The organism is Microbispora sp. CSR-4, assembly GCF_008033685.1.
GTDB lineage: Bacteria > Actinomycetota > Actinomycetes > Streptosporangiales > Streptosporangiaceae > Microbispora.
The window spans coordinates 1-45546 of sequence record NZ_VJVX01000063.1 but is presented as its reverse complement, the minus strand read 5'-3'; the positions used below and the strand labels follow the sequence as shown (position 1 = coordinate 45546).

Below are 45546 nucleotides of genomic sequence, written 5' to 3'. Positions count from 1 at the left end.
CTCCAGCGTCATCTCCGACGGCTCCGGAGCTCCCACGGTGGGTCTGGAGGGCCAGGAGCTGCTGGTCTCCACCGCCAACTCCGCCGACGAGATCGGCACCTCCCAGGTCAACGCCGACCTCGCCCTGCGCACCCCGGTCGACGTCGCCGCCGGCGAATACCACTCCACCATCACGCTGTCGCTGTTCAACCAGTCCTGAACCGGCGGTGGGAGCGGAAAAGGAAAGGGCCACCCCTCCGCCGGAGGGGTGGCCCGGATATTCCGAGGCGTACGTCCGATTTATAGGTCAGACGGTAAGGCGGTATTTGACAGAAGTCACGTAGTAAATGACCGATCGACCGTTTCGGGATCCAGGATGCGCTCGATAACCATGACGGCGGCGCCGGTGACGCCCGCCCGGTCACCGAGCTCGCTCGCGCGAATGCCGAGACTCTGGGTCGCCAGTGGCAGCGAGCGGCCGTAAACCATTTCGCGCACGCCCGCCAAAAGGTGATCGCCCGCTTCGACCAGGTCGCCCCCGATCACGATCAGCGTGGGGTTGAAGAAGTTGACGATCGAGGCGAGCGCGCTGCCGACCTCTCTGCCACCCTGTCTGACAAGGCGGATGGCAAGAGAGTTGCCCTCCTTTGTCAGGCGGACGACATCCCGGCCATCGGCGACGTCGAGCCCCGCGTCGCGGAGGCGGGCGGCCAGAGCCGCGCCGCCTGCCACGGCCTCCAGGCAGCCGACGTAGCCGCAGCGGCACTGCACCTGGTCGATGGTGGGTATGCGGATGTGGCCGATGTCCCCTGCGGCGCCTCGGGCCCCGCGATGCAGCCGGCGTCCGGCGATGATGCCACAGCCGATGCCGGTGCCCACCTTGACGAAGATCAGATGCTCGACCTCGGGGTGGACGGCCCAGTGCTCGCCCAGCGTCATGATGTTCACGTCGTTGTCGACGAGCACCGGGACGCCGAGCCGCTCGCCGAGCCAGCCGGGCACGGGGAAGCCGTCCCAGCCCGGCATGATCGGCGGGCTGACCGCCGTGCCGCTCGCGTGGTCCACGGGGCCGGGGAGGCCGACGCCGACGCCGCACACGTCCGACAGCGGGCGGCCGCACTCGGCGAGCAGTTCCCGGAAGGTGTCGAGAACCCAGCTCAAGGTCGGCACGGGTCCGCGGTCGATGCGCAGGTCGGCGGCACGTTCCGCCAGGACGGCCCCGCCGAGGTCGCTGGCGGCGATTCTGGCGTGGGTGACACCGAGGTCGGCGGCCAGCACGATGCGGGCCTCACGGTGGAAGGAGAAGGCGGTGGCGGGCCTGCCGCCCGATGGAGTCGTGTCCTCGGAGGGCAGGATCAGGCGCTGGTGCAGCAGAGCGTCGATCCGCTGGGACACCGCGCTTCTTGACAGACCAGTGAGCTGGACCAGCTCAGCGCGGGTACGCGCTCGCCCGTCACGGAGGATCGAGAGTAGTGCTCCCGCTCCGGTCCCACCGGGCATGCCCTGAGCCACTGGCACTCCTTACTGCTCGACGTTTCCTTATGTTTTACCCTACTCCCCTTTTGCTTGACCAAAGTCATAAGTCGTGTATACGCTCGCGGCACTATGTAGGCGGCGCACCTAAAGTTCTGACACTCTCAGACAAGGTGCCGGGCCGGGAGCGAGTTTTATGACCTGTGTTAACGGCGTGCCCGAGCCGGGAATCCAGACCCAGCGGTACGGCAATAGCCGGGCCCTTGCTCACTTCGCCTCCGCGGGTGGCCACGCCACGCGAATCCGTGAGGCTTTTCTCCCTTCCGTTCCCGCGGCGGAGTAGACCCGATGCTGACCATGACGGGCATCGGCAAGAGCTTCTTCGGCGTCCGGGTGTTGTCCGGAGTCGACCTCGCGGTCGTGCCGGGCGAGGTCCACGCGATCGTGGGGGAGAACGGGGCGGGCAAGTCCACGCTCATGAAGATCCTCGCCGGAGTGCACGCACACGACGAGGGGACGATCGAGATCGACGGCAGGCGCGTGTCGTTCGGCCATCCGCTGGACGCCCAGCGCGCCGGCGTCGCGATCATCTATCAGGAGTTCAACCTGCTGCCCGAGCGGACCGTGTCCGAGAACGTCTTCCTCGGCAGGGAACCGATGCGGCGCGGCCTGGTCGACCGGACCGCGATGGACACCGCGACCGCCCGGCTGCTCGCCGAACTGGGTGAGGACTCCTTCGGTCCCCGGCAACCGGTCAAGCGCCTGTCGGTCGCTCAGCAGCAGGTCGTGGAGATCGTCAAGGCGCTGTCGCTCGACGCCCGGATCGTCGTGATGGACGAGCCCACCGCCGCGCTGGCCGAGCACGAGGTCGAACTGCTCTACCGGCTGGTGCGGCGCCTGCAGGAGCGAGGCATCGCCGTGCTCTACATCTCTCACCGGCTTCGCGAGGTGTTCGACCTCAGCGATCACGTGACGGTCATCAAGGACGGCAAGCTGGTCACGACGGTCGCCACCGGGGACGTCACGTCCGAGGATCTGGTCCGCCTCATGGTCGGGCGCGATCTGAACGGTTACTTCCCGCCACGCTCCACCTCGGCCGGGGAGACACGGCTCCGGGTCACCGGCGGCGGCAACGACCGGCTGCACGACATCGACCTGGAGCTGCACGCGGGAGAGATCGTCGGCATCGCAGGGCTTCAGGGATCCGGCCGATCGGAGCTGGCGAAGGCCCTGTTCGGCGCCGAGCCGTTCACCCGGGGCGAGATGACGCCGGTGCGCCCGCGCTCGGTCCGCGAGGGGATCCGGGCCGGAATCGGCCTGGTGACCGAGGACCGCAAGAGCGAGGGCCTGGCCCTGCGTCAGTCGGTGCGCGACAACGCCCTGCTCGTGACCCGCGCGATGGGCCGTGGCGCTCGCCGCAGCGGGGTGCGGGACCTGCTGGAACGTGTACGGCTCAAGCCGCCCCGCGAGGAGCAGGAGGTTCGCTACCTGTCCGGCGGCAACCAGCAGAAGGTCGTGCTCGCCAAGTGGATGACCGTCGCCCCGAAGGTGCTCCTGTTCGACGAGCCCACCCGCGGGGTCGACGTGGGCGCCAAGGCGGCCATCCACGACCTGATGCGCGAGCTGGCCGAGGACGGCATGGCGATCATGATGATCTCCTCCGAGCTGCCCGAGCTGATCGGCATGAGCGACCGCATCGTCGTGCTCCGGGAGGGCCGCATCGCGGGCACCCTCCCCGCGGGCTCCTCAGAGGAGGCCATCATGAGCCTGGCCGCGGGCGAGGTGTCCGCATGACCCCGAACGTGCTCGCCGGCCGCAGGGCCAGGTTCGCCGCGCTGGCGAACCCCACGAGTGTCGTCTTCCTGGCACTGGCCGGCGTGATCCTCGTGGGCTGGGCGCTGGTGGCCGTGGACGGCGGCCAGTTCCTCACATTGGAGACCATCGTCGGGATCCAGCAGCGCTCGGCGGCGCTCGGGATCGTCGCGGTGGGCCAGACGCTGGCCATCATGGCGGGATCGCTCGACCTGTCGGTCGCCTATCTGATCAGCCTCACCTCGCTGGTCGCGGCGGTGACCATGGCGGGCCAGGACTCCAACATCGTGCTCGCGGTCGTCGCCGTCATGGGAGTGAGCGCACTGGTCGGGCTGGTCAACGGCCTGATGATCAGCAAGTTGCGCGTGCACGCGTTCATCGCCACCCTCGGCGTCTCGCTGATCATCAAGGGAATCCTGAGCGACCTCTACGACGGCCCGGCCGGCCGGGTGCCGGAGTCCTTCCAGCACCTCGGCTACGACCGGCTCGGCCCCGTGCCCGTCTCGGCGTTGCTCTGGGCCGCGGTCGCCTTCGTCGCCTGGTTCCTGCTCAGACGGACCAAGTACGGCTACCGGGTGTACGCCGTCGGCGGTGACGTCGAGGTCGCCAGGTTGTCCGGCATCCGCACCGACCGGGTGATCGTCGTCACGCACGTGCTGTGCTCGCTCTGTGCCGGCATCGCGGGACTGCTGCTGGCCAGCAGGCTCGGCGCCGGAGCCCCGACCGTGGGAACCGACGGTGGATACGACCTCGAGTCGATCGCCGCCGTCGTCCTCGGCGGCACCGCGCTGGCCGGGGGCAGAGGCGGGGTCGCGGGCACCGTGGGCGGCGTGCTGCTGCTCGCCGTCCTGGACAGCGTGTTCAACCAGCTGGAAGTGAACTCCTTCTTCAAGGACGTCGTACGAGGCGTGGTGATCGTCGTCGCCGTCGCCGTTTACGCCCGGCGTACGGGCCTGGTCGGAAGGAGGCGGACGTGAAGCGTGCGCTGCCGATTCTCGCGGTGCTGGCGGTGCTGCTGGCCGCCATCGCGATCGTCAACCCGTTCTTCATCGAGCCTGCCGGGTTCCTGTCCTTCGTCAGGCGCGCCGCGCCCCTGGTCATCCTCGCCGCCGGGCAGTACCTGGTGATCGTCGCCGGCGAGTTCGACCTGTCGGTCGGATCGCTGGTCACCGTCGAGGTTGTCGTCGCCGCCCGCCTGATCGACGGGGACGAGGCGGCGACCTGGCCGGTGCTGGCCCTGCTGATCGTTCTCGGCCTGGTCGTCGGTCTGGTCAACGGCGCGGTGACGACACTCCTGCGCGTGCCCTCGTTCATCACCACGCTCGGCATGATGCTCGTGCTGTCCGGCGCGGTCTTCCTGTGGACGGGCGGCGCGCCGCGCGGCGCGCTCTCGGAAGCCTTCCGCATGTTCGGCAGGCAGACCGGATGGGCCGTGCTCATCCTCGTGGTCGTCGCCGTCGCGGCCGTGCTGCTGATGCGGGCCAACTTCGGCAGGACGCTCATCGCCATCGGCGACAACGAGCGCGCGGCCGCCCTGTCCGGCGTACGGGTCACCAGGGTGAGGATCATCGCCTTCATCCTCTCCGGCCTGTCCGCCGCGGTGGCCGGAATCCTGCTCGGCGGGTTCGCCGGAGTGTCCGCTCAGGTCGGCCAGGGGCTGGAGTTCCAGGCGATCACCGCGGTCGTCCTGGGCGGCGTCGTCCTCGGCGGTGGCCGCGGCACGGTCATCGCCGCGATAGCCGGGGCGTTCACCCTGGAGGCACTGTTCACCCTGCTGAACCTGTACGGCGTCTCCGGGGCGCTGAAGTTCACCGTGCAGGGCGTCATCCTCATCGCCGCCGTCGCGGCAGGAGCCATCCGTCTTCCCTTCCTCGATGCCCCGAAAGTTAAAGGAGACGCCCATGCGGTTTCGTAGACCGCTCATCCTCGCCGCTTCGGCTCTGACGGTGTTGGCCGTCGGCGGCTGCACCAGCGACAAGCCGAGCACCACCACGGCCGCCGACACGGGCGCGGACACGGCGCAGACCGCGGCCGCTTCGGCGGCGCCGGCCTCGGGAACCGGTGAGCAGTCCAAGTTCTTCGTCCAGGCCGACTACGACGCTCAGCTCGCGATGCGCTCGCAGACGCCGGAGGGGCCGGCGGACAAGCCCTGGGAGCAGGCCATCGCGCCGGAGATGGTCTCCACCGCCGACTACAAGAAGGACGGGCCTTACAACCTGTGCTTCTCCAACGCGGCGGTCGACAATCCCTGGCGGCAGGTCGGCTGGAAGACCATGCAGGCCGAGGTGGCGTTGCACAAGGAGATCTCCAAGCTCACCGCTCTCGACGCCGAGGGCAAGGACGACAAGCAGATCTCCGACATCTCCGAGCTGCAGGCCAAGGGCTGCGACGCGCTGATCGTCTCGCCCAACACCACGGCGACGCTCACTCCGGCCGTCAAGGCCGCCTGCGAGAAGGTCCCGGTCATCGTCTTCGACCGGGGCGTCGAGACCGACTGCCCGGTGACGTTCATCAAGCCGATCGGCGGCTACGCGTTCGGCGCCGACGCGGCCGAGTTCCTCGTGGAGAAGGTCCCGGCGGGCGGGAAGATCCTGGCGCTGCGCATCAGCCCCGGGGTGGACGTGCTGGAGACCCGCTGGTCGGCGGCGAAGGTCGCCTTCGACGCGAGCGGCCTCCAGGTCGTCGGCGTGGAGTTCACCGACGGCGACGCGGCCAAGGCCAAGGGCATCGTCAACGACTACATCCAGCGGCACGGCAAGCTCGACGGCGTCTGGATGGACTCGGGAGCCACATCCGTGGCCGTCGCCGAGGCGTTCGAGGACGCCGGCATGCCCGTCCCGCCGATGACCGGGGAAGACCAGCAGGACTTCCTGCGCAAGTGGAAGGACGACGGTCTCACCGCCGTCGCTCCCACGTACCCCACCTACCAGTGGCGCACACCGATCATCGCCGCCCTGAAGATCCTCAAGGGTGAGGAGGTGCCGAAGGTGTGGAACCTGCCGCAGCCCAAGATCACGCAGGAGACCCTCGACCGCTACCTGCAGCCGAACATGCCGCCGCTGCACTACGCGCTGTGCGGCTGTGAGGGGATGCCGGGATTCCCCGAGCAGTGGGGCGGTAAGAAGGGGTGAGCGCTTTCCCTCTCGGAGTGAACACGTGGGTGTGGGTGTCGCCGCTGACGGACGACGATCTCGCGTCCCTCGTTCCCCGGATCGCGGCCTGGGGGTTCGACGTCATCGAGCTGCCGGTGGAGCGGCCCGGCGACTGGGATCCCCACAAGGCCGCGGCGCTGCTGGCCGAGCACGGGCTGAAGGCGTCGGTGGTGCTGGTCATGCCGCCGGGGCGGGAGCTCGTGGCGGCCACGGCCGGGGTCGTCGAGGAGACCCAGGACTACCTGCGGCACTGCGTGGACGTGGCGGCCGTCGTGGGCTCCCCGGTGATCGGCGGGCCCGCCTACGCCTCCGTCGGCAGGACCTGGCGGATGTCGGACGACGAGCGCCGGACGGTCTACGCCGAGCTCCGGAACAACCTGGAGCCCGTGGCCGGCTACGCGGGCGAGCGAGGTGTGACGATCGCGGTGGAGCCGCTCAACCGTTACGAGACCAGTCTGCTCAACACCGTCGAGCAGGCACTCGAAGCACTGCCCGGCGGATGCGGCCTGGCGCTCGACGTCTATCACATGAACATCGAGGAGAAGGATCCGGCGCAGGCCGTACTCGCCGCGGCCGGCCGGATCGCGCACGTGCAGGTCTGCGGAACGGATCGGGGCACACCAGGCGCCGACCGCTTCGACTGGCCCGCCTTCACCCAGGCCCTGCGTGACGTGGGCTATACGGGCCCCCTCGTCTTCGAGTCCTTCACCGCCCACAACCAGACGATCGCCACCGCGGCCTCCATCTGGCGGCCGCTCGCGCCGACCCAGGACTCCCTCGCCACGGACGGCCTGGCCTTCCTCAGGTCGCTGTAGCCGGAGGTCCCTGTAACCGGAGGTCGCTGTAGCCGGAGGTCGCTGTAGCCGGCCCCGTGGTTCCCCGCCGACGGCGGGGAACCACGGGAGCCGAGCACGTACGTCACCGGGACCGCGCTGGTCGCCGGCAGCGGCCGGGGAGCGTCAGCCGCGGGTCCAGCGCTGGTTCGCGCCGCCGTTGCAGGTCCACGTCTGCACCTTGGTGCCGTTGGCCGTCTGGTTGCCGTTCACGTCCAGGCACAGGCCGGACTGGACTCCGACGATGGTGCCGGTGGAGTTGACCGTCCACTTCTGGTTGGCGCCGCCGTTGCAGTCCCAGATGCCCACCGTCCCGCCGGCCGTGGTCCGCTGGTCGAACACGTCCAGGCACTTCGTCCCGCCGAACGTGCGCAACTCCCCGGAGGAGGTGAGGGACCACTTCTGGTTGGCGCCGCCGTGGCAGTCGTAGATCTGCACGGTCGAGCCGTTGGTCGCGGCGCCGCCGGCGACGTCGAGGCAGCGCCCCGACTGGGCGCCGACGAGCGTGAAGCTCTGCGGGGCCTGCGGGGCCGCCCAGGTGCCGGTCTCCGCGTCGATGGTCCAGGAGTCGTAGAACGCGTTCATCGAGGCGGTGGAGCCGCTGATCGTGAGCGGCAGCCACACGGGCGTCGAGCTGTTGAGGTCGTTCGGGTTCCACCGGTCGCCGACGTAGAGGTACGTGGTGCCCGACGAACCCGTCACCGGCACGACGGAGGAGGTCTGGGAGTCGAACGTGCGGCTGCCGGGAGGGGCGAACGTGGTGAATCCGCTCCACGGCCCGGACAGGGAGGTCGCGGTGGCGTACGCGTTGTCGTTGGTGGACCAGCCGGTCAGGTGCGAGGCGAACAGGAAGTATCGTCCGTTCACCTTGACCATCGCCGGAGACTCCAGGTCGGCGAGCACCGCCGTCGTGCTCACCGCCTGGGTGTAGTCCGCGGAGAGCCGGTCGATGCGCAGGCCGTGGCTGCGGTCCTCGGTCAGCAGATAGGCCGTGCCGTCGTCGTCCTTGAACAGGCCCAGATCCCGGCTCTCGAATCCCAGCGGACGCGAGGAGCCGCGGTAGGTGTACGGCCCGCACGGCGTCGGGCTGGTGGCCACGCCCGCCCGCGCGTCGCTGTAGGAGGAGTTGTCGATGTGCACCCACATGACGTACTGGCCGGTCGCCGAATTGTAGATCACCTTCGGCCGTTCCACGATCCGCCCGGCGGCGAGGTCGCCGCTGCCCTGCCGGCTCAGCGCGTTGCCCACCCGGGTCCAGGTGGCCAGGTCCGTGGAGGAGTAGCAGGCGACCGCCGTGAACGTGGCGCCGGCGCTCTTGTCCTCGCCCACCATGTAGTAGGTCGAGCCGACCTTGAAGAACCCGGCGCCGTGCGCCTGCAGCCGGTTGCCCGCCGTGTCGTACCACATGACGCCGGGATGGAGCGTCACGGCGGCGGCGAACCCCGTGGCGGGCGCGAACAGCCCGGCGATCAGCAGGATGGTCGTGCCGAGGGCCGTGAACCACGCGCGGATGCGTCTCATGGGTGCCTCACCTGGGGGATGGACGGTCGGGCGTGGCCATGGGCAGAGCCGGGCGAAGCGTCGGGCGTCACGTGGTCACGGGGACGGAGTGCCGATCTTCGGCTTCGGGGCTCCCTGGACCTTAGACACGATCCGGCAACGCGATCAAGACCCGGCCCGCCCGCCTGCCGGCCCGTGCGCGATGACCTCGGCCCCGGCCGCCCGCCGGGGCAGGACGAGCCGAAACTTTCACGAGGCGGTGTCGCTACGGCCCGTCACCCGGCCGGGTCCAGTTCGAGGCCGGCGCGTGCGGCGTAGTGCATGAACTTGAACGGGTCGAGCAGCTGGTTGCGCGCGACCATCGACTCCAGCAGGCTCTGCCGCAGGCCGGCGAGCTCGGGAGTGCCGGGATGGCTGAGCAGTCCCAGGTCGACGAGGTGCAGGGCCAGCGGATGCTCGCCGCGCCGCGCGAGCTCCCGCCCCGCCGTGGCGAAGGCCGCGGCGCTCCGGCCGCCCAGCAGGTCGAGCGCGGCCGACAGCTCGGCGGAGGTGAACTGCTCGACGCCCTCGCCGCTGTGATGCCAGTAGCCGGTACGCAGGCGATGCACCCGCTGGACGAAGGTGTCACGGCTGACCAGGTACGGCATGACCGCCGCGGGATGGTCCCGGAGGACGTCGGGCAGGTGGCCGAGCCGCAGGATCTCGGCGAGCGTCAGACCGTCCGAGATCGCAGCGATGGTGATCCGCTCCAGGTCGCGCAGTGCGGCCAGCAGGCCGGGGAACGCCTCGACGGGGAAGTTCTCGGTCAGCGCCGGATGCCCGTGGACGAGCGTGCGCGGCCGCAGGTCCATGACCGTCCGCATGGCGTCGAACAGCCCCTGCGGCGAGCCCTCCGCGAGGGTCGGCGAGCCGAGATAGGGCATGCACATGTCGCCGACGAAGGCCACGTCCAGGCCGGGGAGGTGGACGACCAGCCCGTCGTCGGTCTCCCCTCCCGCGATCGGGACGAGCGTGAAGTCCACGCCGCCGATGGTCAGCTTCTCCACGGCGTCCACCAGCAGGCCGGGGGCGACGTGGGCCTGGCGGCCGTGGCCTTGGGGCAGGTAGTAGCCCAGCGGCGGCGGGCCGGAGTTCTGCAGCGCGAGCTCGCGGGGGAAGTTCGCCTGGGCGATCACCATCGCGCCGTCGGCAGTGAGGGCGTCGAGGCCGCCGACATGGTCCAGATGGGCATGCGTGAGGATCACGTGGGTGACGGGCAGCTCGGTGACCTCGCGGAGCGCGCGGAGCGCCGCGGCCGCGTGCCCCGGCGTGCTCGCCGCGTCGACGGCGACCACACCCGTGCCGGTGACGACGAAGCCGACGTCGGCGAAGTCGTAGCCCTGCGCCACGTGGACGCCCGGAGCGTGCTCGACCAGGCGCGGGGGGACGAAACGGAACCCGTCCCCGGGATTCGCCCAGTAGCCGGTGATCAGATGACCACCCCGGGCCCGGGCTCGCGCGGCGTCCTCGGCGCGTCCGAGCAGCTCGTACGCGTGTGACAGCGCCGCGTGGACGGGCCGCATGAAGCCCGGCGGGAACTGGTCCCTGACCATGAGGACGAACTCCAGGTCCGCGACGACGGTCTCCGCGCGTCCCGCGCACCCGGGCAGGCCGGCCAGGGAGATCCCGCGGTAGTAGTGGGGGAGCCCGAGGTCCAGCTCGGTGGCGGCGTCGAGCTTGGCGATCGCCGCCTCGGCCTGGCCGTCCAGCCGGGACTGGAAGGCGCCGGCGAGCGCCAGCAGCAGCCCGTCGCCCGGCGTCCGCGACGACAGCTCCGCGAAGAACCGGAACCCCTCCGCGTCGAGGCCGGCCGCCGTGAACTGGGCGGCCAGCACGATCCTGACGCGCCGGTCGGCGTTCGGCCACGTGGCGGCCCGGGACAGCGCCGCGATCTCTTCGTTCATCGGGAACCTCCGAGGAAACCCGCCCCGCCGGGGCGCCGGATGAATGCGAGGGCGGAGGGTCGCGGCGCCCGCGCCGCCGACAAGCCCGGGTCCGACGCGCTGCGCGAGCCTGCCGGCGAACGGCGCGCTTGCGGGGGAGCGAAGGGGACCGGAGCCACGGGCGGCGGGCCGAGAGACGTGCTCGCGGCCGACCGCCGTTCACGATTGGTCATGACGCACTTCTAAAGTTCTTAGACAAGAAAGTCAAGCGACAGCGTGATTGTTTCAAGTCGCTTGGTAGGCTGTGGTCATGCGTTCCTATGGTCAGTACTGCTCCGTGGCGAGAGCGCTCGACGTCGTCGGCGACCGGTGGACGTTGCTGATCGTGCGCGAGCTCCTGTCGCGTGGCCCGTGCCGCTACACCGACCTGCGTTCGGGGCTGCCGGGGATCGCCACCAACCTGCTGGCCGACCGCCTGCGCGAGCTGGAGGCCGCCGGTCTCGTGGAACGCGAGGACGCTCCGCCGCCGATCGCCGCCACCCTGTTCCGGCTCACCGATCGCGGCGCCGGCCTGGAGCCGGTGATCGACGCGCTCGGCCGCTGGGGCGTGCCTCTGATGCGCGACCACCGGCCCGAGGACGCCTTCCGCGGCCACTGGCTGCGGCTGCCCGTCCGGATGTTCCTCGCCGACCACGAGCCCGACCGGCCGGCGTCGTCGATCCAGATCCGCGCCGGGGACCAGTCCGTGGTGATCGACGCCGACGCCGGCCGGGTCTCGATGCGCCTGGGCGCCGACCCGGACGCCGACGCCACCGTCACCGGCCCGCCGCCCCGCGTCCTGGCCCTGCTCAGCGGCGGCCTCGGCCTCGCCGAAGCCGAGGAGCGGGGCCTGCGGGTCACGGGGTCACGTGAGGCCGTCCTGCGGGTCCTGCCCCGCGCCGGAACCGCCGCCGATGACTCCGCGCCTGCCGAGAGGGCCGCCTCGTAGCCGGGCGGGGACTGGAGAGCGGCCGCCGGCGCGCGCGATCGCGCGGACCTGACATAGAGGGCGGATCTGGCATAGAGGCAGGTGAACGCTCCCTGAGCGCGGCGGCGTTCAGGGAGTGTTTACGTTTCACCCAGGTTGACCCTCTACCCTGACCGGATGTTCGTCGATGCCGTGGAAAGGAACCGGACCCGTCTCAGGGAGGAGGCGTCACCCGCGCGGTCGCAGCCGTCGTCGTCGGCGCCGCGACAGGGATGGCTGGACGCGTTACGCGGCGTGGCCGCGCTCGTCGTGGTGTTCGAGCACTGCCTCGACGGCCTGTTTCCCGAGGTGCGCGCGGGCGCGAGCCAGTGGTTCAACTTCGGCCAATATGGCGTGCTCGTGTTCTTCCTCGTCAGCGGCTACGTGGTGCCGGTCTCGCTGGAACGGCGCGGCAGCGTCGGCGGGTTCTGGATCACCCGGGTCTTCCGCCTCTATCCCCTGTGGCTCGTCGCCGCCGCGGCCGGGACGGTGTTCGGGGCGGTGGGCGTGTACGCGACGCTGCCGGACCAGCTGGCCGACAACCCGGGCATCTCGGCCCTGGCGCACCTGACCATGCTGCAGGACCTCCTCCAGGTGGTCAGCGTCGTCAACGTGTTCTGGACGCTGTCGTACGAGATGGTCTTCTACCTGCTCGTGACCGCGCTGTTCGTGCTGGGCGCGCACCACGCGGGGGCGCCCCGTGCCGGCGGGCGCCGCACCGGCATGCACCGGGTCGGCGCCATCGGCATGCTCGCCTTCGCGGCGGCGGCCGTCACCGTGGGCGGGCTGCTTCCGGCGGGCGCGCTGTCGAGAGGCGCGGGCACCGCCCAGGTCGTGGTGATCACGGCGGTCGTGCTGCTCGTGGCGGCCGCGTCGCTGGCCTTCCGCGGACGGCTGCGCGTGTGCGGCACCGCGGCCGCCGCCGTGCTGGCTCTCGTGCTGCTCGGCGCCAACAGCCGGGTCGGGGCCTGGGAGAGCCTCGCCATCCTCGCGACCATGTTCGCCGGCACCGTGCTCTACCGGCTCGACCAGGGACAACTGCGCTGGAAGAGGAGCGGATGGGCGCTGGCGTGCGTGCCGGTGGCGTCCATCGCCGCCGCGTGGGCCTTCGGCCCCGGCTGGGGCATGCCCGACGACGAGGCGCTGGCGTTCACCTGGGGCTGGTCCACGGCGGTCGCGGCGGCCTGGGCCACCTTCTTCGCCGCCCGTTTTCTGCGGCGCCGGCGGATGCCGCGCGCGCTCGTGGGGCTCGGCCTGATCAGCTACTCGGTCTATCTGCTGCATCCCCTCGCCGTGCAGGTGCTCCGGCGGCTGACGACGGACCCGGCCCGCTTCTCCCTCACCGAACGCCTGGTCATGGGCGTCCTGCTGCTCGGGGTGGTGCTCGCCTGCTCCGCGCTGACCTACCGCGCCGTCGAGCGCCCCGCCCAGTCCCTGGGCCGTCACCTGGCCCGCAGCGTACGCTCCCGGACACTTCCGGCAGACGCCCGTACGGCGGAAACGCGTACGGCGGGCCCGGCCGGTGTCAGGCCGCCTGGACGGCCTCCCGGGCCGGGGGCGCGAGCCTGCCCGCGCCCAGCAGGACCGCCAGGAGCAGCACGGTGACCAGCGCGAACGAGGCGGGAAGCTCGGTCAGCGTGGCGATCCCGCCGATGGCGCTCGGCGCGACGAACCCCGACGCGTAGCTCACCGTGGCCGCGCCCGCGACGCCCTCGCTCGGCGACGACCCGACGTTGCCCGCCGCCGCGAACACCAGCGGGACGACCACGGCGATCCCCACGCCGATCAGCATGAACCCGGCGACCGCCGGCACCGGGGTCCGGGAGACCACGACGAGCAGCCCGCCGAGCGCCGCCAGCGCCGCGCTGCCGCGCACGGTCGCCACCGGCCCCAGCCGCCGCACCACGGCGTCGCCGCACAGCCGGCCCGCGGCCATCATGCACGCGAAGGCCGTGTACGCCGCGGCGCCCACCGCCTGCGACGCGCCCGCGACCTGGCGGAGGTAGACGGCGCACCAGTCCTGGGCGGCGCCCTCGGCGAACACCGCGCAGAAGCCCACCAGCCCGATGACGAGCACTCCGCGCTGCGGGAGCACGAAATGGGGCGGGGCCGGCACGTCCTCACCCGCCCGCAGGTCGAGCAGCGGCGGTCCGGCGGCCAGGGACACGAGGAACAGCACGACCGCCATGCCGCCCAGATGGAGCCGGGCGTCGAGGCCGGCGCTCGCCGCCAGCGTGCCCACGCCGCCGCCCACGAGCGTCCCCACACTCCACATGCCGTGCAGCCCGGACATGATCGAACGGCCGAGCCGCTGCTCGACCTCCACCCCCTGGGCGTTCATCGCGACGTCGGCGATGCCGGCCACCGCGCCGAACAGCAGGAGCGCCACGCACAGCAGGGGCAGGTCCGGCGCCATCGGGGGCAGGGCGAGGAACAGGCACCACAGGCCGATCCCGGCACGGGTGACGGCCCGCACGCCGAACCGGTGCGTGAGGCGGCCCGCGGTCGACATCGCGAGGATGGACCCGGCCGCGGGCGCGAGCAGGGCGAGCCCGAGCCCGCCCGGCCCCACACCGACATGGTCCTGGACCCAGGGGATGCGGGAGGCGAAGCCGCCGGTCACCGCCCCGTGCAGGGCGAACATGACCGACACCGCGAACCTGGCCCGTCTCAGCTCCCGAAGATCCACTATGACACGGTATGCGTTCCCGGGCCGGTGCGGAAAGCGACTTCTGGGACAGCCGTGACGCGCCGGGCGTCGATGATCACGAGGCGGGCACGGTTCGCCCTCACTTGGATGTCCGAGGCGGCGTGCGGATGTCCGGGGTCCGTCCTAGGGAGTGGACCGACCTTGGAGGCGCATGTGAAGAAATCCGGCCCGATCCTCGCGGCCCTGACCATGATCGCCCTGCTGTTCGTCGCCGCCTGCTCCGGCGTGCCGTCCGCCTCGGACGCCGGGGCCCGGGCACCGGTCGCCCCGCCGGGCGTCCCCGACTCCGCCCGGCACGACGACACCGGTGACGAGCCGTCCGCTCTCGACCGGGACGAGGGAGCGCACAGCGCGGAGGAGCCGTCGACCTTCGCCCTCGACGTCGACACGGCCTCCTACGGCTACGCCCGCCGTGCCCTGGAGGAGGGACGCCTGCCGGACCCCGGGCAGGTGCGTACGGAGGAGTTCGTCAACGCCTTCCGCCAGGACTACGCGGAGCCGGAGGACGACGGCTTCGCCGTCCACATCGACGGGGCCAGGATGCCCGACAGGAGGACGGCGCTGCTGCGCGTCGGCCTGCAGACCCGCGAGCCGGACCCGTCGGAGCGGCGGCCCGTCAGCCTCACCTTCGTGGTGGACGTCTCCGGGTCGATGGCCGAGCCCGGCAGGCTCGACCTCGTGCGCCGGGCGCTGCACACGCTCGTCGACCAGCTCGTGCCCGGCGACCAGGTGTCCATCGTGTCCTTCCGCGAAGAGGCCCAGGTGATCGCGGAGACGACGGCGGTCACCCGCCGGTCCGAGCTGCATGAGGCCATCGACAGGCTGAACGCCGGGGGATCGACCAACCTGGCGGACGGCCTCGAGACCGGATACCGCCTCGCGGCCGGCTCCTTCAGGCAGGACGCCACCAACCGCGTCGTCCTGCTCTCCGACGGCCTGGCCAACACCGGCGACATCGCCTGGCAGACCATCCTCGGCCGGGTGAGCGAGCACGCCGGCAAGAAGATCACCCTGCTGTGCGTGGGCGTCGGCCGCGAGTACGGCGACGAGCTCATGGAGCAGCTCGCCGACCGGGGCGACGGCGCGGCCGTCTACGTCTCCACCGAAGACGACGTGCGCAAGGCGTTCACCGAACGGCTCACCACCACCCTGGAGGTGCGTGCCCGGGACGCCAAGGCGCAGGTGACCTTCAATCCCTCGGCGGTCGAGTCGTACGCGCTCCTCGGATATGAGAACCGCGCGCTGACCTCGGAGGACTTCCGCGACGACAGCAAGGACGGCGGGGAGATCGGCCCCGGCCACTCGGTCACCGCGCTCTATCGGGTGCACCTGCGCCCGGGTGCCGACGGCCGGCTCGCCACCGCCACCGTGCGCTGGCTCGACCCCGACACCCGGCGGCCGTCCGAGGCCGACCGGAGCGTCGACGTGTTCGCGCTGGCCCCGGCCCTGTGGGGGAGCGCCTCCGTCCGTCTCCAGGTGGACGCCGTGGCCGCCGACTTCGCCGAGCACCTGCGCGGCCGGTGGTCCGGGAAGAGCGGGACGTGGAGCTTCGGCGAGCTGATCGACCAGGCCGACCGCCTGGCGGCGCGGACCGACGACCCCGCCGTGACCGAACTGGCCACGTTGCTGCGCAGCGCCCGCGACCTGGGCTGACGGCCTTCAGACGGGCGGCGGCACGCGGCCCGGCCCACCGTGGCACACACCGGTGCGCCGGGCCGCGTGCCGGGGGCGGCGTTCGGGGTAAGGGCGGAAAGACCATAGGGTCGTCCCGTGCACATTCGCCCCGCCACAGGCCGGGACCAGGAGCAGGACCAAGAGCAGGACCAGGAGCAGGACATGGTCGAGAACGAGACCGACGAAGGACCCGGATTCGCCGATCTGGCGCTGGGCCCCGAGCTCCTGAAGGCCTTGACCGGTCTCGGTTACGAGGAGCCCACGCCCATCCAGCGGGAGGCCATCCCGCCGCTTCTGGAGGGCCGCGACCTCCTCGGGCAGGCCGCGACCGGCACGGGCAAGACCGCCGCGTTCGCCCTGCCCATGCTCCAGCGGCTGCACGCCGGCCTCCACCCGGCGGCCATGGAGAACGGCGGCGGCGAGCCCGCGGGGCTGGTGCTGGTGCCCACCCGCGAGCTGGCCGTACAGGTGTCGGAGGCCATGCACCGCTACGGCCGCGACCTCGGCACGCGGGTGCTGCCCATCTACGGCGGCCAGCCGATCGGGCGGCAGCTGCGGGCGCTGGAGCGCGGCGTGGACGTCGTCGTCGCCACCCCGGGCCGGGCGCTCGACCACATCGGCAGGGGCACCCTGCCGCTCAAGGGCCTGCGCATGGTCGTCCTCGACGAGGCCGACGAGATGCTCGACATGGGCTTCGCCGACGACATCGAGGCGATCCTCCAGGACACCCCGGAGGACCGGCAGACCGTGCTGTTCTCCGCGACCATGCCGCCGCGCATCGACGGCATCGCCCGCCGTCACCTGCGCGAGCCGGTGCGGATCAGGATCGAGCGGGAGCAGCCCGCCGCCGGTGAGGCCCCGCTGATCCGGCAGAGCGCCTACATCGTGACGCGGGCGTACAAGCCGGCCGCGCTCGGCCGCGTGCTCGACGTGGAGGCCCCCACCGCGGCGATCGTCTTCTGCCGCACCCGTGAGGAGGTCGACAGCCTCACCGAGACCATGAACGGCCGCGGCTACCGCGCCGAGGCCCTGCACGGCGGCATGGGCCAGGAGCAGCGCGACCGCGTCATGGGCCGGCTGCGCAGCGGGACGGCCGACCTGCTCGTCGCGACCGACGTGGCCGCGCGCGGCCTCGACATCGAGCAGCTCACCCACGTCATCAACTACGACGTGCCGTCCGCGCCCGAGTCGTACGTGCACCGCATCGGCCGGGTGGGCCGGGCCGGGCGCGAGGGCGTCGCGATCACGCTCGCCGAGCCGCGTGAGCACCGCATGCTCAAGACCATCGAGCGCGTCACCCGCAGCAAGATCACGGTCGAGAAGGTGCCGACGGTGGCCGACCTGCGCGCCCGGCGGCTGGAGCTGACCAGGGCCGCCCTGCAGGAGAGCCTCATGGAGGACGGCGACCTCGACCGCTTCCGCGTGGTGGTCGAGACGCTCGCCGACGAGTTCGACCTGGTCGACATCGCGCTCGCGGCGGTCAAGCTCGCCCACGAGTCGACCGGCGCCGCCGCGGACGAGGAGGAGATCCCCGAGGTCACGCCGCGCCCGCAGCGGGCCGAACGCGGCGGACCGCGCGACGACAGGTCCGGCCGCGACGAGCGGCGCGGACGGCGCGGGGGCGGCGCGATGAGCCGCGTCTTCGTCGGCGCGGGCCGCAGCGCGGGCGTGCGTCCCCAGGACATCGTCGGCGCGATCACCGGGGAGACCCGGGTCAGCGGGCGCGAGATCGGGGCGATCGAGATCGCCGACCGGTTCACCCTGGTCGAGATCCCGGACGGCGCGGTGGACGAGGTGGTCACGGCGCTGCGCCGCACGACGATCAAGGGCAGGAAGCCGATCGTGCGCAGGGACCGCGACGGCGCCCCCCGCGGCCGCCGCTGACCTTCCCGAGAGGCCGCCCCGGCCTTTCCCAGGAGGGCCTTCCCGGGATGCCCGTCAGCGGGCGCCCACGGACCTGCCTGAGCGGGTGGCGGCGGCGGTCCTGTGCCGCGCCGCCCGCCAGCGGACCAGCAGCAGCACGAGCAGGCCCGCGAGGACGGCGGCGGTCACACCGGTGCCGAGCTGCGCCCCCAGCCGCTGGTCGGCCGCCCGCTCCGGCGCCCACGGCAGCCCGAGCGCCGCGTACCACTCCGGCGCCTGCGCCGGCCCGGCCAGCACCACCAGGCCCGTCCACGCGCGTACGGCGATAGCCCCGGCGAGCATCCAGGCCCGCACCTGCGGCCGGATCGCGTGGGGGAGCGGGTCCACGCCGACGGCCACCGCGAGGAACAGCACCGCGGTGATGGTCACCACCGTCTGCGCGGCCAGCCGCAGGGCGAGGCTCGGCTGGGCGTCCCCGAACAGGCCGGTCAGATACAGCGCCGGATAGGGCAGCGCGTACAGGGCCAGCGCCGTCACCGGGTGGGACAGCGCACGGCCGACGGGACCGTGGCCGGGGTCCGCGTCCGGACGCACCCGCCGCCACAGCGTCACCGGGGCGCCGAACACGAGCAGCACGGGGCCCACGGCGCCGAGCAGCGCATACTGCGCCGCGTGCGCGGAGAACAGCGCGGGCGCGTACGCCGCCACGCCTCCCGAGGTGGCATAAGCGATCACGGCCAGACCGGCCACCCAGGAGACGGTCCGCCCGGCCGGCCACCGCCCGTCCTCTCCGGCGGCGCGCGACAGCCGCCGTACGCCGGACAGGTACGCCGCGAGGGCGGCGGCCAGCAGGAGCAGCGCGATCGGGTCGGGCCGCGCCTCGGTGACGAGCGAGCCCGGGGTGAGGGGAGGCAGGGCGTAGCCCAGGGCGTCGTGCTGGTGCACGGCCGTCTCGGTGGGCGGCGGGGGCGTGCGTCCCAGCGCGACGGCAAGGCCCAGCGTGCCGGCCATCACCGCGATCTCGCCGCAGGCGAGGCGGAGGAACGGCGCACGGGCGCCGCCGGAGTCCATCGCTTCGATGGTCCTGCGCCGGTGCCGCCACCCGAACCAGCCGAGCACCACCAGTGCGGCGATCTTCGCAAGCACGAGCAGGCCATAGCGCGACTGCCACAGCAGGGGCAGCGAGCCGAGCCGCACCCAGGCGTTGAGGGCGCCGGACGCCCCGACGGCGGCGAAGCAGCCCAGCGCGAGCGTGCTGAAACGGCGCACGGCGACCGTGAGCCCGGGCGCGGCGCGCAGGTGTGCCACGAGGGCGTACAGGCCGCCGATCCACAGCGCGACGGCCGCGACGTGCGCCATCAGGCTCAGGACGGCGAGGTTGTGGTCGGCCGCCGAGGCGGAGTGGCCCACGTACGCCGGGGGCAGCACCGCGAAGAGCGCCACCGCGAGCAGCGTGAGCCGCAGCACGGGACCATCCGGCAGGAGCGTCCCTCCGGCGACCGCCAGGGCCGCGAGCGTCACCGTGAGGAACGCCTGGCCCTGCGGGATGTGGAGGAGGAAGGCGGGCAGCGCGCCGGAGCGCAGCGCGTCGCCCGGAGGCAGCCCGAGGAAGTCCGACAGCGTCAGGACCTCGGTGACCGCCGCGCTCGCCGCCCAGCCGAGCGCCCAGTCCCCGGCCGCCCGCATGACGGTCCGGCCGCTGGAGGGGGCCAGCACGACGGCCGCCAGCAGGGTCCCGACCGTGGCGACGGCGCAGGCGTCGTGGACGAGGCGTATGACAGGCAGGCCCCAGGTGGTCAGGGCGCCGGGGGAGGGCAGCCCCTGGATCGCCGGTTGCGGTCTGCCGCCGCCGAACCACAGGGCGAGCCCCAGCAGGGCGAACGCCGTCGCGGCGACGGCGGGGACGACTACGCCGCGGTGGCGCGGGGGAGGTGTCATCGTCGGCGTCCTCGGCTCGTTGATCACTTGCGAGTATGGCCGAAAGGTCGTCTTCTGGGGAGCCCCCAAACGGCAGGAACGTCCGAAACCGCTCGATGTCAGGATTTAGCCGTTATGTCGGGCTGAAATGTTCAACACCCTTCGGGGCCGGTGTCGGAGCTCTCTCAGGGGCGCCGGTCTCGCAGGATGCCGGGGGTCTCTCAGGGGCGCCGGGGGCGAGCCGATCCGTTCGCGCATGTCTCACAGGGCCGGACACGAGACGCAGGCCGCTGCCGGCGGGGTCCGTCCCTTGTGGCGAGCGGCACGATCGGCGGGTCGCCGCGCGATGGAGCGCGGCGACGCACGCCAACGCCGCGCCGCGTCCCATCCCGCACCACCGCGGGCCGTTCGAGATCTTGTGGCACGCCTCGCCGTGCTGGGTCGCAAGATCGGCGGTGGACCGGCCGAGATCGCCGGGGGGTGAGACAATCCCCGCGTCATGCGCGCCACGCTCTCCTTCCGGCTCCTGCGGTCGGCCTCCTTCTCCGCCGTCTGCGTGCTCCTCGCGGTCGGCGCGCACCGGTTCGCCGGGGGAGGCGGGCCGACGCCCGCCGCGCTCCTCACGGGGATGCTCACGGTGACGGCCGGTGCGGCCGTCGCGGCGGGCCGGGAACGGTCACCCCAGGCGATCATCGGCCTGCTCGTCGGCGCCCAGGCGTTCCTGCACGTCCTCCTCGACCTGACGGGATCCGGCGCGGCGTCGTACCCCACCTGGCACGGCGGCCTGACCGCGCAGACCGGGATGTTCACCGCCCACCTCACCGCGGCGCTGCTCACCGGATTGTGGCTGTCGCGCGGCGAGGAGACCCTGTGGTCCGTGCTGCGCGCGGCCGGCGCCAGGGCGGTCCGCTGCCTGCGGGCGGTGGCCGTGCTGGCACGCGCGCTGCTGGCGCTGCGGGGGGCCGATCTCGCCGGCACCGGACGTCCCCGTCCGCCCGCGGCGCCGGGCTCCATGCGCGCACCCCGCGCCGCGGTCGTGCTGCGGCACGCGGTCAATCGCCGCGGGCCGCCGCTTCTCCTCGTCTCCTGAGCTTCACGCGCGAGCGACGCGTATCTCCCCACGGGACCCGCGAGTTCCCAGAGGGCCATGCTCGTGCGCCTCCGTAATCTCGCAGACGACTGGAGAACCCCATGACCTCGTACGTCCGTCGTGCGGCCACCGTCACGGCCGGTGCCCTCGCGCTCACCATCGGTCTCGCCGTGCCCGCCCTCGCCCATGTCACCGTCAACCCCGGCACCGCCGTAAAGGGCTCCTGGACGAAGCTCGCCTTCCGGGTGCCCAACGAGCGTGACAACGCCTCGACCACCAAGGTGGAGGTCGACTTCCCCACCGACAACCCGCTGCCGTTCGTCTCGGTTCGCCCGGTGCCCGGATGGGACGTCAAGCTCACCCGCGGCAAGCTGCCCAAGCCCGTCGTCTCGGACGCGGGCGACACGATCACCGAGTCGGTGCTGAAGATCACCTGGTCCGGCGGGAAGGTCGGGTCGGGCCAGTTCCAGGAGTTCGAGGTGTCGGTCGGCCCGCTGCCGAAGAGTGTCGACACGCTGGCGTTCCCCACGGTCCAGACCTACTCGAACGGTGAGGTCGTCAAGTGGGCGGACGCGCCGAAGGCCGATGGGTCCGAGCCCGACCACCCCGCGCCGACGCTCAAGCTGGTCGCTGCCGAGGAGGGGGAGGGCGACGAGGACGGCGAGGCCCCCGCCTCGCCGGCCGCGGCCCCCGTCGTCGCGGCTGTGGCGAGTGAGGACCAGGGCGGGAACAACACCCCGGCCCTGGTGCTCGGCGGCCTGGGCCTCGTCGCCGGACTGGTCGGAGCCGGGGCGGGCGTCACAGCGCTGCGCCGCTCACGCGGCTGATCCGCCCTGCCGCCGCCCGGAACGCTTTCGGGTCGGCGGCCACTACACAGGAGCCCCTTGTCGGCAGCGCGGCCGACAAGGGGCTCCCTTCTCCTGAGCAGATCCGGGGCGGACCCGGCGGCCGGGAGGGGCCCTTCCTTCCGAGCGAGCCCCGCGGCCGGGCCCAGCCCGGACCCTGCCCGTGATCCCGCCCCGTGATCCCGCCCCGTGATCCCGCCCCGTGATCCCGGCCGTGCCCGCCGCAGGCGCGGCGGTCAGGGCTGGGCGGTCAGGACTGGGCGGTCAGGACTGGGCGGTGAGGGCTGGCGATCAGGACGCGGGGCGGTCAGGACAGAAGAGTCTCGCCGATCCAGCCGTCAGGGGCACACCCAGGCGGTACGGCGAAGACGGCCGACCCGATGGGGGTGATCCACTGGTTCAACAGATCGACCTCCGCGAGCCGCCGCTGGATCGGGACGAACTGCCGCTCCACGTCGGCCTGGTAGGACGCGAACAGCAGACCGGCGTCCGGCCGCCCCTCCGGGCTGAGGCCGTCCTCGTAGTTGTAGGCCCGGCGCAGGATTCGCATGCCCGGGTCGGTTACCCGGGCCCGGCGGATGTGCGCGTACTCGGAGATCACCGGCAGGCCCGACGGGCCGACTGCGGCGAAGTCGGGCTCGTCGGCCTCGGCCCGGCCGGTCAGTGGCGCGCCGGTGTCCAGCCGCCGTCCGACACTGAACTCCTTGGCCGCCCGGTCCGCGGCATCCCATTTCTCCAGGTCCATCCGGATGCGACGGAGCACCAGCGTGGTGCCGCCCCGCAGCCACCCGTCGCGCACCCACACGGCCCGGTCGAAGTCCGGCGATCCCGGCCGGGGGTTGACCGTGCCGTCGAGCTGGCCCATCAGGTTGCGCTGGGTCGTCCCCGGCGCGCGCACCTGCGGGCTCTGCCGGAAGCCTTGCTGCGTCCACCGTACGGTCGCGAACGAGCGGGCGTCCCTGACGAGCACGCGCAGCGCGTGCGCCAGCGTGACGCGGTCGTCAGCGCAGACCTGGACCAGCAGGTCGCCGCCGCTCCAGCGGGGCTGAAGGGCGTCGACCTTGAACGCCGGAAGCGGCCGTGGCGCGAGATGCCCGGCCCCGGCCGCCTCGAACAGCCCGGGGCCGAACCCGAACGTGACGGTGAGCCGCGCGGGCAGCAGCGCCAGCTCGGCATCGGTGTCCGCGAGGGCGGGCTCGCCCCGCGTCAGCCGCCGCGCGTCGTCGGTGAGCAGCCGCATCAGGCGCGCGAGCGCCGCGCGGTCGGTCCCAGGCCGCAGGTCGAACCCGGCGAACACCGCGAAGGTCTGCGGAGACGTCGCGATGCCCGCCTGGTGGACGCCGTGGAAGGGCTCGACGGCCGCACCGCCGGGGAGGGGCGTCTGCCGCCCGGCAGACGCCCGCCCTGCCGCCTCCTGTACGGCCGAGACCGGGGCGCAGGCCGCCGCCGCGGCGGCGACGGCCCCGCCCGCGAGCAGGCCGCGCCGGGTCAGCCGCCGTCCCGCCGGAAGTCCGCTCTCACTCATGAGGGGCGTAGGACTCGTTGGCGCCGGCGAAGTCCTTGGCCACCGCGGTGAAGGACACGGTCTTGCCGCCCTTCAGGGTGAGCGTGAAGGGCACCTCCGTGCCGGGCTCGATGGCCGTGCGGACGTTCATCAGCATGATGTGGTCGCCGCCGGGCTGGAGCACGTGCCGGCCACCGGCCGGGATCACGATCCCGCCCTCCTTGCGGCGCATGGTCGTCGTGCCGCCGTCTCCGACGACCTCGTGCAGCTCCACGGACGGGGAGACGGGAGTGCTCGCCGCGACGACGGTCACCGCTGCGCCGGTGGTGTTGACGAGCGTGGCGAAGGCGGCGCTCATCCCGGAGCGGGCCGTCTTCACCCACGGGTCGATGATCGACAGTGGGGCAGCCGCCGCGGCCGGGTCTTGCGCCGCGGCCGGCGCGGCGGTGGCGGCCCCAGTGTCGGGCAGGGCGCCGGACAGGGCGCCGGACAGGGCGCCGGACAGGGTGTCGGGTCGGGTGCCGGAGGGAGCGCCGTTTGGCGTGCCGGACGGCGCGGCACAGGCCGCTGCGGCGAGGAGGGCGGCCAGCGCCGCCGGAAGCATGCGGTTGATGGTCGTGATGGTCATGCGGAAGCCTTCTCTCGGTCGTCCGGCGGGCATGCGGGCGGCGTCGTCCCCATGCGTGCGAAGGCAGGAGCCCGCAAGCAGGTCGTGCACGGCACGCCAGGCGTGGCAGGCCGTGCTAGGCAGACCAGGCGTCGGAAGCCATGCGAGGCAGGCCGTGCGCGGCGGACCGTGCGGGCCGTCCCCGGCGATGCCGGGCGGCCCGGCATGACCGGTCGCCGACGCCGAAGGGGCATGCGCGGGCATGCTCCGCCGGTAAAGATCGCTGACGACGCTCCCGGGCCGTACGCGGCCGGGAGCGGGGTGAGGAGGGCCGTCTCAGGCGGACGGCTGGAGAAGGCCCGGCGGGCCGCGCCGGGTGACGCAGTGACGCGGCGCGAGGGAGCGCGGCAGGCTCGGCTCGTCCGGACGCGGCGACGCGGGCGGTGCGAACACCGGCGGTGCCGGATCGGCCGCGATCCGCGTGAGCCGTACGGCGAGCCGTCGCAGCAGCGCCCACAGGGCGGCCTCGCCCCTGGCCAGCCACACCGCCGTCAGCACCACCGCCCAGCCGTGACCGAGCAGCATTCCGATGCCCGGCGCGAGGTGCGCGTGACCGGCCATGGCCTGCCCCGTGAGTACGTGCCCGGACAGGACGTGTGCGCTGGACGCCATGGGCGACGAGAGGGCGAACAGCACGTGCAGCACGGCCTGGAGGGCCGCGAGCAGCGGCAGGATCGAGCGCAGCGTCCGTTCCCCGCCCGAGAGGGGCAGCGCGGCGGCGAAGACCGCCGGCAGGCCCAGCGCCAGCGCGCCGGGGGCGACCATGCCGCCGTTGAACAGGTGCGCCAGCACGCCAAGGCCGAGGCACACCGCGGTGAAGGCGGCGGCTCGGGCAAGGCGGAGAGGCGATGTCACCGGCATGACACAGCCAATATCGCACGCCGGGTGCCCGGTCCCCGTTCCGGCAGGCGCGTCTCCCGCGGTGGCGGGCCGGGCGCCCGCACTGGGCAGGGCAGGCCGTGCCGCTCGCGGACGTCCTGCTCCTCGGCCTGTCGAGGCCGCCGCATGCGGGGGGTCAGCCGGCGGCCTGGGATGCGGGGCCCGGGGCGGCCTCGACGGCCGCGGCGCCCGCGCAGCGACGGCGATACTCGCGCGGAGAGGTGCCGGTGATCCGCTTGAACGCGGTGCTGAGGGCGCTTTCCGAGCCGTAGCCGACGGCGAGGGCGATCGTCGCGAGCGTGTCGTCGCTGACGCGCAGGCGCTGGGCGGCGAGCTCGATCCGCCAGCGGGTGAGGTAGTCCAGGGGACCGAGGCCGGCCGTCTCCTTGAACCGCGCGGCGAGGGTGGACCGGGACACCGCACCGGCCCGTGCCAGCTCCGCGACGGTCCACGGGTAGGCGGGCCGGGCGTGCATGGACCGCAGGGCCGCCGCGACCACGGGGTCGGCGAGACCGGCGAGCAACCCCGACCCCGCGCGGGGCTCGCGGGCCAGATGCAGGCGCAGGATGTGGATGAGCATGACCACGGCGAGATGTTCGGCCACGAGCGTCGAGCCGATCGGACGCCCCTGCAACTCGGCGTCGATCTGCTCGAGGGCCCACCGCACCGCGCTCGCCTCGCCGGTGCCCGCGGGCGCGTGGATGACCGGCGGCAGCCCGTCGAGCAGGAGCACCCGCGCGCGGTCGCCGAACGAGAAGCGGCCGCCGAGGAGGAACGTGTCCACGCCGTCGCCGACATGGGGGAGGCCGTCTCCCGCGGCCGTCCAGAGGGGTCCGGCGTCGACCGGGACGGCGTGAGGATCGCTGAAGAGCGTGAAGGCGAGGGGGTGCGTCAGCAGGAAGCAGTCGCCCTCCTCCAGAGCGATCGGGGCGGTGAGGCCCTCGACGCTCAGGAAGCACCGGCCGCGCCGGACGGTGTTGAACTTCACGCCGTCCGGCGGCTCGAAGCGCACCGCCCAGCTGCCGCCCGCCGTCATTCCCGTGGACAGGTGCGCTCTGGTGCCCAGCAGCGCGAGCACGTCTTCGAGCGGATCCATCTGCTTCCCCCGGGGCGACTCGAGACGAATGGACGACCGATAAAGTTCTACGGACTTTCCAGCATAGATAGTCCGAAGCAGGACTTCTAGCGTGGCCTCATGCACAGCGAAACGACTCGCATCACCACTCCGTTCCACTCGCACGCCACGGCCGAAGAGGTCATCAAGGGGGTGGATCTGTCCGGGCGGCGCGTCGTCGTCACCGGCGGCTCCTCCGGCATCGGCACCGAAACCGTCCGGGTCCTGGCCGAGGCCGGCGCGGAGGTCACCATCGCCACCCGCGATCCCGCCGCGGGGGCGCGGATCGCGGCGACCTTCGCCGACACGCCCGGAACCGTACGGTCGGCCGCGCTCGACCTGGCCGACCTGTCGTCGGTCGCGGCGTTCGTACGCGACTGGAGCGGCCCGCTCGACGTGCTGGTCGCCAACGCCGGAATCATGGCGCTCCCGGTGCGCCAGGTCAGCGCGCAGGGCTGGGAGCTGCAGCTCGCGACGAACTATCTCGGACACTTCGCCCTCACCCTGGGCCTGTACGACAGCCTGCGGGCGGCGGGCCGGGCGCGGATCGTCGTCGTCAGCTCCGGGGCCCATCTCGCCGCGCCGTTCGACTTCGACGACCCGCAGTTCGAGCGCCGGCCCTACGATGCGTGGACGGCCTATGCGCAGTCCAAGACGGCGGACGTCCTGCTCGCGGTGGGGGCGCGCCGGTGGGCGGCCGACGGAATCACGGCGAACGCCCTCAACCCCGGCTGGATCCTCACCAACCTCACGCGCCACATGGACGAAGCGATGATGCGCGAGATGGGCGCGATCGACGAGAACGGCGAGATCATCCCTCAGCCCTACCTCAAGTCGGTCGCCGCGGGCGCGGCGGCGTCGGTGCTGCTGGCGGCCTCGCCCCTGGTGGAGGGCGTGACCGGCCGCTACTTCGAGGACAACCAGGAGGCCCCGCCCGCCGCCCCCGGGATCCCCGGCGGAGTGGCGGCCCACGCGCTCGACCCCGACGCGGCGGATCGCCTGTGGGACTACGGGAGCTCCGTGATCGCGGCGGCTTAGGAAATGTGCCGTTTGGGCACTTCAAGAGATATCGGGGGGCGTGTTCGATAGGGGGAACCATGGCTGTATCGGCAGACCTGGCGAAGCTGCTCGACCGCGAATACGAGGACAAGACCCTTGACGAGATCGTCAAGGCGCCCGTGGAGGCGCTGGCCGGAGTGAGCGCGGAGGACGCGGAGCTGCTGAAGAAGGCCTTCCACGTCAAGACCGTGGGAGACCTGGGCCGCAACAAGTTCTTCCGGGCGGCCACCGCACTCGTCGATCTCACCGACAGCAAGAAATAAGCTGGCATCCCGGCCGTTGTAGAAGATTTCCATCGCCTTGTAGGTTGATGGAAGGTATCTACAAAGGAGCGGCCGTGGGGGCTCTGTTCGTCGGGGTGGACGGGGGAGGCACCAGCACGCGCTGCGTCGTTGTCACCGAGTCGGGCGAGATCGCCGGGCGGGGACGGGCCGGCGGCGCCAACGCGATCTCGGTCCCCGACCCCGCCGCCAACCTGCGCGCCGCGCTGCTCGGCGCGCTGGAGGGCCTCGACCCCGCGCGGGTCGCGGGCGGCGTGTTCGGCCTGGCCGGAGCCGCCCGCGCGGCGGAGGTCGCGGAGCGGGCCTGGCGGGAGGCGGGGCTCGCCGGGCGTCCGGGGGTGGTCGCCGACGTGCTCGTCGCCTTCACCGGCGCCACCGACCAGCCGGACGGCGTGGTCCTGGTGGCCGGCACCGGCGCGATCGGCGCCCGCGTCCGCGACCGCCGGATCGTGCGGCGGGCCGACGGTCTCGGCTGGCTCCTGGGCGACGAGGGGTCGGGCGTGTGGCTGGGCCGCCGGGCCGCCGCCGCGGCGCTGAACGCGGTCGACGGCCGGGGCGCGCCCACCGTGCTGGTCGCCCGGGTGGCCGAGGCCGTCCTCGGGCCAGGGGTGGCCGGCGACGACGGCGGGCCCGCGCTCACCCAGGCCCTGGTGGCGGCCGTGTACGCGCGGGTGGCCGAGTCGGGGCCCGCCTGGCTGGGCACGCTCGCGCCCGTGCTGGACGCCGCCGCCCGCGAGGGCGACGAGGTGGCGCGCGGCATCGTCGCGGAGGCGGCCCGCAGGCTGTGCCGTACGGCACGGGTCGTGGCGGGGGAGTGCGACCGCGGGAGGGGAGCGCGGGCGGAGGGCGGCCCGGACCAGGCGGGCGGCGGGCCGCTGGTGCTCGCCGGGTCGCTGCTGACCGAGCCGACCGAGCTCGCCCACCTGGTCCGGGCCGAGCTGGGCAGGTGGGCCGTGCTGGTGCGCGCCCGGGACAACGCGGCGGGCGCCGCCGCGCTCGCGGTGCGGGCCGCCCTCCCCGGCGACCCCCGTGCCGCCGAGGCGCACCGCGTGCTGATCGGGCAGGAGGTCGCATGATCGGCGGCGAGCTGGACCGGATGGCGATGGCCGTGCTCCAGCCCGGTTTCGAGGGCACCGAGCCGCCCGGGTGGCTGCGGCGGGCGCTCCCGGACGGGCTGGGCGGCGTGGTCCTGTTCGCCCGCAACGTCGACCGTGACGGCGTCCGTGACGGCGTCCGTCACGGCGCCGCTGACAGCACCGGAGAAGGCGCCTCTGCCGGCCCCGCGAACGGAGACGCGGTCGCCGGGACGGCCGCCCTGGTCGCCGAGCTGCGCCGGGAGCGGCCGGACGTGGTCGTCGCCGTTGACGAGGAGGGAGGCGCCGTCACCCGGCTGGAGGCCGCCACCGGCAGCTCCTGGCCGGGCAACATGGCACTGGGCGTCGCCGGAGACGTGTCGCTGACCCGGCGGGTGGCGCGGCAGATCGGCCGGATGGTCGCCGCCGCGGGCGTCACCCTCGACTACGCCCCCGTGGTGGACGTCAACGCCGACCCCCGCAACCCCGTCATCGGCGTGCGGTCCTTCGGCTGCGACCCGGAGGAGGTCGGCCGCCACGGCGCCGCGTGGATCGAGGGACTGCAGAGCGCGGGGGTCGCCGCCTGCGCCAAGCACTTCCCCGGCCACGGCGACACCGTGACCGACTCCCACCTCGCGCTGCCCGCCGTACGGGCCTCCCGCGAGGTGATCGAACGGCGCGACCTGCCGCCGTTCCGGGCCGCCATCGCGGCGGGGGTGCGCGCCGTGATGTGCGGTCACCTGCTGGTCCCCGCCGTCGACACGCTCCCCGCGACGCTGAGCCGGGAGGTGCTCACCGGCCTGCTGCGCGAGGAGCTGGGGTTCGACGGGCTCGCGGTGACCGACGCGATCGAGATGCGCGCGGTCGCCGCCCTGCACGAGCCGGGCGAGATCGCGGTCCGCGCGCTGGCCGCCGGGGCCGACGCGATCTGCGTCGGGGTGTCCTCGGCCGGGGGAGAGAGCGTGTACGCGCTGCGCGACGCGATCACCCGAGCGGTCCGCGAGGGACGGCTGGCGGAGGAACGCCTGGCCGAGGCGGCGGGCCGGGTGCGCGACCTGGCCGCGTGGTACGACGCGCAGGCCGAGGCCAGAGCCGCCGTGGCCCGCGACGCCGACGAGGGCCTCGGCCTGGCGGCGGCGACGGCCGCCCTGCGCGCCACCCCGGCCGACCAGGCGGTGACGCCGCTGACGAAGGCGCCGCTGGTGGTGCACCTGGCGGCGCGGCCCAGCCAGGCCGTCGGCCGCGCGACCCCGCTGAAACTGGGCCAGGCGATCGAGGAGATCCTCCCCGGGACGGTGACGGCCGAGGTGCACGAGGACGGGCGCCTGCCCGACCTGAGCGAGACCGGGCGCCCCCTCGTGATCGCCGTCCACGACGCCGTACGGCACGCCTGGATGCGGCGGCTCCTCGACGACGCGCTGCGGGCCCGCCCGGACGCGGTCGTGGTCGAGACCGGGGTCCCGGGACCGCCCGCCGGCCGGCTCTACCTCGCCACGCACGGCAACTCGACGGCCTGTGCGCGGGCGGCGGCGCGGTGGCTCACCGGGGGCGTCTGACCCTCCTCATGACGATGTCTTCGCAGGTGGTGGCCTCGGGTAAAAATTATCTCCATAGCCTTGTCTGCTCGTGGAAAAAATTGACTCCATCCCGAGAGCGCCCGTATTGTCCAGGCAATCGGGAACCAGGAGCAGCCCATGAAGCGACTCGCAGCGATCATGGCGGTGGCGTCCATCGTCACCGTGACCGCCTGCGGCACTACCGGGACGACGGACACCGCCCAGCAGGGCGGCGGCGTGTACACCACGATCGACGGCAGCAAGCAGATCAACGCGAGCGCGCCGATCAACCCGTTCAACCCCGTCGGGTCGGTCTTCTCGGGATACAACGGCATGGCGCTGGCGTGGCCCAAGAACGACCCCACCGATCCCAACCAGTTCTACCCGGCAATCGCCAAGAGCTGGAGCGTGTCCCCGGACCGGTCGGAGGTCGTCATCCGCCTGCAGCCGGACGCCAGGTGGTCCGACGGCAAGCCGGTGACCAGCGATGACGTGCGGGTCTCGATCGGTCTCGCCTACACCCAGGGCGGCACGGCGTACGCGCTGGACCCGAAGGCGGCCGGCGCCGCCGCCGACATCCAGGTCGTCGATCCCAAGACGATCCGGGTGACCCAGGGCGCCAACCGCAGCTCGACGTTCCTCGCCAACCTGCTGTCGACCGTGGTCGTGCCCGCGCACGTCTTCGGGAAGCTGCTGCCCGCCGACTTCTGGCAGACGCTCAAGGTCGCCCAGCACGGCAAGGGCGCGGCGGCCGAGAAGGCGAAGAACAAGATCACCGGGCTCGCGGAGACGGTCATCGCGTTCGACCCCGGTCACGACGTGTCCGCCGGGCCGTTCGTGCTCGAACGGGTGAACCCCGGCGCGGCGCTGCTGACGCGCAACCCCTACTTCTACGCGCGGCAGAACATCGTGCCGGACAAGGTGAAGATCCTCAACTACACCGGCAACGAGCAGATCTGGAACTACCTGATCGCCGGCCGGCTCGACAACGCCCCCTTCACCTCCGTGCCCACCGCCGTCATGGAGCGCATCCGCCAGGCGAAGGGCAGCAAGATCGTCAAGGGTTACTCGCCGGTGGCCGTCTCCCTCGCGTTCAACGAGGCGCGCAAGCCGTACGACAACGTGCACGTGCGGCGGGCGATGGCCTACCTGATCGACCGCGCCCAGGTCACGAAGATCGCCTCTCCGGAGGGCGGCACCCCCGCCGTCACCACCTCGGGCATCCACGCCGAGGCGGCCCGGGCCTGGCTGGGCGACGCGTTCGACTCGCTCGAGCAGTACCGCGTGAACCCCGCCAAGGCCGACGCCGAGCTGAAGGCGGCCGGCATGACCAAGCGGGGCGGCCACTGGACCCTGCCGGACGGCAGGCCGTGGCAGGTCCGCATCCACGTGCCCGCGTCGTTCTCCGACTGGGTCGCCGCGGCCAAGTCGATCACCAGCCAGCTCGAGGACCACGGCATCGACGCGAGCGTGGTCACCGCCGCCGACTACACGCTCTATCTGGGCGAGCTCGCCGACGGCAAGTACGACCTGGGGTTCTGGCTGATCGGCCTCGGCCCCTCGCCGTACAACATCTTCCAGCGGCTGTTCGGCCAGGCGAACGGCTGGCAGATGTTCGGCGGCAGGCTGCGCCACGTCGCGCCGGGCACCGAGGGCAACTGGATGGGCGGCCCGGAGAAGGTCGACGCGGGCACCGCCGGCATGGTCGACCCCGGCGAGCTGACCAGCAGGCTCAACTACGCGTCCCACGACGAGCAGAAGCGCATCGTCGGCGTCCTGGCCAAGGTCGCCAACGAGCAGCTTCCGGTCGTCCAGCTCTGGGACTACGTGAACACCCAGTTCGTGAACACCTCCCGCTACACCGCGTTCCCGCCCGACGACGACCAGTCCCTGCGGCTGTCGTCCGGCGTGTGGATGCAGCTCGGGATGATCAGGAAAGCGGAGAAGGGGCAGGCATGACGCACGCCGTTCCGGGGCGTCCCCGGCTGGGCGCCATCGCCAGGAAGATCGGCGGCCACCTGGTCCGCGGCCTGGCCATGATCTGGGTCGTCGCCACGATCAGCTTCGTCATCATCCGGGAGATCCCCGGCAACCCCGTGCTCGGGCAGTACGAGAGCCTGATCCAGAAGGGCATGTCGCCCGAGCAGGCCGAGCGGGCCACCGCCGTCCTGTACGGCTTCCTGCCCACCGGCAACCTGTGGCAGCAGTACGTCGGCTACATGGGCTCGCTGCTCCACCTCGACCTCGGGCGTTCGCTCAGCACGCCCGGCGTGGAGGTCACCACGCTCATCGGGCACGCCGCCCGGTGGACCGTGCTGCCGGTCCTCGCCGGCACGCTGCTGAGCTTCCTGCTCGGCGTCACCATGGGCGTCTACGCCGCGATCAAGCGGTCGGGCAAGCTCGGCGACATGCTCGCGCTGTCCGGCTCGCTGCTGCACGGCGTGCCGGTGTACGTCATCGGCCTGCTGCTCACCGCGATCTTCGCCACGCTGTGGCCGATCATGCCGTCCGGCGGCCCGGTGGACGTCGAGTTCGTCCCCGGCTTCAACGCCGGATACATCGGCTCGCTGATCCATCACGCGGTGCTGCCGGTCGTCACGTACACGCTGGCCAGCTATGGCGGGTGGATCCTCGCGATGAAGTCGAACGTGGTCGCCGTGCTCGGCGACGACTTCATCCTCGCGGCCGAGCTGCGCGGCCTGAAGCGGGGCTTCGTGTTCCGGTACCTCGCGCGCAACGCGATCCTGCCGCTGTTCACGATCCTCGCCCTGTCGATCGGCATGCTGTTCGGCGGCTCGATCTTCATCGAGGAGATCTTCAACTACCCGGGCCTCGGCCTGCTGCTCGTCAACAGCATCAGCAGCCGCGACTACGCGCTCATGGGCGGCACGTTCCTGGTGATCACGGTCGGCATCGTCGTCGCCAACATCGTCGCCGACCTGCTGTACACGGTGATCGACCCCCGGGTCAGGAGCGGAGGCGCGGCATGACCGTCATCGTCAACCCGGAAGGGACGATCAGCCCCGGCGCCCTGCCCGCCGGCACCACCCGGGCGACGCTGCGGCGCAACTTCTGGCGCGGGGTGTGGCGGGTGCTGCGGCGCAAGCCCAGCCGCATGGCCGGGGTGGTCATCGTGGCCCTGTTCGCGCTCATGGGCGTGGCCGGGCCGCTGCTCTACCCCGCCCAGCTGCCGCGCGACGACAACGCGCTGTACGCGCCGCCGAGCCTGGCCCACCCCTTCGGCACCGACTTCGAGGGCACCGACGTGCTCGCGCTGGTCGTCACCGGCGCGCGCTACGTGCTGCTCACCGGCCTGGCCACGGCCGTCATCACGGTCGCCCTCGGCACGCTCATCGGCCTGGTCGCGGGCTTCCACCGCGGCCGGTGGGACTCGCTGCTGATGCGGCTGACCGACATGAACCTCGCGATCCCCGGCCTGCCGCTGCTGCTCGTGCTGTCCACGGTGTGGAAGTTCGAGAGCCCTCTGGAGATGGGCCTGGTGCTCGGCGTGCTCGGCTGGGGCGGCATCGCCCGCGCCGTGCGGTCCCAGACGCTGTCGCTGCGCGAGCGCGGCTTCATCGAGGCCGCCCGCGGGCTCGGCCTGCCCACCCGGCACATCATCGGCCGCGAACTGCTGCCGAGCATGGCGCCGTACATCGCGATGAACATGCTCATCGCCGTCACCGGCGCGGTGTACGCCCAGGTGGGCCTGTTCTTCCTCGGCGTGCTGCCGTTCGAGTCGAACAACTGGGGCGTGATGCTGAACCTCGCCGTGTTCAACGGCGGGGCGCTCACCACCCCCGCCGCGCTGCCGTACCTGCTGGCCCCGCTGATCGCGATCCTGTTGCTCACGCTGGGCATCGTGCTGATCGTGGACGCGATGGACGAGATCTTCAATCCCCGCCTGCGGGAGGAGTAGCCCTGATGTCTAATGAAACGGCCGCCCCCGGGGTCCGGATCCGGGACCTCACGGTCGTCTACAAGACGCCCGCGGGCGAGCTGCCCGCCGTACGCGGCGTCGACCTCACCCTCGCCCCCGGCACGATCACCGGCGTCGTCGGCGAGTCGGGCTCGGGCAAGTCGACCCTCGCGCTCTCCCTGCTCAACGCCGTCCAGCCGCCCGGCAGGATCGCGGCCGGCAGTGTCGAGATCGACGGCCTCGGCGACGTCCTGACGCTGCGCGGCGAGGACCTGCGCCGCGCCCGCGGTCGCCAGGTCGGATACGTCTTCCAGGCCGCGCAGAACTCGCTGAACCCGCTGAAGACCATCGGCAAGCAGCTGCTCGACCTCGGCCGGTCCCACGAGGTGGAGGACCTGCGGGGGCTGGTGCGCGACGCCAAGGACCTGCTGGCCCGCATGGGCATGGACGGCGCCCGGGTGCTCGACTCCTACCAGCACGAGCTGTCCGGCGGCATGCGCCAGCGGGTCGGCATCATGCTCGCGCTCGTCCTGAACGCCAAGGTCGTCGTTCTGGACGAGCCGACCACCGCCCTCGACATGATCACCCAGGCCACGATCCTGCGGATCATCCGCGAGGTCCACGAGGAGCGGGCGCTCACCACGCTCGTCATCACCCACGACGTCGGCGCGGTCGCCGAGGTCGCCGACAGCCTCGCCGTCATGTACGGCGGCCGGGTGGTCGAGCACGGCCCGGTGACCGAGGTGCTCGGCGAGGCCCGGCACCCGTACACGCAGGGCCTGATCAGGGCAATCCCGCGCCTGACGGGCGACCTGTCGCTGGCCCGGGCGCTGCCCGGCCGCCCACCGACGCTCGGGACGCTGCCCACGCAGGGCTGCGTGTTCCGCGCCCGCTGCGAGCGGCGCATGGAGGTGTGCGAGACCGACGAGCCCGTGGCCGTCAACCGGGACGGCCGCACCGTCGCCTGCCACGCCGCCGACCGCCACCTCACGCTGATCAAGCGGAAGGAGTTCGTGTGATCACGGGAACCGGGATCACCAAGGTCTTCAAGCAGCGCGGCGGCGTGCTCGGCGCCCGCGAGGTGCCCGCGCTGCGCGGCGTGGACTTCGCCATCGCCAAGGGCGGCGCGGTCTCGTTCATCGGCGAGTCCGGCAGCGGCAAGACCACCCTCGGCCGCATCATCGCCGGGCTGGAGAGCCACGACGCCGGCGAGATCGTCATCGACGACGTGCCGATGTCGTCGCTCAGCCACCGCAGGCGGCAGCCGTACTTCCGCCGCGTCCAGCTCATCCACCAGGACCCGTACTCGGCGCTCAACCCCACCCGGACGATCCACCAGACGCTGGAGGCGCCGCTGAAACTGCGCGCCAAGCAGACGGGCCGCCCGAGGTCGTGGGTCGACGGGCGGGCCGCGGAGCTGCTGGCGATGGTCGGCATCGACCCCGGCTACGTGCTCCCGCGCTATCCCCACCAGCTCTCGGGCGGCATGCGGCAGCGTGTCGTGATCGCCCGCGCGCTCACCATGGACCCCGAGGTGCTCGTCGCCGACGAGGCCGTCTCGATGATCGACGTGTCGCTGCGCCTGGGCATCCTCGCCCTGCTGAAGGACCTGCGCGAGCGGCTGAACGTCGGCGTGCTGTTCATCACCCACGACATCGCCACCGCCCGCTACATCGGCGACGACGGCGAGCTGTACGTGCTCTACCGCGGCCAGGTCGTCGAGCGGGGCGCCACCGAGAAGATCATCGCGGACCCGGTCCATCCGTACACGCAGTCGCTGCTGTCGGCCATCCCGGTGCTGCACGGCCTCGAACGGCCGGGCGCCGAGCGGGTCGTGCCGAAGGAGATGCAGCGGGAGGGCGAGCCCGACGCCGGCTGCCTGTTCGCCCGGCGCTGCCCGTTCAGCACCGAACGCTGCGCGAACGAGATGCCCGTGCTGGCCCGCGACCAGGACATCGAGCAGGAGTACGCCTGCTTCCACCCGAGGCGGCGCAGCGTGATCCCGGTGGGGGTGGTCGAGTGACGGACATCCTCCCGGCCGAGGCCGACGAGTCGCTGGAGCGCCTGGCCGCTGCCGCGCTGTGGGCCGACGCCGAGGAGGCCCCCCTGGTCGTACGGCACCTGGCGGGCCCGCCGGAGGACCGGGTGTGGACCGTCCTGGCCACCCGCGACCGGGACGGCGCCGTGTTCGCGTCGATCGGCGCGGACGGCGCCGGTCACATCGACCTGATCGCCGTGGACCCCGCCGCCCGGGGCCGGGGCATCGGGCGGGCGCTCGTCGGCGCGGCCGAGGAGTGGATGCGGGGGCACGGCGCGGCCGAGGCGAGGTTCGCCGGCAATCCGCCCTGCTACGCCTGGCCCGGCATCGACGTGCGCTACACCCCGGCCGCCTGCCTGGCCGAGCGCCTGGGATACGAGCAGTATCGCGTGGCCTGGAACATGACGGCCGACCTGCCCGCCCGCTACGACGAGGCCGAGCACGAGGCCGACCTGGCGAAGCTCGCCGCCGCCGGGGTCACCGTCACCGCGGCCCCCGTGGGGGAGCGCGCGGCGGTCGCGGCGTTCGTCCGCGAGCAGTGGAACGACAAGTGGGCCTGGGAGGCCGAGAACGCCACCGGCCTCCACTATGCCTACCGCGACCGGGCCTATCGCGACGGGGAGATCCTCGGCTTCGCCGCCTGGGGCGCCAGGCCGCTGTGGTTCGGGCCGATGGGCACGGCGCCTGCCGCCCGCGGTCTCGGCGTGGGCCGGGTGCTGCTGCGCCGCTGCCTCGACGAGCAGGCCGCCGCCGGGCAGACGTCCGCGCAGATCGGCTGGGTGGGCCCGCTCCGCTTCTACTCCCGGGCGGTGGGCGCCCGCGCCGAGCGGGTGTTCTGGCTCTACCGCCGCGCGCTGGGCTGATGTCAGTCGTACAGCAGTTCGCCTCGGGGCGGGCCCGGCGGAGGACACAGCCCCCGGGGGTCGCGGCCCGCTTCAAGGTGCTCGCGCAGCGACGCCGAGCCCCACAGCAGGTCGAGGAACGGCTCGCAGGCGAAGTCGTCCGGATAGAGGGCGCGCAGCACGTGCAGGACGGACACGCCCGTGAGCACCGGCAGGAAGGCAGCCCTGTCGGTCACGTGGAGCTGCGCGCCGCGCACCACGACGCCCGCGTGCCTGCCGAACGTCGGCGTGAACCACGTGTCGCGGAAGCGCACGCCGGGCAGGCCGAGGTCGTTCAGCGCGGCGGCGAACCGCCCGTCCGCGTACGGCGCGCCGACCAGCTCGAACGGCCGGGTCGTGCCCCGGCCCTCGGCGGCGTTCACGCCCTCCAGCAGCCCGGTGCCGGGATAGACCAGGGCGGTGTCGGGGGTCGGCATGTTGGCCGACGGCATCACCCAGGGCAGCCCGGTGCGGTCGAAGTGCCACTCCCTGCGCCAGCCCTCCATCGGCACGACCTCCAGCTCGCACCCGAGCGACCGGTTGACCGACAACGCGATCTCGCCCGGCGTCAGGCCGTGCCGTACGGGCAGGGGGGCACGGCCGACGAAGCTCGCGAACGCCGGGTCGAGCACCGGGCCCTCGGCCACCGCGCCGCCGATCGGATTGGGCCGGTCGAGCACGGTGAACGGCAGGCCGAGCCGGGCCGCCGAGCCCATGAGGTCGTACATCGTCCAGACGTAGGTGTAGAAGCGCGCGCCCACATCGCACACGTCGAAGACGAGCGCGTCCACCCCGGACGAGGCGACCAGCGCGTCGAGCTCGCCGCCGGTCCTCTGGTAGGTGTCCAGCACGGGCAGGCCGGTGACCGGGTCGACGGTGTCGCCCTCGCCACCGCCTGCCTGGGCCGTGCCGCGCAGGCCGTGCTCGGGGCCGAACACCGTGGTCACGGGCACTCCGGCGGCCAGCAGTGCCGGCGCGGCGGCGGTCAGATCGGGCAGGACTCCGGTGGGGTTGGTGACGAGGCCCACCCGTCGCCGCCCGGCCTTCGGCGCGCTCACCAGCAGCTCAAGACCCGTACGCACGCGATCCATGAAGTCTCCGAAGCCGAGGAACCACGACCATGACGCACTCACTCGCCGCTCTCGCCACCGAACAGAGCGATCCCCGCTACAGCGGGATCGACACGCTCCCGACGGAGGAGATCGCGCGGCTCATGAACACGGCCGACGCCGCCGTCCCGGCCGCGGTGGGCCGGGCAATCCCGGCGATCTCCGCGGCCATCGACGCGATCGCCGCGCGGATGGGCGACGGGGGCAGGCTCCTCTACGTGGGCGCGGGCACCTCCGGGCGGCTCGCGGTGCTCGACGCGTCCGAGTGCCCGCCGACCTTCGGCACACACCCCGACCTGGTGCAGGGCATCATCGCGGGCGGCGAGGCCGCGCTCGTGCGCTCCGTCGAGGGCGCCGAGGACGACGCCGAGGCGGGCGCCGCCGTGATCCGCGACAAGCACGTCGGCCCGCTCGACTCCGTCGTCGGCATCTCCGCCAGCGGGCGCGCGCCGTACGTCGTCGCTGCGGTCGAGCAGGCCCGGCGGCTCGGCGCGCTGACCGTGGGACTGGCCTGCAACACCGGCACCCCGCTCGCGCGGGCCGCCGATCACGGCATCGAGGTCATCGTGGGGCCCGAGGTGGTCACCGGCTCGACCCGGCTGAAGGCCGGTACCGCCCAGAAGCTGGTCCTCAACATGATCTCCACGATCACCATGATCAGGTCGGGCCGCACGTACGGGAACTTCATGGTCGACGTCGTGGCCAGCAACTCCAAGCTCGTCGACCGGGCGGCCCGCATCGTCTCCGAGATCACCGGCGCGCAGGTGCTGCGGGCCCGGGAGGTCCTGGAGAGCGCCGGACGCGACGTGAAGACGGCCGTCGTGATGATCGAGCGTGGGGTGGGCGCCGACGAGGCGCGGAAGCTGCTCGCGGCGCACGGCAACCGGCTCGGCCCGGCGCTGCGCAGTGCCCGATAACACAGTGCCCGATAACACAGTGCCCGATAACGCAGCTCTTGACGGGATGTCCGCGCTCGAAGACGTCCTGCGGGCGGCCGTGCCCGAGGTCGCCTCGGCGGCGGTCGCCGTGATCGCCCTTGACGGGCGCACGGTCGCCGAGGCCGCCGTGGGCGAGGCCGTGCGATACGCCGACCCGTCCGGGGAACTGCTGCCAGAACGACCGGCCGTGACCATGGACGCGCTGTTCGACCTCGCCTCCGTGACCAAGCTGTTCACGGCCACGGTGCTGGTCTCGCTGGCCCAGGAGGGCGTGCTCGACCTCGACGAGCCGGTGGCCGTACGGCTGCCCCGGTTCTACGGGCACCGCCCCGAGATCACCGTGCGGCACCTGCTGACGCATTCGGCGGGCCTGCCCGCGAGCCGCCGGGTGGAGAAGGAGCCGGAGGACGCCCGCTGGGATCTGGTGCTGTCCACGCCCGTGCAGGGGCCGCCGGGGACGCACCGGTACTCCGACGTCGGCATGATCACGGCCGGGCGGGTGGCGGAGGCCGCCGGCGGCGCGCCGCTGGACGTGCTCGTGCGCGAACGGGTCACCGGGCCGCTCGGGCTCGGCACCACGACGTACGGGCCGGTCGAGCCGGGCCTGGCCGTCGCCACCGAGTTCAAACGTGGCACGTGCGTGCGGGGTGAGGTGCACGACGAGACGGCCCACGCGCTGGGCGGCGTGGCCGGGCACGCCGGGCTGTTCTCCACCGCCGCCGACCTCGCCCGCTTCGGCGAGGCGCTGCGCACCGGCGGCGGGCCGGTCCTGTCGCCCTCCTGGACCGCCGAGATGCTGCGCGACCAGGGCGTGCCCGGCGCCGCCTTCCGGCAGGGGCTCGGCGTGCGCATCGACGACCCGGCCACCGTGGGGCCCCTCGCGGGCGCGTTCGGCCACTCGGGCTTCACCGGCACGTCGCTGGTCGTCGATCCCGTCCGCCGGCTGACCGTCGTGCTGCTCACCAACAACGTCCACCCGCTGCGGGGCCGCCCCGGCATCCGCGACCTCCGGCACGCCGTCGCGGCGGAGGCCCTGCGTCTGGCCGATGTTTGATCCTCCTCTCCCTGGTCAGTAGGTGACCGCCCAGTGGGTGACCGGTCACCCGGACCGATCGTGAGGAGAGGAGCCGTGATGACGACCGCGCATCAGGCCGGCCGCCGTCTCGAGGGGGCGGCCCGCAGAGCGGCCGATCACCCCGTGCTGGAGAGGCTCGCCAAGGCCGGGTTCGCCGCCCGGGGCGTCCTTTACGCGATCATCGGCCTGGTCGCGCTGCACATCGCCTTCGGCGGCGGCGGGCAGGCCGACAAGAGCAGCGCGCTCCAGATCGTCCGCGACGCGCCCCTGGGCGACCCCCTGCTGTGGGTCATGGCGGCCGGCCTGGCCGCTTTGACGATCTGGCAGGTCTCCGAGGCCGTCTGGGGCACTCCCGGGGTCAAGGAACGCGTGCAGGCCGCGGCCAAGGCCGTCGTCTACGCCGCCCTGGTGTTCTCGATCGTGGCGCTGCTCACGCGCAACCAGCCGGCCTCCTCGTCCGACAGCAAGTCGCAGGACGTAACCAAGACGCTGTTCGAGCTGCCGGGCGGGCAGTTCCTGGTCGGCCTGATGGCGCTCGGCGTGCTCGCCCTCGGTGCCTTCTGGATCTACGCGGGCTGGACCGCGAAGTTCATGAAGGACATGAACGTGACCGAGCCCCGGGCCCGTGGTGTCGTCGTCAAGCTCGGCAAGGCCGGTTACATCGCCCGCGGCGTCATCGCGCTGGCCGCCGGCGTCCTGATCGGCCGGGCCGCCCTCACGTACGACCCCGGCAAGGCGGCCGGCGTCGACGGCGCGGTGAAGGCGCTCGCCGACACCCCGGCCGGTCCCTGGCTGCTCGTCGTGGTCGCCGTGGGCCTGGTGCTGTTCGCCGTCTACTGCTTCGCGGAGGCCCGCTGGCACCGGGTGTGAGTGCCGCAGGCCCTCTGCTCAGGCCGGCGCGCCCGGCGCCCCGCGGCGCAGGCCGTCCATCAGCAGGTCGAGCAGGCGCCCGGCCTGCTCGCGCTGGGCGGCCTCCCCGGCGGCGAGGCAGATGCCGTTCACGCCGGTGAGCACGTCCTCGGGTGGCACGTCCCGCCGCAGGACCCCGGTCGCCGCGCCCGCGTCGAGCAGCGTGCCGATCGCGCCGAGCAGCCGGTCGCGGCTCTGCGCGTACGGGTTCGAGCCGGAGGCGATCACTGCCCGCAGGGCGTCGGCCATGCCCCGCTTGGTCGCCAGGTAGTCGATGAAACGGTCCATCCAGGTGCGCATCGCCTCGTCGGGCGGCATCTCGGCCACGAGCTCGGCCGCCGCGTCGCACAGCTTCGCCAGCTCGTTGCGGTAGGCCGCCTCGATCAGCGCCTCCCGGGTGGGGAAGTGGCGATAGAGCGTGCCGATGCCGACACCGGCCTCCTTCGCGATCGCGTCGAGCGTGACATCCGGCCCGTCGTGGGAGAACGCCCGCGCGGCGACGTCGAGCAGCCGCTCGCGGTTGCGCCGGGCGTCGGCACGCAACGGCTTGGCCGCGGGGGGTCGAGCGGGGGTGGACACAGCTCCTCCACGAGCACGAGTTGCTAAACGGAGGACCCTCCGATTAGAGTTCCAGGCGTACCGGAGGTTCCTCCGGTTTTCCTGATTGTAGCGGCCGGCGCCCCAGAAGGGCCGCCGCCGTAGGGGACGGGGACGAACATGACTCAGACCACCCGCATCACCACGCCGTTCACCACGCCGTTCAATGGGCAGTCCACCGCGGCCGAGGTCATGGAGGGGATCGACCTGCGCGGGCGGCGGGCGATCGTGACCGGCGGCGCGTCGGGCATCGGCGTCGAGACCGCGCGGGCGCTTGCCGCGGCGGGCGCGGAGGTGACGATCGCGGTCCGCGACCTCGACGCGGGCAAGCGGACCGCCGACGACATCGCCGCCACGACCTCAGGAGCGTCCGTCGTCGTCGCGCCGCTGGACCTCGCCGACCGGGCCTCCGTCGCGGCGTTCGTCGCGGCGTGGGAAGGGCCGCTGCACATCCTGGTCAACAACGCCGGCGTGATGGCCTGCCCGGAGACGCGGACGCCGGAGGGCTGGGAGCTGCAGTTCGCGACCAACCACCTCGGTCACTTCGCGCTGGCCACGGGCCTGCGCCCGGCGCTCGCCGCGGCCGGCGGCGCCCGCGTCGTGTCGGTCAGCTCCAGCGCCCACCTGCGCTCGCCGGTCGTTTTCGACGACATCCACTTCAACGAGCGCCCGTACGACCCGTGGCTCGCGTACGGGCAGTCGAAGACGGCCAACGTGCTGTTCGCGGTCGAGGCCGCCCGGCGGTGGGCCGGCGACGGCATCGCGGTCAACGCGCTCATGCCCGGCGGCATCCCCACCGGCCTGCAGCGGCACCTGGAGCCCGACTACATCGAGCGTCGCCGCGCGCTGGGCAGCTCGACCGGCGTGACGTGGAAGAACACCGAGCAGGGCGCGGCCACCTCCGTGCTGCTCGCCGCCTCGCCGCTGGTCGAGGGCGTCAGCGGACGCTACTTCGAGGACAACCAGGAGGCGGAGGTCGTCGAGTCGGGCGAGGGCCGGGGCGTCGCGGCGTACGCGGTCGACCCGGAGGCCGCCACCCTCCTCTGGCAGGTGTCGGCGGACCTGCTCGACCTGTAGATCCTTGAGCACTCCGGCCGGGCTCGCCGTTTCCGGCGCCCGCGTCACCGCGCCGGCCGGAGCGCCTCTCGCCGTCCGGCGCGTGCGGGGGCCGCGTCGGACGGCGGTGCCGCAGCGCGGCCGACAACGCCAGGATCGCCGCTGTGGTCGCCCGCCGATCAAGAGGTCCGCTGGTCGCGCCGGGTCTGCTTCTTCTCGCGGATGACCGCGTGGGCGTCGGCGACGGGGCCGAGGTGGGCGAGCTTGTCGGGATTGACGATCGAGCGGATGGTCTGGATGCGTCCGTCGAGGATGTCGAACGTCCAGACGTTGAAGACGCGGCCCTCGCGGTCGCGGATGATCAAGCCAGGCTGGCCGTTCACCTCGTGCGCCTCCAGCACCGCGCCGATCCGGGCGAACGGCGGGATGGTGACCGACAGCACCCGGGCGACCCTCGCGGCGCCGAAGAGGGGGATCGTGCTCCCGATCTTGCCGGCGCCGTCGTTGACGAGCTGGACGTCGGCGGCCAGCAGTTCCCGCAGCCCCGCGACGTCCCCCTCCCGCATCGCGTGGAGGAACCGCCCGGCGAGCCGGTCACGCGCCTGGCGATCCGCCTCGAAGCGGGGCCTGCCCGCGTCCATGTGACGGCGCGCCTGCAGCGCGAGCTGGCGGCAGGCCGCCTCCGACCGCTCCACCGCGTCGGCGATCTCCCGGTAGCTGCAGGCGAACACCTCACGGAGCACGAAGACGGCGCGTTCGAGCGGGCTGAGCCGCTCCAGCAGGATCAGCGCCGCCATCGACAACGAGTCGGACAGCTCCGCCGACCGCTCAGGGTCCTGGTAGGGGTCGGTCAGCAGTGGCTCGGGGAACCACGGCCCGACGTACGCCTCGCGCCGCACGCGGGCCGAGCGCAGCACGTCGATCGAGATCCGCGTCACCGTCGCCGACAGGAACGCCTTGGGCGACTCGGCCTGGGTCGCGGAGCCTTCGTAGCGCAGCCAGGCCTCCTGCACCGCGTCCTCGGCCTCGCTCACGCTGCCCAGGATGCGATAGGCGATCGCGAACAGCAGCGGCCTCAGTTCCTGGAACTCCTCGACGCGGGTCACGCCGACCATTGATATCACCATGCCGGACAAAGATGACATTGTGCCGCAGGTCACACTCGGGCGATCTCACGTCTGCGCCGGCCGTCTCGTCCAGGGGGTTGTAACGGCTGAACGCAGCAACAAGGAGCACGCCATGCAGAAGGTCTGGTTCGTCACCGGCTCGTCCCGCGGCCTGGGCCGCAACTTCGTGGAGGCCGCCCTGTCGCGCGGCGACAAGGTCGCCGCCACCGCCCGCGACACCGCGAGCCTGAAGGCGCTGGCCGACACCTATGGGGACGCGGTGCTCCTCCTGGAGATGGACGTGACCGACAGGGCCGCCGTCTTCGAGAGCGTGCGGCGCGCCAAGGAGCACTTCGGGCGGCTCGACGTCATCGTCAACAACGCGGGCTACGCCCAGGTCGGCGCGATCGAGGAGCTCACCGAACAGGAACTGCGCGACCAGCTCGAAACCAACCTGTTCGGCGCGGTGTGGGTGGTCCAGGCCGCGCTGCCCCACCTGCGCGAGCAGCGCTCGGGGCACATCATCCAGCTGTCCTCGGCCGCCGGGGTGATCGCGATGCCGCTCGGCGGCGCGTACCACGCCTCAAAGTGGGCCCTGGAGGGCCTCAACGAGGCGCTCGCCGGCGAGGTCGCCGAGTTCGGCGTCAAGCTGACCATCATCGAGCCCGGCGGCTTCGCCACCCGGAACGGCAACAACCCCGACCCGCTGGCCAACGGCCACATGGCCACGCCCGACCCGGCGTACGACGGTCTCCGTCAGCGCCTCGGGGCGCTGACCGGGAAGTTGCCCGCGGGCGACCCGGCCGCCGCGGCGCAGGCACTGCTGAAGCTCGTGGACTCCGACAACCCGCCGCTGCGGGTGCTGTTCGGCAAGGGCTTCCACCCGCTGATCGAGCAGGCATACGCCGCCCGCCTCAAGACCTGGTCCGACTGGCAGGACCTCTCCATCGAGGCGCACGGCAACCTCGAAGCCCGCTGACACAGGCGGAAGGCCGCAGCCCCAGAGCCCGATCACCGTCGCAGGCCGGACCGGCACCATGCTGCTCGACTGAGACAAGATCGCAGCAGCCCACGTCTTAGAAGCGGCGTGGGCTGCCCGCTGCTCGAACCTTTGGTTCCATCTCTTCCGGGACGCGGTTCCCATCACCTACTGGATCGCGCCGGGAAGACGCATCATTCTGCTTACGGCCTTCCGCAAAGGGACTGTACAAACAGCGGATGCGGGAGATGGCCGAGATCGAGCGAGCTGTGCGGGCGATGCGGCGATGTATCGCGGAGGCGCACACGGCGGACGGGGAGTGATCGACATGGGCGAGCGCAAGGCATGGTCGGACAAACGCGCCGAGATCATGAGTCGTCCAGGCACCGGAGCCGCTTATGAGGCCGCTCGCCTCCGCTTCGAACTCGGTGACGCGGTGCGGCGACGTCGGGAGGAGCTCGGCCTGACGCAGACGGAGCTGGCCGAGCGCGCGGGTCTCAAGCAACCTGCTGTCGCCCGCTTCGAGGCCGGCGGCACCATGCCCATCCTTCCCATGCTGGAGCGTCTCGCCGAAGCCCTTGAGGTCCGGCTCAGTGTCCAGTTCCAGCCCCTTCACCAAGCGAGTTAGACGCGCGGCCGTCTGCTCCCGATCCGGTGGTAGGTGAAGGCCCAGCGGTCTTCGCCTACGTTGCGGCGGGTGTAGCGGTCGGGGTGCTGGTAGCGGTCGCGGTTGTGGAACTGGCAGGCCGGTCCCAGCAGCTTCAGGTCGGTGAGCCCGCCGGTGCTCCAGTTGTCGGCGTGGTCGATCTGGCACATGGTCGCCGGGAGCGGGCAGCCGTCGATCCAGCAGGTGGCGTAGCGGGCGTAGATGGCCCGGCGTTGGGCGGGGGTGGCCAGGCGGACTTTTCGGCCCATGTCGAGCACCTGCCCGTCGGCGTTCATGACGATCCGCACCAACGTGCTGGTGCGGGCGAGGCGGTGCACGCTGGAGAGCGGGAGCACCTGCCCGGTCGCCGGCAGCAACCCCGGC

41 protein-coding genes are annotated in these 45546 nt (G+C 72.5%); 28 read left to right on the top strand and 13 right to left on the bottom strand.

The features are described 5' to 3' along the window. Positions 1–199 (top strand): hypothetical protein (locus FLV34_RS40870; RefSeq protein ID WP_222709708.1); only part of this gene is annotated, 199 nt, incomplete at its 5' end. Positions 200–315: 116 nt separating this feature from the next. Here the strand turns inward: FLV34_RS40870 and FLV34_RS33430 are convergent. Then, entirely contained in the window at positions 316–1374 is a 1059-nt protein-coding gene (locus tag FLV34_RS33430; RefSeq protein ID WP_261985996.1) for an ROK family protein, read from the bottom strand. A gap of 426 nt (positions 1375–1800) precedes the next feature. Here FLV34_RS33430 and FLV34_RS33425 point away from each other — a divergent pair, with 426 nt between their 5' ends. From FLV34_RS33425 to FLV34_RS33405, 5 genes are read left to right on the top strand one after another with little or no spacing between them, the layout of a single operon-like run. After that, positions 1801–3246 carry a sugar ABC transporter ATP-binding protein gene (locus FLV34_RS33425; protein WP_142648839.1) on the top strand — a complete coding sequence of 482 codons (1446 nt, stop codon included), beginning with the start codon at positions 1801–1803 and terminating at the stop codon, positions 3244–3246. Continuing rightward, positions 3243–4241, top strand: coding sequence for an ABC transporter permease (locus FLV34_RS33420; RefSeq protein WP_142648838.1), 999 nt, complete (start codon positions 3243–3245; stop codon positions 4239–4241). Before FLV34_RS33425 ends, FLV34_RS33420 begins: the two co-directional genes overlap by 4 nt. Continuing rightward, positions 4238–5179, top strand: a complete 942-nt coding sequence (locus tag FLV34_RS33415; RefSeq protein ID WP_142648837.1) for an ABC transporter permease — start codon at positions 4238–4240, stop codon at positions 5177–5179. The genes FLV34_RS33420 and FLV34_RS33415 overlap by 4 nt, the downstream gene beginning before the upstream one ends. Next, a complete protein-coding gene (locus tag FLV34_RS33410) occupies positions 5166–6395 on the top strand; it encodes an ABC transporter substrate-binding protein (RefSeq protein WP_142648836.1) in 1230 nt (409 codons plus the stop codon). Before FLV34_RS33415 ends, FLV34_RS33410 begins: the two co-directional genes overlap by 14 nt. 17 nt (positions 6396–6412) lie before the next feature. Next, positions 6413–7231 (top strand): sugar phosphate isomerase/epimerase, encoded by an 819-nt coding sequence (locus FLV34_RS33405; protein ID WP_261985995.1) that lies wholly within the window; start codon positions 6413–6415, stop codon positions 7229–7231. A 144-nt stretch (positions 7232–7375) separates the two neighbouring features. Here FLV34_RS33405 and FLV34_RS42850 read toward each other — a convergent pair whose 3' ends face one another. Both FLV34_RS42850 and FLV34_RS33395 read right to left on the bottom strand, forming a co-directional pair. After that, positions 7376–8770, bottom strand: a complete 1395-nt coding sequence (locus FLV34_RS42850) for a lectin (RefSeq protein WP_147944991.1) — start codon at positions 8768–8770, stop codon at positions 7376–7378. A 254-nt stretch (positions 8771–9024) separates the two neighbouring features. Next, on the bottom strand, positions 9025–10692 hold the full coding sequence (locus tag FLV34_RS33395) for an MBL fold metallo-hydrolase (RefSeq protein WP_147944990.1): 1668 nt from the start codon (positions 10690–10692) through the stop codon (positions 9025–9027). A gap of 289 nt (positions 10693–10981) precedes the next feature. Between FLV34_RS33395 and FLV34_RS33390 the strand changes: the two genes are divergently transcribed. Further along, positions 10982–11659: a helix-turn-helix domain-containing protein gene (locus tag FLV34_RS33390; protein ID WP_147944989.1), complete on the top strand. Its 678-nt coding sequence runs from the start codon at positions 10982–10984 to the stop codon at positions 11657–11659. Positions 11660–11815: 156 nt separating this feature from the next. Then, the gene (locus tag FLV34_RS33385) at positions 11816–13282 is read left to right on the top strand and encodes an acyltransferase (protein WP_147944988.1); all 1467 of its coding nucleotides are present in this window, start codon (positions 11816–11818) and stop codon (positions 13280–13282) included. On the opposite strand, the gene FLV34_RS33380 is transcribed toward FLV34_RS33385, so the two are convergent. Further along, entirely contained in the window at positions 13203–14366 is a 1164-nt protein-coding gene (locus FLV34_RS33380; protein ID WP_261985994.1) for an MFS transporter, read from the bottom strand. The genes FLV34_RS33385 and FLV34_RS33380 overlap by 80 nt on opposite strands. A 174-nt stretch (positions 14367–14540) precedes the next feature. Here FLV34_RS33380 and FLV34_RS33375 point away from each other — a divergent pair, with 174 nt between their 5' ends. Beyond that, positions 14541–16040, top strand: a complete 1500-nt coding sequence (locus FLV34_RS33375; RefSeq protein ID WP_261985993.1) for a von Willebrand factor type A domain-containing protein — start codon at positions 14541–14543, stop codon at positions 16038–16040. Between the two features lie 183 nt (positions 16041–16223). Then, on the top strand, positions 16224–17945 hold the full coding sequence (locus tag FLV34_RS33370) for a DEAD/DEAH box helicase (protein WP_147944994.1): 1722 nt from the start codon (positions 16224–16226) through the stop codon (positions 17943–17945). A gap of 54 nt (positions 17946–17999) precedes the next feature. Here FLV34_RS33370 and FLV34_RS33365 read toward each other — a convergent pair whose 3' ends face one another. Further along, positions 18000–19862 carry a cytochrome c oxidase assembly protein gene (locus tag FLV34_RS33365; RefSeq protein WP_142648830.1) on the bottom strand — a complete coding sequence of 621 codons (1863 nt, stop codon included), beginning with the start codon at positions 19860–19862 and terminating at the stop codon, positions 18000–18002. Between the two features lie 478 nt (positions 19863–20340). On the opposite strand from FLV34_RS33365, the gene FLV34_RS33360 reads away from it, so the two are divergent. Beyond that, positions 20341–20931 carry an MFS transporter gene (locus FLV34_RS33360; protein ID WP_147944987.1) on the top strand — a complete coding sequence of 197 codons (591 nt, stop codon included), beginning with the start codon at positions 20341–20343 and terminating at the stop codon, positions 20929–20931. 101 nt (positions 20932–21032) lie between these two features. Next, positions 21033–21758: a YcnI family protein gene (locus FLV34_RS33355; RefSeq protein WP_142648828.1), complete on the top strand. Its 726-nt coding sequence runs from the start codon at positions 21033–21035 to the stop codon at positions 21756–21758. A 325-nt stretch (positions 21759–22083) separates the two neighbouring features. On the opposite strand, the gene FLV34_RS33350 is transcribed toward FLV34_RS33355, so the two are convergent. From FLV34_RS33350 to FLV34_RS33335, 4 genes are all read right to left on the bottom strand, one after another. Next, positions 22084–23301: a Dyp-type peroxidase gene (locus tag FLV34_RS33350; protein ID WP_142648827.1), complete on the bottom strand. Its 1218-nt coding sequence runs from the start codon at positions 23299–23301 to the stop codon at positions 22084–22086. Then, entirely contained in the window at positions 23294–23908 is a 615-nt protein-coding gene (locus FLV34_RS33345) for a copper chaperone PCu(A)C (RefSeq protein ID WP_147944986.1), read from the bottom strand. Before FLV34_RS33345 ends, FLV34_RS33350 begins: the two co-directional genes overlap by 8 nt. 315 nt (positions 23909–24223) lie before the next feature. Beyond that, positions 24224–24808, bottom strand: a complete 585-nt coding sequence (locus tag FLV34_RS33340; RefSeq protein ID WP_142648825.1) for an MFS transporter — start codon at positions 24806–24808, stop codon at positions 24224–24226. A 154-nt stretch (positions 24809–24962) separates the two neighbouring features. Then, positions 24963–25922, bottom strand: a complete 960-nt coding sequence (locus tag FLV34_RS33335) for an AraC family transcriptional regulator (protein ID WP_147944985.1) — start codon at positions 25920–25922, stop codon at positions 24963–24965. Between the two features lie 99 nt (positions 25923–26021). On the opposite strand from FLV34_RS33335, the gene FLV34_RS33330 reads away from it, so the two are divergent. The 10 genes from FLV34_RS33330 (at position 26022) to FLV34_RS33285 (ending at position 36729) form a co-directional block, all read left to right on the top strand. After that, positions 26022–26978: an SDR family NAD(P)-dependent oxidoreductase gene (locus FLV34_RS33330; protein WP_142648823.1), complete on the top strand. Its 957-nt coding sequence runs from the start codon at positions 26022–26024 to the stop codon at positions 26976–26978. Between the two features lie 59 nt (positions 26979–27037). Continuing rightward, the gene (locus tag FLV34_RS33325; RefSeq protein ID WP_142648822.1) at positions 27038–27262 is read left to right on the top strand and encodes a hypothetical protein; all 225 of its coding nucleotides are present in this window, start codon (positions 27038–27040) and stop codon (positions 27260–27262) included. 74 nt (positions 27263–27336) lie between these two features. Then, positions 27337–28356, top strand: coding sequence for an N-acetylglucosamine kinase (locus FLV34_RS33320; RefSeq protein ID WP_142648821.1), 1020 nt, complete (start codon positions 27337–27339; stop codon positions 28354–28356). Next, positions 28353–29909, top strand: a complete 1557-nt coding sequence (locus tag FLV34_RS33315) for a glycoside hydrolase family 3 protein (protein ID WP_147944984.1) — start codon at positions 28353–28355, stop codon at positions 29907–29909. The genes FLV34_RS33320 and FLV34_RS33315 overlap by 4 nt, the downstream gene beginning before the upstream one ends. Before the next feature lie 138 nt (positions 29910–30047). Continuing rightward, entirely contained in the window at positions 30048–31868 is a 1821-nt protein-coding gene (locus tag FLV34_RS33310; protein WP_142648819.1) for an ABC transporter substrate-binding protein, read from the top strand. Beyond that, positions 31865–32899 carry an ABC transporter permease gene (locus FLV34_RS33305; protein ID WP_147944983.1) on the top strand — a complete coding sequence of 345 codons (1035 nt, stop codon included), beginning with the start codon at positions 31865–31867 and terminating at the stop codon, positions 32897–32899. Before FLV34_RS33310 ends, FLV34_RS33305 begins: the two co-directional genes overlap by 4 nt. Further along, positions 32896–33828: an ABC transporter permease gene (locus tag FLV34_RS33300; RefSeq protein ID WP_142648817.1), complete on the top strand. Its 933-nt coding sequence runs from the start codon at positions 32896–32898 to the stop codon at positions 33826–33828. Before FLV34_RS33305 ends, FLV34_RS33300 begins: the two co-directional genes overlap by 4 nt. 5 nt (positions 33829–33833) lie before the next feature. Beyond that, on the top strand, positions 33834–34847 hold the full coding sequence (locus FLV34_RS33295) for an ABC transporter ATP-binding protein (RefSeq protein ID WP_142648816.1): 1014 nt from the start codon (positions 33834–33836) through the stop codon (positions 34845–34847). Then, on the top strand, positions 34844–35851 hold the full coding sequence (locus FLV34_RS33290) for an ABC transporter ATP-binding protein (RefSeq protein WP_147944982.1): 1008 nt from the start codon (positions 34844–34846) through the stop codon (positions 35849–35851). Before FLV34_RS33295 ends, FLV34_RS33290 begins: the two co-directional genes overlap by 4 nt. Then, positions 35848–36729, top strand: coding sequence for a GNAT family N-acetyltransferase (locus FLV34_RS33285; RefSeq protein ID WP_142648814.1), 882 nt, complete (start codon positions 35848–35850; stop codon positions 36727–36729). The genes FLV34_RS33290 and FLV34_RS33285 overlap by 4 nt, the downstream gene beginning before the upstream one ends. A gap of 2 nt (positions 36730–36731) precedes the next feature. On the opposite strand, the gene FLV34_RS33280 is transcribed toward FLV34_RS33285, so the two are convergent. After that, a complete protein-coding gene (locus FLV34_RS33280) occupies positions 36732–37838 on the bottom strand; it encodes an exo-beta-N-acetylmuramidase NamZ domain-containing protein (RefSeq protein WP_147944981.1) in 1107 nt (368 codons plus the stop codon). A 29-nt stretch (positions 37839–37867) separates the two neighbouring features. Between FLV34_RS33280 and murQ the strand changes: the two genes are divergently transcribed. The 3 genes from murQ (at position 37868) to FLV34_RS33265 (ending at position 40739) form a co-directional block, all read left to right on the top strand. Beyond that, the gene (gene murQ, locus FLV34_RS33275) at positions 37868–38773 is read left to right on the top strand and encodes an N-acetylmuramic acid 6-phosphate etherase (RefSeq protein WP_147944980.1); all 906 of its coding nucleotides are present in this window, start codon (positions 37868–37870) and stop codon (positions 38771–38773) included. 46 nt (positions 38774–38819) lie between these two features. Further along, the gene (locus tag FLV34_RS33270) at positions 38820–39848 is read left to right on the top strand and encodes a serine hydrolase (protein WP_142648811.1); all 1029 of its coding nucleotides are present in this window, start codon (positions 38820–38822) and stop codon (positions 39846–39848) included. A 78-nt stretch (positions 39849–39926) separates the two neighbouring features. Next, positions 39927–40739, top strand: coding sequence for a DUF1206 domain-containing protein (locus FLV34_RS33265; RefSeq protein WP_142648810.1), 813 nt, complete (start codon positions 39927–39929; stop codon positions 40737–40739). Between the two features lie 18 nt (positions 40740–40757). Here the strand turns inward: FLV34_RS33265 and FLV34_RS33260 are convergent, their stop codons facing one another. Then, entirely contained in the window at positions 40758–41357 is a 600-nt protein-coding gene (locus tag FLV34_RS33260; RefSeq protein ID WP_147944979.1) for a TetR/AcrR family transcriptional regulator, read from the bottom strand. A gap of 138 nt (positions 41358–41495) precedes the next feature. On the opposite strand from FLV34_RS33260, the gene FLV34_RS33255 reads away from it, so the two are divergent. Next, positions 41496–42452, top strand: a complete 957-nt coding sequence (locus FLV34_RS33255) for an SDR family NAD(P)-dependent oxidoreductase (RefSeq protein ID WP_142648809.1) — start codon at positions 41496–41498, stop codon at positions 42450–42452. Between the two features lie 158 nt (positions 42453–42610). On the opposite strand, the gene FLV34_RS33250 is transcribed toward FLV34_RS33255, so the two are convergent. Then, entirely contained in the window at positions 42611–43546 is a 936-nt protein-coding gene (locus tag FLV34_RS33250; RefSeq protein WP_315985223.1) for an RNA polymerase sigma-70 factor, read from the bottom strand. 124 nt (positions 43547–43670) lie between these two features. Here FLV34_RS33250 and FLV34_RS33245 point away from each other — a divergent pair, with 124 nt between their 5' ends. Beyond that, positions 43671–44516, top strand: coding sequence for an SDR family NAD(P)-dependent oxidoreductase (locus FLV34_RS33245; protein ID WP_147944978.1), 846 nt, complete (start codon positions 43671–43673; stop codon positions 44514–44516). A 328-nt stretch (positions 44517–44844) separates the two neighbouring features. Next, positions 44845–45144, top strand: coding sequence for a helix-turn-helix domain-containing protein (locus FLV34_RS33235; RefSeq protein WP_142648807.1), 300 nt, complete (start codon positions 44845–44847; stop codon positions 45142–45144). Here the strand turns inward: FLV34_RS33235 and FLV34_RS33230 are convergent. Further along, positions 45141–45546, bottom strand: a 406-nt coding sequence (locus FLV34_RS33230) for an HNH endonuclease signature motif containing protein (RefSeq protein WP_147944977.1), incomplete at its 5' end; no start/stop codon positions are given. The genes FLV34_RS33235 and FLV34_RS33230 overlap by 4 nt on opposite strands.

What these genes read in the sequence shown, in the direction of transcription:
- FLV34_RS33360 (WP_147944987.1), top strand. Translation starts at nt 20,341, where the DNA reads ATGCGCGCCACGCTCTCCTTCCGGCTCCTGCGGTCGGCCTCCTTCTCC.
- FLV34_RS33420 (WP_142648838.1), top strand. Translation starts at nt 3,243, where the DNA reads ATGACCCCGAACGTGCTCGCCGGCCGCAGGGCCAGGTTCGCCGCGCTG.
- FLV34_RS33355 (WP_142648828.1), top strand. Translation starts at nt 21,033, where the DNA reads ATGACCTCGTACGTCCGTCGTGCGGCCACCGTCACGGCCGGTGCCCTC.
- FLV34_RS33345 (WP_147944986.1), bottom strand. Translation starts at nt 23,908, where the DNA reads ATGACCATCACGACCATCAACCGCATGCTTCCGGCGGCGCTGGCCGCC.
- FLV34_RS33315 (WP_147944984.1), top strand. Translation starts at nt 28,353, where the DNA reads ATGATCGGCGGCGAGCTGGACCGGATGGCGATGGCCGTGCTCCAGCCC.
- FLV34_RS33395 (WP_147944990.1), bottom strand. Translation starts at nt 10,692, where the DNA reads ATGAACGAAGAGATCGCGGCGCTGTCCCGGGCCGCCACGTGGCCGAAC.
- FLV34_RS33300 (WP_142648817.1), top strand. Translation starts at nt 32,896, where the DNA reads ATGACCGTCATCGTCAACCCGGAAGGGACGATCAGCCCCGGCGCCCTG.
- FLV34_RS33410 (WP_142648836.1), top strand. Translation starts at nt 5,166, where the DNA reads ATGCGGTTTCGTAGACCGCTCATCCTCGCCGCTTCGGCTCTGACGGTG.
- FLV34_RS33245 (WP_147944978.1), top strand. Translation starts at nt 43,671, where the DNA reads ATGCAGAAGGTCTGGTTCGTCACCGGCTCGTCCCGCGGCCTGGGCCGC.
- FLV34_RS33270 (WP_142648811.1), top strand. Translation starts at nt 38,820, where the DNA reads ATGTCCGCGCTCGAAGACGTCCTGCGGGCGGCCGTGCCCGAGGTCGCC.
- FLV34_RS33310 (WP_142648819.1), top strand. Translation starts at nt 30,048, where the DNA reads ATGAAGCGACTCGCAGCGATCATGGCGGTGGCGTCCATCGTCACCGTG.
- FLV34_RS33330 (WP_142648823.1), top strand. Translation starts at nt 26,022, where the DNA reads ATGCACAGCGAAACGACTCGCATCACCACTCCGTTCCACTCGCACGCC.
- FLV34_RS33340 (WP_142648825.1), bottom strand. Translation starts at nt 24,808, where the DNA reads ATGCCGGTGACATCGCCTCTCCGCCTTGCCCGAGCCGCCGCCTTCACC.
- FLV34_RS33255 (WP_142648809.1), top strand. Translation starts at nt 41,496, where the DNA reads ATGACTCAGACCACCCGCATCACCACGCCGTTCACCACGCCGTTCAAT.
- FLV34_RS33370 (WP_147944994.1), top strand. Translation starts at nt 16,224, where the DNA reads ATGGTCGAGAACGAGACCGACGAAGGACCCGGATTCGCCGATCTGGCG.
- murQ (WP_147944980.1), top strand. Translation starts at nt 37,868, where the DNA reads ATGACGCACTCACTCGCCGCTCTCGCCACCGAACAGAGCGATCCCCGC.
- FLV34_RS33305 (WP_147944983.1), top strand. Translation starts at nt 31,865, where the DNA reads ATGACGCACGCCGTTCCGGGGCGTCCCCGGCTGGGCGCCATCGCCAGG.
- FLV34_RS33365 (WP_142648830.1), bottom strand. Translation starts at nt 19,862, where the DNA reads ATGACACCTCCCCCGCGCCACCGCGGCGTAGTCGTCCCCGCCGTCGCC.
- FLV34_RS33250 (WP_315985223.1), bottom strand. Translation starts at nt 43,546, where the DNA reads ATGGTCGGCGTGACCCGCGTCGAGGAGTTCCAGGAACTGAGGCCGCTG.
- FLV34_RS33335 (WP_147944985.1), bottom strand. Translation starts at nt 25,922, where the DNA reads ATGGATCCGCTCGAAGACGTGCTCGCGCTGCTGGGCACCAGAGCGCAC.
- FLV34_RS33390 (WP_147944989.1), top strand. Translation starts at nt 10,982, where the DNA reads ATGCGTTCCTATGGTCAGTACTGCTCCGTGGCGAGAGCGCTCGACGTC.
- FLV34_RS33385 (WP_147944988.1), top strand. Translation starts at nt 11,816, where the DNA reads ATGTTCGTCGATGCCGTGGAAAGGAACCGGACCCGTCTCAGGGAGGAG.
- FLV34_RS33235 (WP_142648807.1), top strand. Translation starts at nt 44,845, where the DNA reads ATGGGCGAGCGCAAGGCATGGTCGGACAAACGCGCCGAGATCATGAGT.
- FLV34_RS33265 (WP_142648810.1), top strand. Translation starts at nt 39,927, where the DNA reads ATGACGACCGCGCATCAGGCCGGCCGCCGTCTCGAGGGGGCGGCCCGC.
- FLV34_RS33350 (WP_142648827.1), bottom strand. Translation starts at nt 23,301, where the DNA reads ATGAGTGAGAGCGGACTTCCGGCGGGACGGCGGCTGACCCGGCGCGGC.
- FLV34_RS33280 (WP_147944981.1), bottom strand. Translation starts at nt 37,838, where the DNA reads ATGGATCGCGTGCGTACGGGTCTTGAGCTGCTGGTGAGCGCGCCGAAG.
- FLV34_RS42850 (WP_147944991.1), bottom strand. Translation starts at nt 8,770, where the DNA reads ATGAGACGCATCCGCGCGTGGTTCACGGCCCTCGGCACGACCATCCTG.
- FLV34_RS33295 (WP_142648816.1), top strand. Translation starts at nt 33,834, where the DNA reads ATGTCTAATGAAACGGCCGCCCCCGGGGTCCGGATCCGGGACCTCACG.
- FLV34_RS33325 (WP_142648822.1), top strand. Translation starts at nt 27,038, where the DNA reads ATGGCTGTATCGGCAGACCTGGCGAAGCTGCTCGACCGCGAATACGAG.
- FLV34_RS33425 (WP_142648839.1), top strand. Translation starts at nt 1,801, where the DNA reads ATGCTGACCATGACGGGCATCGGCAAGAGCTTCTTCGGCGTCCGGGTG.